The following is a 54,561-nucleotide window of genomic DNA, read 5'->3' on the forward strand; positions in this document are numbered from 1 at the left end:
GCTGCGCCATGACGCCGGCTTCGAGGATCTGCGCCTCGACCCGGCCACGGCCGGCGGTACCACCACCATCGCGCTTCCCACGGACCGCGACCTCGTCCTCGACGGCGTCACGGTCCGCATCGAGGACGGTGGCTGGAGCGACCGCACGACCACGGTCTCGATCGGCATCTCCGGCGACGGCGCGCCCCTCCTCGGCGCGGCGACCGCCGGGTGGACCTCCGACCTGGCCCTGCCCTCCGGCGACCTCGGACCCTACGAAGCCGCGGAGCGCACGGCGCTCCCCGCCACCGCCGAGATCACCGAGTTCGAGACCGATGACGGCAGGACCGGCTTCGACACCGTCACCAACGCCCCATGCGCCCGGCCGCGATCGACACCGGTGAGCGGTGGGTGCTCACCAGCCGGAGCGGCCCCTTCATCGGGCACGACTTCGACGAGGCGCGCTCCTTCGAGGTCGGGCCCGCGGTCGTGTTCACGGGCCCGACCCTCTGAAGGCCCACCGACCCACCACACCGCCATCCGGGTCGACGACGGTGCCGGTAGCGCTGACCCGGGAGACCTCCAGCGCCAGCACCCTCGTGATCGGCGATCGGCTGGATCTGGTCGCGTTCGGGACGAGGATCCCCGCCACGGTCGCGGCGATCACCGACGTGGTGCCGTCGACTCCCGGCAACCTGGGGATCCTGATCGATTCGGTCGCCCTCAGCCGACTGCTGGCCGCCCGCGGCGCCGACCTGCCCTGGCCCGACGAGATGTGGGCCGGCCTCGACGGCGACCCCACGACCGCGCGCGCGGCCGCGGAGGCGCTGCCGGGCGTGGCCTCCGCCACGACGGCGACCGGCGCGACGGCGGGCACCGCCGACGTCGCCTCGGCCGCGCTGTGGGTGGCGTCGGCCTGTGCGGTCGCCCTGGCCGCCGCCGGGCTCGCGGCCTCCGCGGCGACGATGACGGCGACAAGGCGGCCCGAGGTCGCCGTGCTGCGGGCGCTCGGCATGTCGCCGTCCGCCCAGGCTCGCAGCCGCGCGGTCGAGAACGGGGCGGTGCTCGCGCTGTCCACGCTGCTCGGCATCGGGGCCGGCTGGGCGGTCGGCGGGGCGGTCGCGCGGGAGGTTGCGCTGTCGGCCACGCTGGAGAACCCCTCCTTCGAGGTCGTCCTGCGCTTCACCTGGCTTCCCTGGGCCGTGATCCTCACCGTCGGCGCCCTCGCCGCCGCGGCGGTCGTCGCATGGCAGGCGTCGCTCGTGCGGCGGCAGGCGCTCGACTCCGAGTACCGGGAGGAGGTCCGATGATCGCCCTGCTCGCGCGTCAGTTCCGGGCCCGCCCTGGCCGACCTTGCTGCTCGCCCTGACGGTGGCGCTGCTGTCGCTCGTGGCCGCCCTCATCCCCCGCATGTCGGCAGAGCTCGACGATCGGCAGCTCGAACACAGCCTCGCGACCGTCTCCGCCGTGCAGGGCGACGTGTCCGCGCGGTGGACCACTTTCCAGATCGCTGCCCGGACGACGACGACCCGTGGGCGGGCCCCGCGAGGCGACCGAACTGATCCGCGCCGGGCAGCCCGAGCCCCTGGCCTCGCTGCTCGCACCGGCGCAGTTCCTGGGACGTCAACCGGTGACGGTCGCCTGGCCCACGCAGGAGGGGTCGCCTTACTACGGCGTCGAGGCCAGCATCCTGCTCGATCCCGACCTCCCCGCCCACACCGGGCTGATCGACGGAGCATGGCCGGTGGTCGGCGCCGACGATGCCCCGTTCCAGGTGGCGCTCACCGCAAGCTTCGCCGAACGCGCCGAGCTCCGGGTGGGCGACGAGATCACCGACACGTTCGTGGTCGCCGCGATCTTCAAGCCCCTGGACGGTGACGACACCCGCTGGGAACACAACCCGTACGGTCGCGCCTACAGCGAGGCCTCCAGCGCCGACCGCGGTCTCCAGCTTCTTGGGGCCTCTTCGTCGCCCCGGAGCTCGCGGCCGGCGACCCGTCGCTCCGCCTCCAGAATCCCTTCTCCTACGACGTCTACTTCGGGCTCAACTCGGCGGCGGTCGCGACGCGGCGCATCGACGTCGCCACCCTGGGCGCGCAGCTGACGGGGTTGATGGCGAAGCGCTACTCCCCGTCGTCCCGACCGGCGGCGGCGCCGACGATCCCGCCACGTTCGAGGACAACCAGCCGATCAGCTTCCACTCCGAACTGAACACGTTGCTCGGCCGGCTCGCGGCGCAGCAGCGAACCACGCACACACTGATCGGCGTCTCCGCCGTCGGTCCGCTGGGGTGGGCGTGGCTCTGGTGGCGCTCGGGCCCAACTGGTGCTCCACCGGCGCCGCGCCACCACCTCCCTGCTGACCGCCCGCGGGATGTCACCGCGTCAGCTCCGCGGGCTGCTCGCGGTCGAAGGGGTCACGGTCGGGATCCCGGCCGCGTTCCTCGGCCTGCTGGCGGCCGTGGCCCTGGTGCCCGGCCCGTCGCGTGGTGGGGCTGGCCCGCCTGCCTCGCGATCGGCGCCCTCCGGCGGTGGCGCTGGCTTGGGCCGTCGGGGACACCCGTTCCGGGCGCCGGGAGCTCGCCGCCGGCAACGGCAGATGGCGGCTGGTGGCGGAGGTCCTGATCGCTGTGGCCGCGGCGGGAGCGACCTGGCGGCTCCTCACCACGCGCGGCGAGGATGTCAGGGGGTCGACCTGCTCGGCGCCGCGGCACCGGTTCTCCTTGCCCTCCTCGCGTGCCTGCTCGTGCTGCGTGTCTACCCCGCCCGCTCCGGCTGCTGCTGCGGGCCTTCACACGGGGCCGCGGGTTCACCGGCTTCATGGGTTCGGCCCGCGCGCTGCGTGAGCCGGCCGGCGGGGTGGTTCCCGTCATCACCATCGTGCTGGGCACGACGATCTCCGTGACGGCGGCCGCGCTTCTCGGCACCATCACCGTGGGTACCGAGCGCGCTGTCTGGGCCGACAACGGGTCGACGATCCACATCTCGGGCCCCGGATCTCGGAGGAGACCGCCGAGGCGATGCGGGCCCTCGACGGGGTGCATGCGGTCGCGCTCGTGCGACTGGCCTCCGACAACTCCGCGTTGTCGATCGGGGCGGGGAGACGCGGGTGCGCGTCTGGCTCGCCGACTCCAACCTCGCCGGGGCCTATGCCGCGGCCCGGGACGGGTCTCCGCTGCCCGACGGCGTGTTCGACGTCACCACCCCGGTGCCGGTGGTCCTCGGCGGCTCCTCCACGACGGGCACCGGCCGCGGGACGCTGGCCGGCGTCGGCGAGGTGACCGTGTCGGGTCACCTCGACGTGCTCCCGGCGTCACCGGGGACTCGTCCTGGGTGCTGGTCGGCGCCGACAACTGGCAGGGCGATCTCCCGCCCGCCAAGACCGCGCTGGTCGCCACCAGCCCCGGCGCCGACCTCACGGCCCTGACAACGGAACTGTCCAACCTGATGCCCCAGGCCCACATCACCACGGTGGAGGGCCAACTGCGTCAGCTGCGTGACTCGCCCACCGTCGCGGGGCTCTCCACGATCTTCGCCACCCTCACCGCCGTCACGGCCCTGCTCATGATGCTGGCGATCACCACCTCGCAGATCATGACGGCCGATGATCGGCGCGCGTCCGCGGCGGTGCTGCGCACGCTGGGGATGCGGCCAGGCCAGCTACGCGCGCTCACGGCCTGGGAACTGGGGCCCGTGGTGCTCGTGGCCCTGGCCCTCGGCGTCGCCGTCGGTATCGGGATCGCCGCCCTGATGCTCGCCACCGTCGATTTCCGGGCGCTCACGGGAGGGTCGCTCGATCCGGCCCTGTACCTCGACCCGCTGTGGGTCGGAGGGTGGGTGCCGGTCTCCTGCTCGCCGCCGTCGTAGCCGTCACCGTCAGCTCCTGGCTGGCCGGACGCACCAACATTGCCCACGAACTCCGTCTCGGGAGGAACGATGAACGAATCGGCACGGCGTGGCATCCCGGGGTGCAGCGCGGCTATCCCGGCCCGGACATCTGGTGCGAGGACCTGGTGCGGATCCACACCACCGAGGGCATCGAGGTGCAGGCGCTGCAGGGACTCAGCCTGAGCGTCGAGCCCGGTGAGGTGGTGGCCATCGTGGGCGCTTCCGGGTCGGGCAAGTCGACGCTGCTCAACATCCTCTCGGGCCTCGACCGGCCGACGGGCGGCAAGGCGCGGGTGGCGGGCGAGGATCTGACCGCCATGACCCGGGCCAGCGCACGCGGTTCCGTCGCGGCTGCGTCGGGTTCGTCTTCCAGCAGACCTCCCGTAACCTGCTCCCGTTCCTCACGGCCGCCGAGAACGTCTCGATGCCGATGCTGATCAGCCGCGCACCCGACCGGGCCGCCAGGTCGCTCACACTGCTCGATCTGCTGGGCGTGGCAGACCTCGCCGACCGGAGGCCCGGGCAGCTCTCAGGTGGTCAGCAGCAGCGGGTGGCGATCGCCACGGCCCTTGCCAACGCGCCCTCGGTGCTGCTCGCCGACGAGCCGACCGGAGAGTTGGACGAGGTGCACTCGGCCGAGGTGCTCGACGTGATGCGCTCCGCCGCAGAGGAACTCGGCACGACCGTGCTGATCGTCACGCACGACCCGATGGTGAGCGACCACGTCGCCCGCACCATCCAGATCCGCGACGGCCGCACGTCGACCGAGGTGTTGCGCCGCACCGTCACGGATGCCGACGGCACCCGCGAGGTGGCCGAGGAGTACACGGTGATCGACCGGAACGGCCGCATCCAGCTGCCCGCGGGCACGTGCGGTCGTTGGGGCTGCAGGAACGGGTCCGCCTCGAGCTGGAGCCCGACCACGTCGGCATCTGGCCGGGGGCGGGCCGTCACAGCCGAGCCGACGAGGCACCGAGGAAGAGGATCAGTCATGACGACACCACCGCGGCTCACCGGCCGCGATCTCCACCGGTCCTTCGGGTCGGGCGAGGCCCGGGTCCACGCGCTGCTCGGCGTCGACATCGAGGTGCCCGCGGGCAGCTGACCGTGGTCACGGGCCCGTCCGGCTCGGGCAAGACCACGCTGCTCAACCTGCTGGGCGGGCTGGACCGGCCGACCTCCGGCGAGGTCCTCCTCGACGGAGACATGGTGCTCTCCGCCATGTCGGAGGCCGACGTGCTCACCGCGCGGCGCGACCGGATCGGCTACGTGTTCCAGACGTTCGGCCTGATTCCGGTGCTCTCGGCCGCGGAGAACGTGGAGACGCCGCTGCGACTGCAGGGCACCGATCCGGCCGAACGCGGCAGTCGGGTCGTCGCCACCCTCGAGCGGGTCGGCCTCGCGCGGCACGCGCACCAGCGGCCCCACGAGCTCTCTGGTGGGCAGCAGCAGCGCGTCGGCGTGGCGCGGGCGCTGGTCGGCGACCCCGACATCCTCATCGCCGACGAGCCGACCGGGCAGCTCGACTCCGACACGGCGGCCACGATCATGGACCTGATCGTCGAACTCACGCACGAACGGGGCCTTGCCTCGGTCATCTCGACCCACGACCCGCTCCTGATCGCCCGCGCCGACCGCGTCGTGCGCCTGCTCGACGGGGAGGTCACCGCCTGAGCGGTGTGCTGTCCCGACGCTCCATGCGCCGCACCGGAACAGGAGGCGGCCCCACGACCAGGCCTACCCCACGTGATGGGGGAGGTCTCCGGGGCTGCACCCTCCACTTCCGGGTCCCGGAGGGTGCAGCCTCACCACGCCTCGCCGCGAGGCCGCCGCGAGCCTCGTCGCGCGTGGACCTCGAAAGCTTCGAAAACCATTGCTGAACCCGATGACGCCAATTAAACTCCACGTCAGCGACCCTTTTTCAACGACGACAGGTCGCCCGACGAAAGAAGTGCACCGTGAGATCTCGACAAGGTTTGCGAGGCCTGGTCACCGCCACCGCCGTGTTCGGCCTGCTGGTCCTGCCGCTGTCTCCACAGGCACGGGCGGACGACCCCGTCACATTCTCCAGCCCCGGCAACCCGATCCTGGCCGACGGCTCCTACTACTCCGCCGACGCGGCCCCGCTCGTCGCGAACGGCCGGCTCTACATCTACGCCGGCCACGACGAGGCGTCGCCCCAACAGGGCGGGTTCAACATGAAAGACTACGGCGTCTTCGCCACCGACGACGTAGAGGCGGGCGACTGGGAGCTCTACAAGGCCAACCTGTCACCTGGCGCCGTCTTCGGCTGGGCCACCGGCAACGGCGCCTACGCGGGCCACACCGTCGAGGGTGATGACGGGAAGTTCTACTGGTACGCGCCGGTGGAGACGAAGTCGACCCAGTTCGCCAACCGGATGGCCATCGGCGTCGCCGTCTCCGACACCCCGACCGGGCCATGGACCGACGCGCTCGGCGAGCCGCTGCTCGACTGGGGCGACGTGTTCGGCACCTCCACCAACGGCCAGGAGGTCATCGACCCGCACGTGTTCAAGGACGACGACGGCCAGTGGTACCTCTACTGGGGCTCCTGGTACGTCGCGCGGGCCGTCAAGCTGGAGGCCTCGATGACGGCCGTCACCGGCCCGATCAGCACCATGACGGGCCTCGACTCCTTCTTCGAGGCCCCTGGGTGTTCAAGAAGGGCCAGACCTACTACATGGCCTACGACTGGAAGAAGGGCGGAAGCGACTGCACCCCGTCGAACTACCAGGCGTGCATCGGCTACGCGACCGCAAGCAGCCCGCTCGGGCCGTGGACCTACCAGGGCATCATCCTGGGCGGCACGTCGGCGACTACCGTGCACCCGTCGATCATCGAGTTCGGCGGCACCTGGTACATCACGTACCACACCAAGGACGCCGTGAATGGTGGCCACTTCCGCCGGTCCGTTGCAATCGATGAGATCGGGTGGGACGGCGACAAGCTGCTGCCCGTCACCCCGACGCTGGCCAACGACCCGTTGAAGACCCCGATGGCCAACGTGGCCCGCAACGCGCATCTGAGCGCCACCTACACCGAGACTCCCCGATGCGGATCGGCGCACTCAACGACGGCCGCGCCACCACGGCGCTGCTGCCGCCCGACCAGTGGGGCAACTACCGCAGCACCACCAGTTCGGTGGAGTCGGATACGGTGACCTACCGCTTCGACACGCCCGTGCGCGTCGACGGCGCCGGCATCGCCTTCCACCGCGATTCGAACTGGATCCGCCCGCCCGCCTCGTGGCGCATCGACCACCTCGCCGCCGACGGCACCTGGCAGCCCGTGGCCACCACCGGCGCCTACCCGAACTCCACGACCGCCTGGAACGAGGTGTCCTTCGAGCCGGTCACCACCCTGGCGCTGCGCGCCACGTTCAACGGCCAGGCCAGCGGCGCCTACTTCAACTCCGTTTCGGTCTCCGAGTGGGAGGTCGACGCGGTGGCCCCGACGGCTACCAGCGGGCCGCCGTCGCGACCCGCCCCGGCGAGGCCCCGGTGCTGCCAGGCGCCGTCCGGCTGACCTACGGCGGAGAGACGCTGTGGGCACCCGTCCGCTGGCTCGACGTCGACCCCGCCGACTACGCCGCCGCAGGCACGTTCGTCGCCAAGGGACGCGCCGTCGGCTACGCGGCCGGCCTCGTCGAGGCCGACGTGACGGTCACGCCCACGCCTCCCGCCCGCCGGCCGACACCGTCGCGCCGGGGCCTCCTTCGCGCTGCTCGGCAATCAGGGTTCCGAGGGCTGGTTCTCTTCGGCCGTCGACGCCACGCTGGTGGCAACCGACGACGTGTCCTACGCGTCGCTGCTGGAGATCAAGGTGGGCGACGGCGAGTGGGAGGGCCTCGGCACCGCCCCGTCGGCCGTCAAGCGGATCACCGCGGCGGGCGAGACGACGCTGAGCGGTCGGGCCACCGACGCCGCGGGCAACGTCTCTGAGATCGTCACCGGAAGCGTGAAGATCGACAACGTCCGTCCCGTCGGCACCGCCGTCCTCGATGCGGCCACCCGCGCCACGACCATCACCGCCACCGATGCCCACTCGGGCGTCGCGAAGATCGAGTACCGCTTCGCCGGCGACTGGGCGACCGCGACCGCGGACACCCCGATCCCGGCCCCGACCAAGGCCCCGGCACCCTCGCCTGGCGGGTCACCGACAAGGCAGGCAACCAGGCCACCGGCACCGTCACGATTCCACCCGGCGACCCGAGCCAGCTGACCGGAAACCTCGCGCCCGTCGCCGTCCCACCGTCTCCTACGTGGCGCCGTGGAACAGCGCGGCCGGCCTCAACGACGGCACGGCCGCCCCGTTTGAGAGCGCCGAGGGCAAGCTCGGCGCGGCCTGGGGCACCTGGCCGCAGGTCGGCGAACAGACGGTCACCCTGACCTGGGCCTTCGACGCCACCCTCGGCTCCGTGGGCGTCTGGTGGTTCGCCGACTCCACGGACGAGTCGATGGAGGGAATGATCCCGCCGCGCAGCTGGGTGCTGCAGTGGTTGGACGGCACCGAGTGGAAGGACGTCGTCCTCGACGGGGGTTCCACCTACGCCCGTGAGCGCGGCAAGTTCAACCGGGTCGACTTCGCCCCGGTCACGACGAAGTCTCTGCGGATCGTCGCAGAGAGCTGGGGAGCCGAGGAGGGTGAGGGCTCCGCCGGCATCCTCGAGTGGCAGGCGCTGACCCCGACGGCTCTCCCACCGACGAGACGGCTCCTTCCCTGACGGTCACCACGGATCCGGCCTCACCCGACGGCGACAACGGCTGGTACACCTCCACGGTCACCGTGTCCGCCGAGGCCACCGACGACGTCGACGACCGGCCCGTGGTCGAGTCGCGCCCCGTCGACGGCGACTGGGCCGTCACCACCGCGCCGGTCGTACTGGACAACGAGGGCCGCAACGCCATCGAGTTCCGGGCGAGCGACACCGCCGGCAACGTGAGCGGGTCGAGACCGTCGATGTGCTCATCGACACCGTCGCCCCCACGGCGACCTCGTCGGTCGACGCCGGCACCGTCACCCTGACGGCCACCGATGCCACCAGTGGGATCGCGAGGATCCGCTACCGCATCGACGGCGGCGCATGGGTCGACTACATCTCCGCGGTGAAGGCCCCTGCCGGCGCGAAGGTCGAGTTCCAGGCCATCGACAAGGCCGGCCACGCCAGCGCAACGGGTTCCGTGACGATCCCGACTCCCTCGCCCAGCCCGAGCGCGACCCCGACACCCAAGCCGAGCGCCACGCCCACGCCCAAGCCCAGCGTCACGCCCACGCCCAAGCCGACGGCGCCGGTCGTGGTCGACGTCTACTCGACCCCGGGCTTCCACAAGGTCAACGGCCGGTGGTGGTACACGACGTGCGAGGCCTACTCCCAGACCGAGCGCTGCCGCACCGAGATCTGGGCCACCACCGCCCGGTACAAGGACGGACGGGTCATCGTGACGACGGGTTGGACCTTCAACAACCTGACCTACCAGCCGCGCATGACGAGGGAGCAGTGGAAGGGCAACCCGCTGGGCGTCACCGGCTCCTGGAACACCAACGGCCGACGCTGGTACACGGAGTGCGACACGGCCACCACCGGTGGCAACGGCTGCCGCTCCTACATCTGGACCGACTACGCGGCCGGAACCAGGCAGCCCGACGGAAGCTACCGCTACACCCGAAGTCGGGGTGGGTGTTCAACAACCAGGTCCGCTTCCGCTGAGTGTTCGGGCAGAGGGGCGGCGCGGTGGGATGTTCCCGCCGCGCCGCCCTCTCCGTGCGGTGATCTGAAGGGCTGAGCCGGGGGCACCGGCTGGTCGTGCGCTGAGCGCTCGGACGCGACGTTCCCGGGCGCTGAGCGAGCCGGGCCCGGCAACGTCTACTCGACCCGGGCTTCCACAAGGTCAACGGCCACTGGTGGTACGCAGGGTCCAGGGGCCGTGCTGTGGTCGATCTGCGAGGCCTACTCCCAGACCGAGCGCTGCCGCACGGAGATCTGGGCCACAGCGGCACTGATCACGGGCATGCCCGTCTTCACGCGATCTCCTCTTCTTTCCCTGTAAATCCGAAAACACGGACTTCGGTTATTTCCGGGTCACTGATCCACACCACCACATCGCCACCATCCATGCTGTACTCGGAAGGCCCAAGTTCACCTGAATAGGGATCACGGGTACACGGGATGGACATCGATGCAAGTTGCCGCCCAGCCTGGCGGAGCACGATCTCAACCGGTTCCTCCCGTGGAACGAAGCAACTCGCGACGGCAGAGATTCGGGTCTCGGTTTGCGACGGCGAGAATCGCCACTCCCTCTCTCCCGTCGCTCCCGAGTGGACAAACGCCGGGCTCAGCGCTCCCTGACGCTCGCTGATAAGCGCGACGGCCCCGACCGACCGCTCTCCGGCAACGGGGACGCCGTCGGTCCGGACGTCACATGCGGGGGCTGAGTATCGACGGGAACACCGGCGCCCACGCACCCCGAGACGCCGAGGATGATCGGCAGCAGCCCCACCCAGGCAAGCCTCGCCCCGTCAACCATCCGGTGTTCCTCTCTCAACCTTCTACTACGTAGAGTAGTAGAAGGTTGCAGCGGCGCACACGGGTTCTGACAAGCAATCCCGGCGGCGCGAGCTACATGTCTTCCAGTGCGAGGCGACAGGAGGGAAACCTTCGATGTGTGCCCGGCTGTATCGCCCTGCTCCGGTGCCTCCGACTTGGACACGAGTCCTGGCGAACGGCCAACACAACCGGGCCACTTCCGCTGACCTGATCGGAAGGGGCGGCCGAGGCCCGGAATCGACGGTGTCAGGCCCACTCAGTCGGTTGCCTCGTCGACCTTCCGCCCTTGCCACCGGCCAGGAACATCAGCAGCCCGCCGATGAGGCCGACATTCTTGAGGAAGTGGATCTGGTGGGCGGAGCGGGCGGCCGGGTCCTCCTGTTCCCAGAACGCGTGGCCGCCGATGGTGGTGGGGATCAGCGAACCGATCAGGGCCACCGCCGACAGCCGAGGAAGGATGCCGAGTGCGAAGGTGGTGCCGGCCCCACCATGATCGCGCCGTTGAGCTTGACGACGGTGGCGGCCTCCTTGTCGTCGAGGTTGATGCCGGCCTTGCCGCTCAGCTTCTGCACGGCGACGCCGCGACCTCCGGCGCACGCACCGAGGCCTGGCCGCCGTAGATGAGCACCGAGCTGATGGCGGCGCGGGCGAGGAACTTGAGCATGCTGAACTCCTTGAAAGGGTTTGGACCCGTCCAGCTTAGGCGGCCGCCGTCACCGCTCTCGGTTCCCGGCCGCGCTTCAGCGCACCGGATGCAGCACCACCTGCGTGGCCTTGACCACGGCGACAACGGCATCGCCGCTGGTCAGGGACAGCTCCCGCATGGCCGAGGGCGTCACATCGGCCTGGATCGGCTGCCCCGACACGGCGAGGCTCACCCGCTGCACCATGCCCCTGTCCTCGACCCCGGTGACGACGGCAGGCAACTCGTTGCGGGGCTGCCGTGCGGGGCGCGGCGGAAGATGCTGACGGCACCGGGAGGAAACACCGCTCGCGCCTCCCCATCGCCCAGCGGCCGTTCCGCCAGGCCGGCAACCACGGCCCCATCGGTCAGTTCGACGGCGTCGCCCAGCGCCCGGCCGTGCAGGAGGTTGAGCCCGACGAAGTCGGCCAGGAAGCGGGTGCGCGGATTCTGGAACACGCGGTCGACCCCGGCCTGCAGCACCACGCGGCCACCGTCGAGGTGGGCGACGCCGTCGGCGAGCGAGAGCACATCGAGCGGGTCGTGGGTGACCATGGCCGTCGTGATCCCGCGCAGCCGCTCGCGTAGCAGGCGCCGCAGCTCCGGGGTGGCGGCGGCGTCGAGCGCGGCGAACGGCTCATCCAGCAGGACTATCTCGGGGTCGATGGCCAGCGCGCGGGCGATGGCGACGCGTTGGGCCTGCCCGCCGGAGAGTTCGCGCACCCGGCGGGGCCGAAGCCGGCAAGGCCGACGGCCTCCAGCTCGGCCTCGGCCCGGCGTGCCGCGGCGCGCGCCGACGCTCCCCGGGAGCGGGCCCGAAGGCGACGTTGCCTGCCACCGTGAGGTGCGGGAAGAGCAGCGGCCGCTGTTCGAGGTAACCGATCCGGCGGCGGTGCGCGGGCACGAACGTCTGCGGCCCGGCCACGACGGTGCCGCCAAGCGAGATGGTGCCCGAATCCGGCCGCAGGGCGCCCGCGATCAGCTGGATGCAGGTCGACTTGCCGGAGCCGTTCCGCCCTACGATCGCAACAAGTTCGCCCTCGCCCAGCGTGAGGCGGAGCTCGACGTCGCGGGCGTCGACGGCCGCCTCGATCCGCACCGCGTCAGGCATGACCACCCCAGGCGTGGAGGCGGGTGGCGAGCCACACGACGGCCCCGGCGACGGCGAGCAGGACGACGGCCAACGCCATCGCCATGTCGCTGTCCGACTCGCGCAGGAGGTAGATCTCGAGGGGCAGGGTGCGCGTGGTGCCCTGCAGGGAGCCCGCGAAGGTGAGGGTCGCCCCGAACTCACCCAGCGCGCGGGCGAATGACAGCGCGGTGCCGGAGGCCAGCGCCGGCGCGGCCATCGGCAACGTCACCCGCCAGAACACGCGGGAGGGGCCGGCCCCCAGGTATCCGGCCGCGGCCTCGTAGTCGGAGCCGGCCGAGCGGAGCGCCCCTCCAGCGAGATGACGAGGAAGGGCAGGGCGACGAAGGTCTGGGCGATCACGACGGCGGCCGTGGTGAAACCGATCTCGATGCCGATGGCCGACAGGGGTGCCCCGATCAGCCCCTCCTGCCCAGCGTGGTCAGCAGAGCGAGCCCGGCGACCACGGGGGCAGCACCATGGGGATGGTGATGAGTGTCCGGGTCGCGGCGGCGACCCGGCCGCGGGTGCGGGCGAGCACCAACGCGGTCGGCACGCCCAGCAGCAGCACCAGGCCGGTGGAGACCAGGCAGGTGACGAGGCTCAACCGGAGCGCGTCGACGGCGCGCTCGCTCACCAGGAGGGCGGGCAGCTCGGCCCAGTTCGCGCGAAGCAGCAGGCCTATGAGCGGGACCCCAGCAGCGCGAGGGCCAGGCCCGTCGGCGCCAACGCCCAGCGCGGATACCGCGTCACCTCGGCGCGCCGAAACCGGATGCCTTCAGCTTCGCCTGCCCCGCACCGCCGGTGATGGCCGCGATGAACGCGTCGCCCTGCTCGGAGTTGGGAGCCCCTTGACCTTGCCGATCCAGTAGGTGTTGGGCTCGTCCGAGGCGCCGGGCACGTCGAAGACGACGACCTTGTCTCCCGCACCGGTGGCGTCAGTGGCGTACACGAGGCCGGCGTCTGCCTCCCGGCGGTGACCTTGCCGAGGACGTCGGTCACCTTGGCCTCCTCCGACACCGGCCTCAGCTCGATGCCGTTCGCCTCGGCCGCCTTGACGGTGGCCGCGCCACAGGGCACGTCGGGCGCGCAGACCACCAGCTTCACGCCGTCCAGCGAGTCGTCGAAGCCGGTGATGCCTGCCGGGTTGTCGGCGGGGGTGACGAGCACGAGGTAGTTGGTGGCGAACAGCACGGGGTCGCCGTCGATGAGACCCGCCTCGACGGCCTTGTCCATGTTCTTCCTGTCAGCGGAGGCGAACACGTCGGCGGGGGCGCCGCCCTTCAGCTGGTCGACGAGGCCCGAGGAGCCGTCGAAGGAGTAGTTGGCCGCGGCGATCCCGGGGAAGACGGTGTTGAGCGACGCCGCTGCGAACACGACCGCGTCCGCCGTCTGAGGGGACGCGGTAGCGGCCTCCGGGGTCGCGGTGGCGGCGGGGCAGTGGCCTCGGGGGTTCCCGTTGCGGCGGGCAGGGTTCCACCCGAGCACGCGGCGAGCAGCGTGAGGGGATGACGGCCAGCAGTGCGAGGCGCCTCATGCGCGGTTCCTCTCGATGGTGACGTTGGTTGCCTTGATGACGGCTGTGCCGACGACCCCGACCTCGAGACCCAGCTCGGTGACGGCCTCGGTGGAGATGAGCGCGACCACCCGGAAGCGGCCGCACTGCAGCTCGACCTGGCTCATGACGGTGTCGGAGACGACGCGGGTGACCAGCCCCGTGAGGTGATTGCGGGCGGAACGGCTGCCCTCCCCAGCGCGTCGCCCTCGGCGATCTCCTTGGCGAGCGCGGCCAGCTCGGCGCCGTCGACGCAGCGCCTGCCCGTGTCGTCGAGGCTGCCGGCGATCCGCCCGGCGTCCACCCAGCGGCGCAGCGTGTCGTCGCTCACCCGAGGAGATCGGCCGCCATCGGAATCCGTATCTGCGTCATGAGTGAACTCTAACAGCCGCATATGCGGTTGTTCCATGCGGTTCGGGTGAACCGTGGCCTAGTCTTGCCCCATGAGCCATCGCGCCTGTGTGATCACGTGTTCGGACCGCGCCGCGGCCGACGTCTACGAGGACCGTTCCGGCCCATCCTGCGCGACGGGTTGACCACGCTGGGCTTCGAGGTGGGCGAGCCGGTGATCCTGCCCGACGACGCCCGGCTGATCGCCGCCGCCGTCCTTGCCGCGGTGGCGGACGGTGCCCGCGTGGTGCTGACCACCGGCGGCACCGGCGTGGGCCCGCGGGATGTGACGGTGGAGGCGACGCGTCCGCTGCTCGCCTACGAGATCCCCGGGATCGCCGAGGCGGTGCGCGCGGCCGGGCTCGCGAAGACCCCGCTGTCGAGCCTGTCGCGCGGCGTGGCCGGGGTCATCGGGTCGGAGGACCGGCGGGCGTTCGTGTTCAACGCGCCGGGCTCGCGCGGCGGGGCGAGGGACGCGCTCGGCGTGCTCGGCCCCATCCTGACCCACATCGTCGACCAGCTCGACGGCGCCGACCACGACATGGGTCGCCCACCGAGCCGGTGACCCGGCCGTCGGTCGGTGGACCCGGTCAGGCTCGGGACAGCCAGGAGATCAGCTGCCTCTTCCGGGTCGGCGGAAGCAGCCGACCGGGCCTGCCGCTCGCCGACAGCTTCGCGTAGTCGTAGCGCAGCGCGGGGTGGGCGGCCTCGAGCTCGGCCAGCACCCGCGGGAAGTCCGGGGGCCCCTGCACGGGTGAGACAGAGCCGGCGATCCCCTCGTCCGTCGGGTCGCAGCCCTTGCGGTCATACCGGCCGAGCTCGTCGTGACCGTACATCGACGGCCGGGCGCTGCCGCCGAGCACCTGCGTACTCATCGTCCCGATCCGGATGCTCCAGTCGGTGCGGTCACCGTGATAATTGGTGATCTCCATGTAGACGATCGCGTCGAACCAGCGGCAACCAGGCCCGCCAGCGGGTCGTCTTCCTCCTTCTCCGGGACGACGGGATCCAGGCTCAGGGAGACGCTCCAGTAGTCCTCGGGCAGGCCCAGCCCGAGCTCCCGCGACCAGGCCTCACCGACGGTCTCCGGCTGCCGGCCGAGCACCTGCGCGGCGGCCGCCCGGAGCCGGTCGGCGGCGTCGAGTTCCGGGAAGAGGCCCGTGAGGAAGAAGATGTGCTCCGCCTGCCGGGGAAGCATGCGGGGCACGAGCGCGAGGATGCCCTCCACTGCGGGCAGGGCGGGTCCCGCGAGGTCCGGATCGGCCGCCGCGATGAGGACCGCGCCGAGGGCATGGTCGCCCTGCCGGAAGTCCGGGCCCTGGTGCGGACGGGGTTGTCGATCTCATCGGTGCGGATGTCGATGAAGGCGTCCCCAGCGCCTCGACCACGGCGGGCGTGAGCACCTTGGCCATCCGCTCGACCTGCTTCCGGTTCCCGGGGCCGACGAGTACGAGGCGATCCTGGCGGCCGCCCTCTCCAGCTCGGAGGCCGTCGGGTCGGGCGCGGTGGCGGCGCGATCGCGGAGGCGCTGAGCGACGTCAGGTCGGAATCCCATGGACGGAGATTAGCCAGGGGCGGGACCATCCTCGGGCGCCCGCCACGCGGGAGCGGGACGGGCCGCCCGGCGCCGCGCCGCCGGGTGTCTACGGTGTCAGTCCCCGTCCGGGGTCGGGTGGTGCCGCGGACCCAGTCCCCCGAGCGGCCGCCCGACTTGGCGACCACCTTCGCCGACACGATCTCACTCAGCTTGTCGACGCCCTTGATCATGTCGACGACGGCGAGCGCCGCCACGGTCACCGCCGTAAGCGCCTCCATCTCGACGCCCGTGCGGTCGGCGGTGCGGACGGTCGCCGCGATCTCGATGCCGTCGTCGACGATCTCGAGATCGACGACGACGCCGTGCACGCCGATCACGTGCGCAAGGGGAAGCAGGTCGGGCACCTTCTTCGCGGCCGCGATACCCGCGACGCGCGCCACGGCGAGCACGTCGCCCTTCGGCACCGTGCCGCTGCGCAGGGCCTCGATGACCTCCTCGCTGCAGCGCACGCTCGCCACCGCGGAGGCTGAGCGGACGGTGGGGTCTTGGCGGTGACGTCGACCATCCGGGCGTTGCCTGCGTCGTCGAGGTGCGTGAATCGGGTCATGTTCCGGAGCCTACAAGCCGGAAACCCGGTGCACTGTGACCCGCTCCCCTGCTCCACCGCATCCCTCTCCTCCGGCACCACCGCCAGCCCGTCGGCCAGCGCCAGCGAGGCCACCAGGTGCGAGCCCGAGCCCAGCCGATGCACCGGCGAGACGCCATCAGGGCCGATCCGCACCGGGATGAACTGGCGCCGGCCCGCCGGTCCCCGCCAGCCCTCGACCACCGGGAGCGACTCGGCGGGCCATTCGGGCTCCAGCCGCCGAGGCGCGCGATCAGTGGCCTCGCGTAGACCCATGCCGAGACGAACACGCTGACGGGGTTGCCCGGCAGCCCGAGCATGGGCACGCGGCGTCCGTCGGGCGCGGTCAGCGTCCCCGAGGCCTGCGGCTTACCGGGCTGCATGGCCACCTTGTCGAACGACACGTCGCCCTCGACGACCTGGCGCACCACCTCGAACGCGCCCACCGACACCCCGCCGGAGGTCAGCACGAGGTCGGCCGACAGCGCCTCGGCGAGCGCTGCGCGGAACCGGGAGGGGTCGTCGTCGACGGCGGCGGCGGAGACGACCTCGGCGCCCCAGCCGCGGCACAGCCCCGCCAGCAGCACCGAGTTGGAGTCGGGGATCTGGCCGAACGCGAGGGGCTCCCCGCGGCGACCAGTTCGGAGCCCGTCGACAGCACGGCCACCCTGGGTCGCCGCACCAGGGGCACGCGGCCGTGACCGAGCGACACGGCGGCCGAGGCCGCTGCCGCCGACCAGCGCAGTCCTGCCGGCAGCGCCACGGCCCCAGCCAGGAGGTCCTCCCCCGACGGCGCACGTGCCTACCCGCGGGCACCGGTTCGGCGACCGCCACCGTCGACGGCGGCGCGACGGCCCGGCGGGCTGATCGGTCTGTTCGACGGGGACGACCGAGTCGGCGCCGGGGGCATGGGCGCGCCGGTCATGATGCGGGCCGCCTCCCCTCCCCGACGGCGGGCACCGAGGTGGCACCGGCGGGGATGTCGCCCACCACGCGCAGCACGACCCCGGGCGCGAGGTCCGCCGCACGGACGGCGAACCCGTCCATGGCGGAGTTGTCGAAGGGCGGCACGTCGACCACGGCGGCCAGGTCGGCGGCGAGCGCGCGGCCGATGCCCTCCGCCACGGGCGTGACCTCGACGGGCAGCGGCGACCCGAGCGACAGCACCCGCGCCAGATGCTCCTCGACGGTCCTCATCTGCGCGCCTTCCTGAGCGGCAGTTCCGACCAGCGCGACGTCACGGCATCCAGCAGCGCGACCCGACCCACCAGGGGCTTCCCGAAGCCGGCCAGGAGCTTGACCGCCTCGACCGCCTCGAGCGACCCGATCTGGCCCACCATGGCGCCGAGCACCCCTATGTCGGTCGCCTTCGGGTAGTGCCCGTCTGCCGGTTCCTCCGGGATCAGGTCGCGCAGGTAGAGCCGATCGCCGTCGGCGTCCGGCACGCCGAAGACGGAGCACTGGCCCTGCATCCCGACGGCGGATGCCCACACCAGACGCGCTCCGACGGCCTCGGCGGCGTCGGACAGCATGAACTTGGCGCCGAACGTGTCGGTGCAGTCGAGCACCAGGTCGTAGCGCGTGAACAGCTCCCTCGCCCGCTCGGGGTCAGGTACTCGGGGTACACCTCGACGGTGACGTCCGGGTTCAGCGCCCGCAGCCGCTCGGCCCCGATTCGGCCTTGTTGCGGCCGAGCTCGGTGTGCAGCACCTGCCGCTGCATGTTCTTCAGTTCGACAGCGTCGCCATCGACCACGCCGATCCGGCCGACCCCTGCCGCGGCCAGGTACGGCAGCGCAGCCGAGCCGAGCCCGCCGGCCCCGATCACCAACACGGATGAGGCGAGCAGCCGGAGCTGTCCCTCCTCCCCATGCCGACGATGTCGAGGTTGCGCACGTAACGCTCCCGTTGTTCGGCGGAGAGCCCCGTCACGGGCACTGCGACCATTCGTGCGTCCCGTCGACGAAGAACTGCTTCTTCCAGATGGGGAGCCGATCCTTGATGGTGTCGACCAGGTCGGAGGCGCAGTCGAAGGCCTGCTTCCGGTGCGACGCGGCCACCGCCACGTACAGGGCGACGCCACCGATGCCCAGCTCTCCGACCCTGTGTCGCGCCGCGATGGCGTGCACGCCATCGCGCTCCGCAAACTCGGCAACCACCCCGGCCATGGTTTCGGAGGCCGAAGGATGCCCCACGTACTCGATGCCGGTCACGGCCTTGCCGTGGTCGTGGTTGCGCACGATGCCCGCGAAGGTGACGACGGCGCCCGCCCGCTCATCGCTCACGAGGGCGAGCAGGGCGGCCCCGTCCACCTCTTCCCGGCTGACGTCGGCCACAGCGATTCTCGCCGTCAAGGAAACACCTCCAGGTTGGGGCGGGCCGACGGTTCCGGTCCCGCAGGATCTGACCTGCCCGGGTCAGCTCGGCTTGGGAGCACCCGGACGGGCGTAGCGCCACCACGTGATCGCAATGCACATTACCGCCCACGCGGCGCCGATGATGTAGAACGTCGTGGCGCTCATCAGGGTGAGACCGACGCCGAACAGGAACGGCCCGAACGCGGCGATGGCCGCCGTCCAGCCGATGACGCCGCCGGCCTGCCGCTTCTCGAAGATCATGGGCATCTGCTTGAACGTCGACGCGTTGCCGATGCCGGTGAACAGGAAGATGGCGAGCATGCCCCACAGGAACTGGTTGAAGTCGCCGCGCAGCGCCTCCGCACTGGAGATGTCGGGAGTGAGGGCGGGGATGGTGAAGATGATCGAGCCGAGGATGCCGATGCCGGAGATGAGCGTCCAGATGGCGCCCCCATCCGGTCGGTCAACGGGAGAACAGCACGCGGGCACCTGCGCTCACGAGCGCGCCGAGGAACACGAACTGGACGGGGTCGACCACCGAGTAGCCCTCGATCAGCACCGTCGCGTCGGCCCCGGTACCCGAGACGATGTCGGCGTTGCCCGCGCCGTAGAGGTTGATGATGAGCAGCGCGAACTGGGCCGCGAGGCCGGAGAACGTGCCGAACGTCATGATGTAGAGGAGCGTCATCCACCAGGTGTCCTGGTTCTTGAAGATGTCGAACTGCTGCTTGACGCTCGCCTTGATGGGCACCGAGCGCAGCACGACCCACGACCAGATGGCCACCACAATGATGATCGGGATGTAGATGAGTGCCGCGTTCTGGTACCAGACCTCGACCGGCTCCTTGCTGGGCACCGTCAATGTCTGCGAGCCGAGGAACCCGAACAGGCCGAACCCGATCAGCCACGGGGTCAGCAGCTGGACGAGCGAGACGCCGAAGTTGCCGATGCCAGCCTGGATGCCGAGCGCGGTGCCCTGCTTCGACCGCGGGAAGAAGAACGAGGTGGACGGCATGAAGCCGGAGAAGGCGCCGCCGCCGATGCCTGCCAGGAACGCGAGCGCGAGCAGGCGCCAGTACGGCACGTCGGGGTTGGTCACCTCGAAGCCCCAGCCGAGCATCGGCAGGATCAGCAGCAGGGTGGTCAGGGACACCATCTTGCGGGTGCCGATCTTGGGAGGCAGCACCATCCAGACCAGGCGCAGCAGGCCGCCGGAGAGGCCGGGCATCGACGTCAGCAGGAAGAGCTGGTTGTGCGTGAAGCTGTAGCCGAGAGCGTTGAGCTTGGGCACGATGGCGCTGGGCAGGAACCAGGCGACGAAGCACAGCGTCAGCGACACGGTGGACACGATCAGCGTGTTCCAGGCCAGCTTCTTGTCCCAGGTGGCCTCGTTCTCGGGGTCCCAGGAGACGAGCCAGTCGCCGTTGGTCTCAAGTCGGGTCGAGCTGCTCACGAGAGCTCCCTTTCTAGCGGTCGGTCGATGCTGCCTGCCAGGTCGGGGACTTCTCGTGCAGCATCTTGACGATGGTGAGGTGCATCCAGACGGCGCAGATGGCCACGAGGATGAAGATGCAGAAGAACGTGCTCGTCGGGAAGCCCGACCACGTCTTGGTGTAGGCGAACAGCGGCGGCAGGAAGAAGCCGCCCAGGCCGCCGAGCATGCCGACGAGGCCACCGACCGAGCCGACGTTGTCGGGAAGTACTCGGGAATGTGCTTGAACACGGCGGCCTTGCCGAACCCCATGGCGCAGCCGAGGACGAACACGAGGACCACGAACCAGAAGAGGTTCATGTGGTAGTGCAGGTGTTGCGTCTGGGCGCCGTCGGGATGGTTGATGGTGATGAAGCCGTTGGGCATCATGAGGATCCCGCTGGAGGCGAGCATCAGCGCGAACGTGGCATACATCACCCTCCTGGCTCCCCAACGGTCGCTCATCCAGCCGCCGACGGGCCGGAGCAGCGAGGCGGGAAGATGAAGGTGGCGGTCAGGAGGCCCGCGGTGGTGAGGGTCACGCCGAAGTTGTCGACGTAGTACTTGGGCAGCCACGCCGACAGCGCCACGTAGGCGCCGAACACCGCCACGTAGTAGAGGCTGAACCGCCACACCCGCACGTTGCTCAGCGGTCGGAGCATCTCGCGGATCGGCTTGGACGCGCCAGCCGCGCGGTCGACGCGCGGCACGATCATCCAGGTGGCGAGGCCGACGACGACGAGCAGGACGGCGTAGATGACGGGAATCAGCCGCCAGCCGCCGTTGATCCCGAGAACGTAGGTGGCGCCCGCGGTGGTGGCGATCAGCGGCGGGCCGATGAACTTCGTGACGGAGGCCCCACGTTGCCTGCGCCGAACACGCCCAGCGCGAGCCCCTGGCGTTCCTTGCCGAACCACGCCGAGTTCCAGGCGGTTCCCACCGAGAACAGGTTGCCGGCGAAGCCGACCAGGAAGGCCAGCAGGAGCAGCGCCGGGTAGCTGTCGGCGAACGACACCAGGTAGGCGGGCACCGCGGTGGCGAACAGGAGGAACAGCGTCACCTTCCTGCCGCCGATCCGGTCGGTCAGGATGCCCGCAGGCAGCCGCCACATGGAGCCGTTGAGCACGGCGAGCGCCGTGATCCAGGAGAGCTGCTCATCCGAGAGGCCGAACTCCTTCTGGATGGGACACCCAGGATGCCGAACATCAGCCACACCGCGAACATCAACGTGAACGCGATCGTCGACATCGTCAGGACGCGACCGGCGCCCTTGCCTGTGTCGTGGATGGGAGCGACCTCGATGAGTCGTGTGCTCAACGACGTGCCTTCTGGTTGTCGCGGGTGCCGACGGGATCCCACCCGCGGCCCTTGACGGTCTCCGAGTGGCGCGGCCGCTGGTCACGCGAGCGGTACACGATGTAGGGGCGGAAGAGGTAGTGAACCGGCGCCGAGAAGGCGTGCACGAGCCGGGTGAAGGGAATGATGGCGAACAGCGCCAGCGCGATCAGGACATGGAGTTGGAACTGCCAGGTCGCCGCGCCCATGGCCTCGACGTCGGGCTGGAAGGTGAACAGCGAACGGAACCACACCGAGACGGTCTCCCGGTAGTTGTGTTCCTCGCCGGTCGGCGTCTTGTCTCCGGTCAGCGTCGCGACCATCCCCAGCCCGATCACGGTGGCGAGCACCAGGTACATGAACTTGTCGTTCCAGGTGGTCGCCTTGAACACGGCACCGGTGGTGCGGCGCCGCACGATGAGCATGACGAGGCCGACGACCAGCGCGACGCCCGCCAGGCCACCGCCCCAGAACGCGCCCAGGTGGTACGCGTGCTGATCGAGGCCGATCCAGTCGGTGAACGCCTTCGGGATCAGCAGGCCGACGATGTGTCCCATCAGCACCGCGAGCAGCGCGAAGTGGAACAGCGGCGAGGCGATCTTCAGGAGCTTCGACTCGTACAGCTGCGACGAGCGGGTCGTCCAGCCGAACTGGTCATACCGGTACCGCCAGATCAGGCCGCCGATGAGGATCAGCAGGACGAGGTAGGGCAGGACGCCCCACAGCAGGAAGTTCATCGGACGCTCCCTTGCAGTTGCGGGTAGGGCAGGAACGTCGGCTCGAGGCCGACGGTCTCGGACGGGGGCTCGCGATCAGGTCGCGTACCTCGGCGCGGGTCTTCGGCGACGGGCCGCCCAGCGCGTCACACACGGCGGCGACGACCCCTGCATGGGCAGCTTGTCCTCGGTGAGCCCGATCCGCAGCAGCTCGAGGGAGGCACGGTAGGCGTTGAGGATGCCGATGCCGAGCCGGGGCGAACCGGTCGCCGCGAACTCGAGGACCATCGGCAGGTAGTCGGGCAGCTCGCCGTCAAGGTCGACCACAAGGCCCGAGTCGCGGTAGGTCTGCTTGATGGAGGCGAGCACCTCACCTCGGCGACGGGTGTCCCCGTCGGTCCAGTACGTCAGGTGCAGCGCGTGACGGCGCGACAGGTCGAACTCCTGCACATGCCACGACTGCAGTTCCATGATCGGCATGGAGCGCAGGTGGGCCAGTACGGGAGCGAACCGCTGTGCCGCGCCCGCCTCGGCCGAAGCCTCCTCGATCAGGTCGAGCCGGGCCAGCAGGTTCTCGTCGGGATAGCCGAGCAGCAGCGCGGCGGCCTGGAAGATCACACCGCTCATCAGGCACCGCTCGCATCCTGCTGGCGCGCCTTGGCGTCGGCATAGCTCTCGATCGCCACGGGCACCAGGCGACCCGACGACGACCCGAAGCCGTGGTCGTAGACGCCCGCGCCGCCCATGGTCCCCTCGAAGTCGACGGAGCAGCCCATCTCCTCCAGGTTGTGCGCCTGTTCGGAGTGGGCCTTCGGGATCACGTAGCGGTCCTCGTACTTGGCGATGGCCAGCAGCCGGTACATCTGTTCGATGGCGGCGCCGTCCATGCCGACGGCCTCGGCGAGTTCGGGCTGCCGCTCCCGCCCGAGCGTGACATCACGCATGTAGGAACGCATGGCGGCAAGCTTCTGCAGGACGCCCGTGACCACCGCGGAGTCGCCGGCGGTGAACAGCTCCGCCAGGTACTCCACCGGGATGCGCAGGGCGTCGATGGCGCCGAAGAGGTTCCCTCCGGCCTCCGAGTCGTGGCCCTGGTCCTTCAGCAGGTCGACCACCGGCGACAGCGGCGGCACGTACCAGACCATCGGCATGGTGCGGTACTCCGGGTGCAGCGGCAGGGCGACCTTGAAGTGCTTGATCAGTGCGTAGACGGGCGAGCGCTGGGCGGCGGCGATCCAGTCGGTCGGGATGTCGTTGGCCTTGGCGTCGGCGATCACCTGCGGGTCGTTGGGGTCGAGCATCAGGTCGAGTTGGGCCTCGTACAGGTCCTTCTCGTCTGCCAGTGCCGCCTCGGTCACGCGGTCGGCGTCGTACAGGATGACGCCGATGTAGCGCAGTCGACCGACGCACGTCTCCGCGCAGACCGTCGGGAGGCCCACCTCGAGGCGCGGGTAGCAGAAGGTGCACTTCTCGGCCTTGCCGGAGCGGTGGTTGAAGTAGATCTTCTTGTACGGGCAACCGGTGATGCACTGGCGCCAGCCGCGGCAGCGGTCCTGGTCGACCAGCACGATGCCGTCCTCGGCGCGCTTGTAGATGGCACCCGAAGGGCAGGCCGCCATGCACGACGGGTTGAGGCAGTGCTCACAGATGCGGGCACGAAGAACATGAACGTCTTCTCGTACTCCGCCTTGATCTGGATGTTCGCCTCTTCACGCAGCTTCCTGACGATCGGGTCCTCGTCGATGGTCTCGGCGATGCCACCGAGCGAGTCATCCCAGTTCGCGGACGCCTTGATGGCCATATCGTCGCCGGTGATCAGCGACTTGGGCCGGGCAACCGGGAAGTCGTCGCCGAGCGGTGCCTGGATCAGCTGCTCGTAGTCGTAGGTCCACGGCTCGTAGTAGTCGTCCATGCCCGGCTGCACCGGGAGGCGAAGATGCTGAGCAGCTTCTTGAACCGGCCGCCGGAGCGGAGCTTGAGCCTGCCCGACTTGGTGCGGACCCAACCGCCCTGCCACTTCTCCTGGTCCTCGTAGGTGCGGGGTAGCCGAGCCCGGGCGGGTCTCGACGTTGTTGAACCACACGTACTCGGTGCCGGCCCGGTTGGTCCACGCCTGTTTGCAGGTCACCGAGCAGGTGTGGCATCCGATGCACTTGTCGAGGTTCATCACCATGGCGACCTGGGCCATGACGCGGCGCTTCTTCGCCATCAGTACTGCACCTCCTGGGAGCGGCGACGCACGGTCGAGACGATGTCCCGCTGCACGCCGGTGGGCCGATGTAGTTGAAGGCGTAGGCCTGGTGGGCGTAGCCGCCGATCAGGTGGGTCGCCTTGAGCAGGATGCGGGTCACCGAGTTGTGGATGCCGCCGCGGCGGCCGGTGGCCTCCGACTTCGGCGTGTCGATGGTGCGCTCCTGCGCGTGCTGCACGTAGCAGATGCCGTCGGGCAGCTTCGGGGTGACGACGGCCCGCGCCACGAAGACGCCGTTGGCGTTGGTCAGCTCGATCCAGTCGTTGTCGGCCACGCCGATCGATTTCGCGTCCCCGACGCTCAACCAGGCCTGTGGCCCTCCTCTGCCGAGCGAGAGCATGAACAGGTTGTCCTGGTACTCGGAGTGGATCGACCACTTGTTGTGCACCGTCAGGTAGCGCAGCGTGATGGCCTTCTCCCGTTGGGGCCGAGCTCGGGTTCGCCGTAGGCGGTGGTCATGTCGAGCGGTGGCCGGAAGGTCGGCAGGTTCTCGCCCGCGTCGGTCATCCAGTCGTGGTCGAGGAAGAAGTGCATGCGTCCCGACAGGGTGTGCCAGGGCTTGAGTCGCTCCGTGTTGATGGTGAACGCCGCGTAGCGCCGGCCTCCGGTCTCCGAGCCCGACCACTCCGGGGAGGTGATCACCGGTTGCGGCGACGCCTGCGTCGACGCGAACGTGATGAGTTTCTCCTCCGACCCGGCCGAGAGGTCGGCCAGCTTGCGGCCGGTCCTCTTCTCGAGGGTGTGGAAGCCCTGGGTGGCCAGTTCCCCGTTGGTGGTGCCGGAGAAGGTCAGGATGGCCTCGGCGAGGCGGGCGTCGGTGTTGATGGCCGGGCGACCCTCGGCGGGCCGGACGGGTAGACGCCGTGCAGCTTCGCGAGCCGGTCGACCTGGTGGGACACGTCGTAGGTGACGTTCTTGATGGTGAAGCCGAGCTTCTCGGCGAGCGGCCCGACGGTGGCGAGCTTGTCGGCGATCGCGGTGTAGTCGCGCTCGACCACCTGCAGCACCGGGGCGTTCTTCCCCGGCACGACGGGCAGGTCGGTGCCGCGCCACTCCGGGACGTGGCCGCCCGGCTGCGCGATCTGGCCCGGGTGTCGTGCTGCAGGGCCACCGCGACCAGGTCCTTGCGGGTGTCGAGGCGGCCCTTGGCCAGCTCGGACAGCTTGTGGGCCAGATCGGTGAACACGTCGAAGTCGGTGCGGGTCTCCCACGGCGGGTCGATGGCCGGGTGAAGGCGTGCACGTAGGGTGCATGTCGGTCGAGCTCAGGTCGTGCTTCTCGTACCAGGTGGCGGCGGGCAGCACGATGTCGGACAGCAGCGTCGAGCTGGTCATCCGGAAGTCGGCGGTGATCAGAAGGTCGAGCTTCCCCTCGGGCGCCTCGTCGTGCCACACGACGTCGCGGGGCCGCTCGTCGGCGCCGTGGCCGTTGGGCATCACATTGTTGTGGGTGCCGAGGAGGTGCTTGAGGAAGTACTCGTTGCCCTTGGCCGACGACCCGAACAGGTTGGAGCGCCACAGGATCATGGTGCGCGGCCAGTTCTGCGGGCGTCGATGTCCTCGACGGAGCTCTTGAGCTCCCCCGACTTCAGCCTGGCCGCGATGTAGTCCTGCGGGGTGGCGTACTCGCCACGCTCGACGGCCGCGGTTGCCTCGTCGGCGAGGTCGAGCGGGTTGGCGTCGAACTGCGGGTAGAACGGCATCCAGCCGAGCCGGTGGGCAAGGGCGACCGAGTCGGCGGTGTGTTGCCCGTCGAGCGAGCCGGTCGAGAGCGGCGACTTGATCCGGTCGGCGGAGAAGCCGTCGGTGCGCCACTGGTCGGTGTGCATGTACCAGTAGGCGGTGCCGATCATGGTGCGCGGCGGGCGCGACCAGTCGAGCGCGTTGGCCATGTTGAACCAGCCCGTCATCGGGCGGCACTTCTCCTGGCCGACGTAGTGCGCCCAACCGCCGCCGTTGCGGCCGATGCAGCCGGTCATCATGAGCAGCGCGATGATCGCGCGGTAGGTGACGTCGGCGTGGAACCAGTGGCAGATGCCCGCGCCGATGATGATCATCGTGCGGCCCTTCGACTCCTCCGAGTTGGAGGCGAACTCGCGGGCGGTGCGGATGCAGGCCTCGGCGGGCACCGATGTGATCTCGGCCTGCCAGGCGGGCGTGTACGGCACGGTCGCGTCGTCGTATCCGGCGGCCCAGGTGCCGGGCAGATCGTCGCGACCAACGCCGTACTGGGCGAGCATCAGGTCGAACACGGTGGTGACGAGCCTGCCCTCGACGAGGCGGGCGGGCACACCGCGCCGCACCACCGAGCCCTCGCCCCTCGGGTCCTCGAAGCAGGGCAGCGCGACCTCGACGCCGTCGGCGCCGTCCTGGCCGAGCAGGGTGAGGGCCGGGCGCAGTTCGCCGAGGTCGAGGTTCCAGTTGCCCTGGTCCTCCTCGTTGTAGCGGAAGCCCATCGAGCCGTTCGGGACTGCGGGGGCCGAGGTGGCCTCGTCCCAGATGACGGTCTTGAACGCGGCGTCGGCGCGTGAGGCCTCGGCCGGCAGGTCGGCCGCGGTGAGGAACTTGCCCGGCACGAGGCCGTGTCCGTCGGGGTGCTCCACCAAGGTGATCAGCATCCCGAAGTCGGTGTACTGCTTGACGTAGCCGTCGAAGTAGTCGACCTGCCGGTCGATGAAGTTCTCCTTGAGGATGACGTGGCCCATCGCCATCGCGAGCGCCGCATCGGTGCCCGCCTGGGCGGGCAGCCACTCGTCGGCGAACTTCACGTTGTCCGCGTAGTCGGGGCTGACGGTGACCACCTTGGTGCCGCGGTAGCGGACCTCGGCCATCCAGTGCGCGTCGGGGTGCGGGTGACGGGGACGTTGGAGCCCCACATCATCAGGTAGGTCGAGTCCCACCAGTCGCCCGACTCGGGCACGTCGGTCTGGTCACCGAACACCTGCGGGCTGGCCACGGGCAGGTCTGCGTACCAGTCGTAGAAGCTGGTCATGGCGCCGCCGATGAGGTGCGTGAAGCGGGTGCCGATCGCGTGGCTGACCATGCTCATGGCGGGGATCGGGGAGAACGACACGCACCGGTCGGGGCCGTAGAACTTGATCGTGTTGACGTAGGAGGCTGCGGCGATCTCCATCGCCTCGTCCCACGAGATCCGCACCAGGCCACCCTTGCCGCGCGCCTGCTGGTAGCGGCGGCGCTTGACCGGGTCGGTCGAGATCTCGCGGAAGGCCTCGACGGGGTCACCGAGGCGCTTCTTCGCCTCCCGGTACATCTCGATGAGGACGCCACGGCCGTACGGGTAGCGCACCCGGGTCGGCGAGTAGGTGTACCAGGAGAAGGCCGCGCCGCGGGGCAGCCGCGGGGCTCGTACTCGGGCCGGTCAGGGCCGGTGGTCGGGTAGTCGGTCTGCTGCGACTCCCACGTGATGATGCCGTCCTTGACGTACACCTTCCAGGAGCACGAACCGGTGCAGTTGACGCCGTGCGTCGAGCGGACGACCTTGTCGTGGCTCCAGCGGTCCCGGTAGAACACGTCACCCGCGCGCCCTCCCTGTCGGAAGACCGCCCTGCCGTCGTCGGTCTCGTCCCACTTGGAGAAGAAGCGCCCGAGCTTGAGGAGGGCCTCGGATGCCGGCCCGTCGATGCGCGCGGAATCAGTACTCATGCGGGTAAGCCTTACAGGTTTACTACGATTTGTCAGACTAATTTGGAATTACCGAGATTTTTGGGACAACCCGCCTAGCCACGACGCGGAACGCTCAGGAAAGTCCGGCGTGTCGGGCCTGTTCCGGCGTGTCGACATCGGCCGTCACGTCACCTCGCACCGCGACCTCCAACAGGTCGAGCCGCGAGAGGACGCGTCGCACCGGCACGTCACGCACGTCGCCGGGCAGGGCGCCCCTGAGCGACCCGAGTCGGTACCGCCCCGCCAGGTACTGGGCCAGCCCTCCTCATCGACGGGGACGGTGCCGTCGGGGCCGAAAGGCGCGGCCTTCAGCAGCGCGACCACAGAGAAGGGGTCGGCGAGGTCTCCGGCCAGCAGGTACACCTCCGAGTCGGCCCCGAGGTCGCCCAGCGCGTCGACGGCGGCGGCGATGCCCGCGACCGGCCCGCCGAACGGTGGATCCTCGAGCACGAACCGCACCCGGGCGTCCGTGATGCCGTCACGGCCGGGCGAGGCGAACACCACCGCATCGGCGACCGTGAGGAGCGCATCGACGGCGATGGCCGCGAGGCTCAGCCCTCCCCTACCGAGCGCCAGCTTGTCCCGCCCATCCGGGACGAGCGGCCGCCCCCGAGCAGGATCCCCACGACGCGGGTCACGTGGCTATCCCCCGGCGAACGGAGGCAGCACGTCTACGCCCTCGACGCCGTCGAGCGGCGCATCAAGGTCATCGATGCGCGCCCCGTCCGCGAGCAACGAACTCACCCGCAGCACCCGATCGAGACGCTCATTATCGTCGGCGAGGAGCGCGACGAGCTCACGCCCCGTCGGGGCACCGCCCGCAAGTTCCCGCTCGTCGGTGCCCGCGGCCTCGGCCGCCCCGCGAAGAATCTGATCCTCATTCCGCTCCCTGGTCGTTCCTGTGCGCCTCAGCCGCCGATGGCGCTCATTGTGCGCTCCGGCTGGACGAAGCCCGCCTCGTTGATGCCGTGCGCCTTCGCCTTGCCGCGGTGCGCGCCCGTCCACGCGTCGACGAGGTCGTCGTCGGTTCCGCCACCCCGCAGGATCGCGCGCAGGTCGGTCTCCCGCTGGGAGAACAGGCAGGTGCGCACCTGGCCGTCCGACGTGATCCGGGTCCGGTCGCACGCCCCGCAGAACGGGTTTGTCACCGACGCGATGACGCCGACCATCCCTCCGGGCTGCGCGCCGTCGGGAGACACGCGCCACAGCTCGGCGGGGCGGCCCCCGCGGCTCATCGAGCGCGGCGAGGTCGAATCTCTCCCCGAGCGCCGCGAGGATCTCGGCCGCGGTGACCATCCGGCTCCGGTCCCACTCACCACGCGGGCCGAGTGGCATCTGCTCGATGAAGCGCAGTTCGTAGCCCCGGGCCAGGCAGAACTGAGCGAGCGGGACGATGTCCTGCTCGTTCTCGCCGCGCATGATCACCGAGTTGATCTTCAGTGGTCGCAGGCCGACCCGGTCGACGGCCTCGATGCTCTTCAGCACGTCGCCCAGCCGGTCGCGACGGGCGAGCCGTGCGTAGCGCACCGGGTCGAGCGAGTCGAGGGAGATGTTGACGCGGTCGAGACCGGCCGCCGCGAGGGCGTCAATGCGTTTGTCCAGGCCGAGCGCGTTGGTGGTGAGCGCGAGTTCGGGTCTGCCCGCCGGTCCGCGCAAGGCGGCGGCGCCGGCCACGATCGACTCGAGCCGGGGGCGGAGCAGCGGCTCTCCCCCGGTGAACCTGATCCGGGTCACGCCGAGCCGCTCGACGGCTACCCGCACCACGCGCCCCACCTCGTCGTCGCTGAGGACCTCATCGGTCGGGAGCCACGAAAGGCCCTCCGCGGGCATGCAGTAGCTGCAGCGCAGGTTGCACCGATCGGTCAACGAAACGCGCAGATCGGTGGCGACCCGCCCGAATGTATCAACCAGTTGGGTAAACTGCATGGCGTCAACCCTACCCCGAGTGACCTGCCCCGGGGTAAGCCCTCCGATCGGCCGGTGCCACAATGAACGCTATGAGTACCCCACACGGCTTGGGGCCCACGCGCGCCCGTGTGCTCGCGTATCTCCAGGCAGCAACCGAGCCCCGGTCGGTCATCGACGTCGCCAACGAGCTGGACCTGCACAAGAACTCGGCGAGGTTCCACCTCGACGCGCTGGTCGAGGCGGGCTTCGCGGAGCGTGCCATCAATGCGACCGGCTCGCAGGGGCGTCCGCCGCTCGTATTCACGGCGACCAGTTCTGCACCGACCATCGGGAACCTCCACCTGACCGAGCTGGTGCAGGTGCTGATCTCCTCCTTCATCCAGCCGACCGCCGACTCGATCTCCATCGCCCGGCAGGCGGGCCACAACTGGGGGCGTCCGTCGCCTCGCAGGAGGACCCGGTGGATCAGGACCTCGGCACGCTCGCGATGCATCTCGGTGAACGCGGCTTCGGGACGAGCCACGAGGATTCCAGCATCACCTTTACGCGCTGCCCGTTCCGCGGTGCCGTCACCGACGAGCAGTTGCCGCTGGTGTGCGCGATCCACAAGGGCTTCCTCGACGGCTACCTGGACGCCACCGGATCCGAGTTGACGACGGAGTCCCTGGAGGTCGGCCCGCGACGCTGCCTCGCCACCTTCACCATGCCGGCCGTCGGGGGACGCGTCTGACGCCGACCATGCTCCACATCAGGTGAGCAGCGAGGACAGATAGGTGCCGTAACCGGACTTGGCGAGTGCACCGGCGCGTTCAGCGAGGGCCTCGTCGGACAGGAATCCCATCCGCCACGCTGCTTCCTCGGGTGAACCGACCTGCAGGCCCTGCCGGGCCTGGATGGTGCGCACGAAGTTGCTCGCGTCGTTGAGCGAATCGAAGGTTCCGGTGTCCAGCCACGCGGTGCCGCGCGGAAGCACCGAGACGCGGAGGGCGCCTGCCTCGAGGTAGACGCGGTTGACATCGGTTATCTCGTACTCGCCGCGGGCCGAGGGCTGGAGATTCGCGGCGATATCGCCGACCTGATCGTCGTAGAAATAGAGACCGGGAACGGCAAGGTGCGACTTCGGCTGTGCTGGTTTCTCTTCAATGGAAACCGCAAATCCGCGATCATCGAGTTCGACGACACCGTAGGCGGTCGGGTCCGCGACCTGGTATCCGAAGATCACCGCGCCCTCGACGTCCGCGTGATTCTGGAGTTGGGTGCCGAGGCCCTGTCCGTAGAAGATGTTGTCGCCCAGCACGAGGCCGCACGGCCCTCCGGCTACGAACTCCGCGCCGATCGTGAACGCCTGGGCCAGCCCCTTCGGCTCCGGCTGGACGGCATAGGAGATCGAGATCCCGAACTGGGAACCATCCCGAGAAGGCGCTGGAATGCCTCCTGCTCATGCGGGGTATTGATCACGAGAACCTCGGAAATGCCCGCAAAGATCAGCGTCGACAGAGGGTAGTAGATCATCGGCTTGTCGTATACCGGCACCAACTGCTTGCTGCTGCCGAGCGTGATCGGATGGAGTCGGGTGCCGGACCCGCCGGCGAGAATGATTCCGCGCATGCGTGAGTCTCTCACAATTGAAAGGACGTCGGGCATGCCGGGTCCGGTTGCCTACGTCTAGACTCCTCACCATGTCGTCGCTACTCGTCACCGGAGGCGCCGGTTTCATCGGCAGCAACTTCGTCCGTCATGTGCTCCGCGAGACCGATCACTCGGTCACCGTTCTGGACGCCCTCACCTACGCGGGCCAGGTGTCCTCCCTCGAGGGGCTCCCGGAGGGCCGGTTCCGGTTCGTGCACGGGTCGATCTGCGATGCCGGGGCCGTGGACGCCCTGGTGGCCGCGCACGACGTGGTCGTCCACTTTGCGGCGGAGTCCCACAACGACAACTCGTTGAACGACCCGTCACCTTTCATCCGGACCAACCTGGTCGGCACCTTCGAACTGCTGGAGGCGGTCCGCAGGCACGGGAAGCGCTACCACCACGTTTCGACCGACGAGGTGTACGGGGACCTCGAGTTGGACGATCCCGCCCGGTTCACCGAGACGACCCCGTACAACCCGTCGAGCCCCTACTCCGCGTCGAAGGCGGGCTCGGATCTGCTCGTGCGGGCCTGGGTGCGCAGCTTCGGCGTCCGTGCCACGATCAGCAACTGCTCGAACAACTACGGCCCCTACCAGCATGTGGAGAAGTTCATCCCACGCCAGGTGACCAACCTCATCGACGGTATCCGTCCGCGGCTCTACGGGGCGGGCCTGAACGTGCGCGACTGGATCCACGTCGAGGATCACAACGCGGCGGTGCTCGAGATCATCGACCGCGGCCGGATCGGCGAGACCTACCTGATCGGCGCCGACGGCGAGATGGACAACAAGTCGGTGATCGAGTTGATTCTCACGATCATGGGGCAGCCCGCCGACGCGTACGACCACGTGACCGACCGCCCCGGTCACGATCTGCGTTACGCCATCGACGCCTCCCGCCTCCGTGAGGAACTGGGGTGGCGCCCGCGCTACGGCAACTTCGCGGAGGGTCTGGCCGCCACCGTGGACTGGTACCGGGACAACGAGTCCTGGTGGCGTCCCATGAAGGCGGCGACGGAAGCGAAGTACGCCAGGACCGGCCACTGATGGGACACGACCTCGCGGTCCACGCGACCCCGATCCCCGGCCTGCTTGTGCTCGATCTTCCGATCCACGGCGATGCGCGGGGATGGTTCAAGGAGAACTGGCAGCGGGAGAAGATGACCGGGCTCGGCCTGCCCGACTTCGGGCCGGTGCAGCACAACGTCGCCTTCAACGCCTCCGCGGGAAGCACGCGCGGCATGCACGCGGAGCCGTGGGACAAGTTGGTCTCGCTGGCCGACGGACGCATCTTCGGCGCCTGGGTCGATCTGCGCCCGGGCCCGGGTTCGGGGTGCCGTTCTTTCTGGAGTTCGGCCCGGAGAAGGCCGTCTACGTCCCCGCGGAGTGGCGAACGGGTATCAGGCCCTGCGCGACGGGACGCTCTACTCCTATCTCGTCAACCGGCACTGGAGCGCCGCGGCCCGAGACAGCTACACCTATGTCAACGTCGCCGACGAGTCGATCGCGCTGCCCTGGCCCATCCCGCTGGGCCGGGCCGAGATCTCGGAGGCCGACCGCCTCCACCCCAGGCTGGCCGACGTCACCCCGATGGCGCCCCGCGCGACCGTGGTGGTCGGCGCAACCGGTCAGCTCGGCAGGGCGTTGATGACCGCGCTGCCCGATGCGACGGGACTGGCCCGTCCCGGCTTCGATCTCAGCGACGACCGCTCCATCGACGCCGTCGACTGGTCACAGGTCGGCCTCATCATCAACGCCGCCGCCCACACCGACGTCGACGGGCCGAGACACCCGAGGGGCGACGCGACTGCTGGGCGGTCAACGTGACCGGCCTCGCCCGCCTCGTCGAACGCGCCCGGGAACACGGCATCGCCATGGTGCAGGTGTCATCCGACTATGTCTTCGACGGCACGCGGGAGGTCCACCACGAGGATGAACCCTCACCCCGCTGGGCGTGTACGGACAGACGAAGGCCGCCGGCGAGGCGCTGGTGGCGACCCTGCCGCGACACTGGATCGTGCGCACCAGCTGGGTGATCGGCGAGGGCGGCAACTTCGTGGCCACGATGCAACGCCTCGCCCGGGGAGGGGTGAGCCCCAACGTGGTGGGCGACCAGATCGGCAGACTCACCTTCGCGCGTGATCTCGCGGCCGGGATCATCCATCTCGTATCCAACGCCGCCCCGGGAACCTACAATCTGACCAACGACGGGCTCCCGCAGAGCTGGGCCGACATCGCACGACGGGTCTTCGAACTGTGCGGCCGCCCGCCAGAAGATGTACACGAGGTGACCACCTCGGACTACAACCCGGGAAGGCTCACCGCCCACGGCCACAGCACAGCCTGCTGGACCTCACCCGGATCAAGGCGACCGGGTTCCTCCCGCCGGATGCGGAGACCCGCCTCGTCGAACACATGTTTGAGATCGACCCGACCTGAGCCCTCCGGCGCCGGGTGGATCCGGCGATGCGAGCCAGGGAGGTGGACATCTTGAGGACAATCCGCACGATGGCACCCGCCCTCCTGCTCGTCGTGGTGACCGCAGCGCCCGTGGCACCTCCCTCCGCCTCCGCCGCGGGTCCGGACTGCTCCGACTTCACCGTCTCCCTGGCGGCGCTGCGGGATCCGGACACGGGGGCGACGCTGCTGACGCAGTTCGGTCGCGAGATCCGCAGCGCGGTCGAGCGCGGGTTCGACGTGGTCGACCCGACGCGCATGACCGTGTCGTCAGAGGCGGGGCCCGGGAGGCTGGGCGTCTGGCGCCTCTACAGCCCCGGGTCGGGCGACTTCACATGGGCGGCGGAGGGCGCGGACCTGCAGGCGGCGGAGGCCATGGGCTACCGGGCACAGTTCCTGCAGTTCTACGCTTCGGCCGGCCCCCTGCCCTGTACCGAGCCCGTGGCGCGCCTCGGGCTCGGCCCGAGGACCGAACTGGCCGTCGGTGACGCCGAGCGCGACGCACTGCTGGGCGCCGGATGGGACGTGCAGGCCTCCGCCGCCTTTCATATCGGTACCGGAGCGGGTCGACCCGCCACCGGCCCGCCGCCGCCCACCTCGGCAGCCAACGAATCCTTCACCGTCGCAGTGATCCCGGACACCCAGCAGGAAACCTGGAACGACTCCGACACCCGATTCGCAGAACGCTCCGCCTGGCTCGTCAACAACGCAGCCAAGCTGAACCTCAAGTACGTCACCCACGTCGGCGACGTCGTCGACTGGGGCAACGTCGCACCCGAGCAGTACACCCGCGCCCAGAAGGGCCTCGCGCCCCTCAAGGGCAAGGTCCCCTACTCCCTCACCCTCGGCAACCACGACACCGGCGCCGTCTGCCAGGGCGGCTCCGCCTGCCCCGGAATCAGCACCAACGTCGCCGTCCGCGACACCACCGCCTTCAACAAGGCCTTCCCCTGACCACCTTCACCAGCACCAAGGGCGCCTACGAAGCAGGCAAGGTCGACAACACCTACAGCACCTTCACCGCCGGCGGCCAGAAGTGGATGGTCCTCAACCTCGAACTCTGGCCCGCCAGGGCGCCATCGACTGGGCCAAAAAGGTCGTCGCAGCCAACCCCGACCACAACGTGATCGTCTCCACCCACTCCTACCTCAACGGTGACGGCTCCATCAGCACCAGCAACGGCGGCTACGGCGCCACCTCACCCAAGCACCTCTTCGACACCCTCATCAAGGTCTACCCCAACATCAAGATGGTCGTCTCCGGCCACGTCGGCAGCGCAGCAACCCGCACCGACACCGGCAACAACGGGAACAAGATCATCAGCATGGTGCAGACCTACCACAGCCGCACCACCAACCCCGTGCGCCTCGTGACCATCAACGTCGCCAACGGAACCGTCAAGAACTGGGTCTACGCACCCCGCACCAACGAAACCCTCGTCGCCGAAACCACCACCACCGGCTTCGACTTCACCCGCTGACCCTCAGGCAACCGGTTCCGCCAACCTCACCCGACGTACTCCACTGTTGGATATATCCTTGTCAGCGACGCCGCCCATCCGGGCCCGGCCGAGAGAACGGGGTGCCATGGCGGAGTTCCGGGCAGGACAACTCGTGGGGCTCCTCCTGCGGTACTGGTGGATGCTGGTGCTCGGAGTGGGCCTCGGACTCGGGCTTGCCGCGATCGCGCTCAACTACACCGCGCCCACCTACACGGCCACGGCCACCCAACTGGTCAAAGGGATTCCCGGCCGGACCAGCGGAGCCAACTACATCGCCGCGCAGTATGCGGTGGCAAGGGCGAAGTCCTACCCCGCCCTCATCTACAGCACGCCGGTCCTCGAGGGGGTACGGGGAGACCTCGGTGAGGAGTTCACCGACACCCGGCTGCGCGCGCAACTGCACGCCGGCAACCCGACCGACACCCCGCTCATCAACATCACGGCTGAGGGCGGCACCCCGGAGGAGGCCAAGCAGTTGGCCGATTCCGCCGCGCTCCACCTGGCCGCCTTCATCAGCACCATCGAGACAATCGGAGGCGAGTCCCCCGTGGTCGTCTCCACCGCAGTGGACGCCGAACTCCCGAGTTCGCCATCCTCACCGAAGCCGACCCTCTTCTACGGGATGGGTGCGGCGGTGGGCCTCGCGATCGGTCTTCTGGCGGCCCTCGCCTGGCACACCGTGGGCTCACGGGTGGCCGCACGACGCGCCCGTTCTCAGGCTTCTCCCAGCTAGGCTCCCTCGCTCAGTGGCGATGCTCACATCATCCTGAACGCTTCCTGAAATTGCTTCAGGTTCCTCTCATGTTTTAAGGTATGTGTGTCATCCACAACAGGCCCACCGGTTCGCCGGGGCCGAGGGCCCCGGGGGGCGGCCCGGAACCATCAGGAGAGCTTTCAGCAGTGCGTACCTTCATGCGGGCGAGCCTCGGCGTAGCCGTGACCATCCCCCTCCTGTTGACCATGGCGCCGGTGGCAAACGCCGCCGACCCGGTCGACACAATGACCAACCCGATCTTCCAGGTGGTCAACCCCAAGACCGACATCAGCATCGTGACCCCTGGGCCAGCGAAGTGTCGTCGTCATCCAAGTACGGTTACACCTCCGACATGGGCATCCTGTTCAAGGCGTCGACGTCACCGAAGACCGGCCTCACCGCGGTCCACCGCCTCTACAAGTCGTCCTCGGCCGACTTCAACGACGTGCTCGTGGGCACCACGGCCTACAAGTCGGCCGTCGCCAACGGCTACACCGACCAGGGCGTCCGGTTCTACGCCCTGGCGAGCGCCCAGAGCGGCCGCACCCAGCCGGTCTACACCTACACCAAGTCGGGCAAGCACCGCCTCGCCACCGCAGCCACCTCCGGGTCGCTGACCGGCTGGACCCGCGAAGCCGTCGCCTTCCACGTCCCGATCAGCGGCGCCACGACGCCCACCCCGAAGCCGACGCCCACGCCCACGCCCAAGCCGACGCCCACGCCCACGCCCACGCCCAAGCCGACGCCCACGCCCACGCCCACGCCCAAGCCGACGCCGACGCCGCCGCCCACCTCGGCAGCCAACGAATCCTTCACCGTCGCAGTGATCCCGGACACCCAGCAGGAAACCTGGAACGACTCCGACACCCGATTCGCAGAACGCTCCGCCTGGCTCGTCAACAACGCAGCCAAGCTGAACCTCAAGTACGTCACCCACGTCGGCGACGTCGTCGACTGGGGCAACGTCGCACCCGAGCAGTACACCCGCGCCCAGAAGGGCCTCGCGCCCCTCAAGGGCAAGGTCCCCTACTCCCTCACCCTCGGCAACCACGACACCGGCGCCGTCTGCCAGGGCGGCTCCGCCTGCCCGGAATCAGCACCAACGTCGCCGTCCGCGACACCACCGCCTTCAACAAGGCCTTCCCCTGACCACCTTCACCAGCACCAAGGGCGCCTACGAAGCAGGCAAGGTCGACAACACCTACAGCACCTTCACCGCCGGCGGCCAGAAGTGGATGGTCCTCAACCTCGAACTCTGGCCCCGCCAGGGCGCCATCGACTGGGCCAAAAAGGTCGTCGCAGCCAACCCCGACCACAACGTGATCGTCTCCACCCACTCCTACCTCAACGGTGACGGCTCCATCAGCACCAGCAACGGCGGCTACGGCGCCACCTCACCCAAGCACCTCTTCGACACCCTCATCAAGGTCTACCCCAACATCAAGATGGTCGTCTCCGGCCACGTCGGCAGCGCAGCAACCCGCACCGACACCGGCAACAACGGGAACAAGATCATCAGCATGGTGCAGACCTACCACAGCCGCACCACCAACCCCGTGCGCCTCGTGACCATCAACGTCGCCAACGGAACCGTCAAGAACTGGGTCTACGCACCCCGCACCAACGAAACCCTCGTCGCCGAAACCACCACCACCGGCTTCGACTTCACCCGCTGACCCTCAAAGCGCCAGCTGCCGCGCCCGGTCCATTCGGACCGGGCGCGGTTTTTCCGTTCCACGGAGCGCTCGTTGCGCCTGCGCAATCACATCCTGAACGCTTCCTGAAATTGCTTCAGGTTCCTCTCATGTTTTAAGGTATGTGTGTCATCCACAACAGGCCCACCGGTTCGCCCGGGGCCGAGGGCCCCCGGGGGGCGGCCCGGAACCATCAGGAGAGCTTTCAGCAGTGCGTACCTTCATGCGGGCGAGCCTCGGCGTAGCCGTGACCATCCCCTCCTGTTGACCATGGCGCCGGTGGCAAACGCCGCCGACCCGGTCGACACAATGACCAACCCGATCTTCCAGGTGGTCAACCCCAAGACCGACATCAGCATCGTGACCCCTGGGCCGATGAGGCCTCCTCGGCCTCGCAGTACGGCTACACGACCAATCTCGGCACCGTTTTCAAGGCGTCGACGTCACCGAAGACCGGCCTCACCGCGGTGCACCGCCTCTACAAGTCGTCCTCGGCCGACTTCAACGACGTGCTCGTGGGCACCACGGCCTACAAGTCGGCCGTCGCCAACGGCTACACCGACCAGGGCGTCCGGTTCTACGCCCTGGCGAGCGCCCAGAGCGGCCGCACCCAGCCGGTCTACACCTACACCAAGTCGGGCAAGCACCGCCTCGCCACCGCAGCCACCTCCGGGTCGCTGACCGGCTGGACCCGCGAAGCCGTCGCCTTCCACGTCCCGATCAGCGGTGCCACGACGCCCACCCCGGACCCGACCCCCAAGCCGGATCCCACACCCACCCCGATCCGAAGCCCGACAAGCCCGGTTCACTTCCCGTCGGCTCCGCCTCCTACGCGGCCCCGCCGGCGCGATCTACGTCTCCCCCACCGGAAATGACAGCGCCGCCGGCACCCTGGGCGCTCCCGTCAGGACGATCCAGCGCGGCGTCAACCTGGCCCCCACCGGCGGCACCGTTGTGGTGCGAGGCGGCACCTACCGGGAGACGGTCACCATCAGCAAGACCGTGACGGTGCAGAACTACCCGAAGGAGGCCGTCTGGCTCGACGGGGCCTCGCCCGTCACAGGATGGGTCGCCGACGGCACCGCCTGGCGTAAGGACGGCTGGACGACGCGTTTCGACAGCTCACCCACCTACACGCAGGGTGCGCCCGATCTGACCGATCCGGGATGGCAGTTCGTGAACAAGTCCACCTACCCGATGGCGGCCCACCCCGATCAGGTCTTCATGGAGGGTGCACCTCTCCAGCAGGTGAAGAGCCGTTCACTCGTCAAGGCAGGCACCTTCTACCTCGATGAGGCCACCTCCAAGCTCTACATCGGCAACAACCCCAACGGGCAGACCGTCGAGGCGAGTACCATCATCAAGGCCATGAATGTGCGCGCCGCCAACACCGTGGTCCGGGGTATCGGCATCAAGCGCTTCTCCCCGTCGGTCTTCCACATGGCCTCGGTGACCATCGAGCAGCCGGGTGTGAAGTTCGAGAACGTGACCGTCCAGGATGCAGCCACCACCGGCATCAGCGTGCTGCGGGAGAACGTGACCCTCAATCAGGTGACCGTCACCGGCGCAGGAATGCTCGGCATCCACGGACGCTTCGCGGACAACATCACCTTCTCGAAGGTGCTCACCACGAGGAACAACGACGAGTTCTTCAACATCGCCCCGAACGCGGGAGGCGTCAAGCTCGGCCACACCCGCGGCGTCAAGGCCACCGGTTCCAGCTTCTCCGGCAACCACGCCTACGGCTTCTGGGAGGACCTGTCGGTCTACGACTCGGTGTTCAGCCAGAACGAGTTCAACGACAACTCCGCCACCGGCCTGTACCTCGAGATCTCGGCCAAGGCCATCGTCGGTGACAACACCTTCAAGGGCAACTCGCAGTTCGGCCTGCAGGTCAACAACACGACCGATGTGAAGGTGTGGAACAACACCTTCTCCGGCAACGGTCGGCCCATCAATCTGGTGCAGGACACGCGGCGCAACACCAACAAGAACGACCAGGCCGTCGATCCCCGCAGGCCCTTCCCGGACCCCACGATGCCCTGGACGCTCGGCCCGGTGACGGTCCGCAACAACGTGATCGCCAACTCCACCAGCGCCGCGAACTGCCTGCTGTGCGTCGAGGACTACAGCTTCAAGAACAGCGCCGAGCAGATGAAGATCTCCGCGAACTCGAACGTCTACTCCCGCACGTCAGCCTCGCAGCCTCAGTGGATCGCGATCTGGTCGCGGGCCGACGTCAACGTGAACCCGTACGTGTTCTCGTCGTTGGCCTCGCTGCAGGCCACCACGGGTCAGGAGAAGAAGGGCAGGGAGTTCGTCGGCACCTCGATCGTCGACTCCAACCTCAACCTCGTCTCCAGCGTCAAGGCCGATCAGGCCACCATTGCTGAGGCGCTGCCGGCCGACGTCGCCTCCGCCATCGGCCGACCCGCCGGCTCCAAGGTGCTCGGCCGCTGGTGACCCCCACCGCGCCGCGCCCCGAAGACCGTCAGGGACACCACCAGGAACACCATGAACTGGACCGTCCCATCGAACAGTCCGCTCTCGAGGAACCCGCCGACGGCGAGGTAGAGGGCAAGGCCTAGCCAGACGGGCCCCATGGAGCGCGGCGCGAACAGGGCCCTGACCAGCACCATCAGCGTCAGCAGGGCGACGATCGCGACACCGAGGTAGCCACCCTGCACCAGTGCGGACACCCAGGAGCTGTCAAGCATCTGGGTGTCCCACCACTGGCCGGGGACGCTGATCTCCTTCTGTGCAAGCCCCTGCCCGAACCAGGTGCCCCAACCGTCACGATCCAGGTTGGCGGCCGCCTCCCAGGCGATCGAACGGTTGCTGAACCCCGAGACAGACTCCGTGCCTCCGCGGGTGAACACCGACGACAACAGGTCGGTGCCGAGCGCGACCAGCGTCAGCAGCGGCAGGGCGAGTGCTGCCAGAGCGATGGTGCGGACCCTGAGCGCAGTGACGCGCAGCAGCATCGCGGCCACCGCTCCCCGAGGGCGGCCAGCGCGGTGCGTGACCCGGTCTGCAGGATGATGACCAGGCAGATCCCGATCACGGCAAGCTCCCACAGGTTCTCCTGTGCCATGAACACCTTGGCCACCAGCCACATCGTGACGATCACAGCAAGCAGCGCCAACAGGTTCGGGTTGAGCATCGGGATGGCGCCGCCGAGCCTGCCGCCGGGGTTCGCCATGAAACCGGTGGTGGCCCCCATGAACATCAGCGCACCCAGGACGTGCACCAGCCTGCGCATCAGCTCGGCTGCCGGCACCACGCCGGCCATCAGACACAGTGTCGCCGCCAGGATCGCCACCCGGACGGCGACGATCATCGAGGGCATAGTCGTCTGGTTGGCGATCCCTCCCACGAGCGTGACCCCGAGGTAGAGGGCCAGCAGAAGGACGGGAACGGCGGGCACATCCAGCAGGGTGGAGGAACGCGAGACGGCCCAGAGTCCGATCCCGAGCGCGACGAGGCTGAGGCTGGCCTTGGCCAGGACGACGGGGTCGGCGCCACCCTCATAGAAGGTTCCGGTGCGCCAGGGGATGGAGGCTGCGATCAGAATCACCCACACGAGGTAGGGCAGCCTCTGCAGTTGCCGGTCGCTCAGGCTCCGCCCATGCTTCGGCGTGTCCTCCCCCGCGTCAACCGGTGCCCCGTCCGGCCGTGGCACTCCCCTGCGGGCGGCGATCAGCACACCGACGACGCCCACCACCAGGCCGATGAGGAGCCCGGTCATGAGATACGCGCCGCGCTTGGGCAGGGCCGGAGCGACGGGCGCACGCGCCGAGACCACCACCTGTGTGTCGACGCTCGGTGACAGAAGCCCATTGGCCGAGTAGGTGACCACCGCGGCAGCGGCCATGTTCGCCACGTCGGCCGCCTCGGTCGGCCCACCGGCCGAGCCGCTGATCCGGACCAGTTGGGTGTCCAGCGGCACGGTCGCCTCGATCCGTCCCTCCAACCAACTCGGTGACCGTGGCTCATCGAGGAGGTCGGCCGTGGTCTGGAGGACGTCCGCGCGTTCGACGAGGAGCGCGACTGTCTCGGCCTCCCGGGTCAGGTACCGCGCGTTGGCCAACTCGGCGACCCCGGGCTGACGGCCGATCCAGCGCAGGGCGACGGTCGCGGTCGCGGTATACGTCTTCGGGGTCGCGACCACCACGACACCCGCCACGAGAACCCCGAGCAGCACGGCGCCGACCAGCACGGGCCAGTGGCGACGCACTGCCCGCAACAGGTCCTGAAGGGTCACTTCGCCCCCTCCCCGAGCCGGAATCGCGCGTTGACAGCGCGTGCCGCAATCCTAACGCGCGCGTGAACCGGGCCGGTCACCCTACGGTGACCGGCCCGGCCTTCTCTGGGGGCTTAGGCGGGTTCCACCGTGAAGGACCCGATCTGAGCCTTGATCGGCCCGTTGGTCGCCGAGCCGGACAGGTAGCTGTAGACACCGACCGAGCCGGCCTGCTGCAGCCCCGCGCCGGAGTCACTGAAGGACAGCATCCAGGCGGCAGGCTCCGCCGTGCCCGCCCGCCAGACCTTGACCCGCAGCGTCGTGGCGTTCGCCCCGACCGCCTGCAGCCTGACGTTCAGCACCTGGTTGGCCGCCAGCGCGCCGCCCGTGAGGGTCGTCTGGCCGAGGATGGCCTCGGTTCCCGCGACCTTCCTGCGCAGGTCGACGGTCACGACCGTCGCCGTCATGCGGATGGTGGTCCGGTAGTCGGACGTCCCGTTCCTGCGGACGATGAACGAGGTGTAGGCGCCTCCACCGGAGCCGGGCTTGTCGTAGCTGAGCGTCGTGGTGAGGTCCACGTCCCTGGCGGACACGCCGTTCAGGTAGGCCGACGGCCCGCTTCCGGCTGCCATGTTGATGGTGGCCTTGCCGGGCGCGACGGCGAAGTTGGACGCGCTCCCGCTCCTCGTCCATGCCCCTCCGACGTCCGCGGTGCCCCAGTCGTTGGCGACGGTGCGCGCGAAGGCGTCCGAGGCGATGACGGTGGGCGCGGCCACTGTGACCGACTCGGTGGCCGTGTCGGTTGCGCCGCGGTCGTCGGTCACGGTCAGGACGATCTGGAAGGTCCCGGCCGACGTGTAGGTGTGGCTGGTCTGGGCCCCGGATCCGGATGCGCCGTCCCCGAAGTCCCAGGCGTAGGAGACGATGCTGCCGTCCTGATCCTCGGAGTCACCGCCGTCGACGGCGACGACGCGGTCTGTGAGCGTCGCCGTGAACGCGGCCGTCGGGCCGATGTTGGCGGCCTGGACGGTGACCGACTCGGTCTTCTGCCTGCTCAGGCCCTCGTTGTCGGTGACGGTGAGGATGACGCTGTAGGTGCCTCCGGTCGCGTACGTATGTGACGCGGTCGGCCCCGAACCGGTGGTTCCGTCACCGAAGTTCCAGGCGTAGCTGGCGATCGTGCCGTCGGGGTCGGAGGAACCGCCCGCGTCGACATCGATGGCGAGCAGGTTCTTCGTGACGGTGAAGTCGGCGACGGGGGCTGGTTCGGCTGCGGCATCCCCGCCGTGTAGTGGGCCGCCACCCGCTGCGGGGTCAGGGCGGTGAGGTAGAAGGCCACCTCGTCGATGTCGCCGTCGAACCAGGGGTCGGAACCCCAGGTGTTGTCGCCGCCCACGTGCAGGTATCCGGTGTATCCCTCGGCCGCGGTCGCGGAGTGTGTTCCCGCGAGTTCACCGTCGAGGTAGAGCCGGAGCCCAGCCGAGGACTGGGTCGCCACCACGTGGTGCCACTGGCCGTCGTTGTAGGCGGCGTCGGTGGTGATGGTGTTGGAGACTCCGGTGTAGGTGCCGAACACCACCTTGCCGTCGGGCTGCAGATAGATGTGCCGGTCGTAGCAGTTCGACGGACTCTGGTAGGTGCAGCCGAAGCCCATCACCTTGCCGCCGGTCGTCGATGTCGTCCTGAACCAGGCCTCGTTGGTGTAGACCTGCGGGCTCACAAACGAGTCGGACGAGGTCACGTACTGGCCGTCGCCTCCGAACTGGGCCGCGGTGTCCGGGTTCTGGATCGCGCCGGGCCGACCGAGCGTCGGGGAGCCGACGATCTCGCCGTTGCTGTGGCCACCGCCCGAATCGTTGGCGACCGTCCCGCCGCTCTCCCCGAGTCGCCAGTAGATCCGCGGGCCGTCGGCGATGACCGCGGCGCCGTAGGAGTCGGTCGGGAGACCGGCCGCGCTGACCGACACGGTGTGCGTCGCGGTGCCCGTGCCACCCCGGTTGTCCGTGACCGTCAGCTTCACGGTGAACGTGCCGTTGGCGGTGTAGACGTGGACGGGGTTCTGCCCTGCCGAGGACTGACCGTCGCCGAAGTCCCATGCGTACGACTCGATGGTGCCGTCGATGTCGGTGCCGGTGCCGGAGAAGGTGACCCGCCGGTCCTGCTTCGCCGACACGAACTCCGCGGTCGGGAGCTGGTTCACCGAGCCGCCTGCGGCCCCGAAGTGTGCAGACACCCGAGCCGCGGACAACGCGCTGCTGTAGACGGCGACATCGTCGATGACACCGTTGAAGTAGTCGCTGGAGCCGCCCCAACGGCTGTCGCCGCCGACGCGCCAGTAACCGTCATAGGACTGGGCCTCGGTCTGCGGGTTCGAGCCCTGCAGATCGCCGTCGACATAGAGCCGCATGCCCGCACCCGACTGGGTGGCCACCACGTGGTGCCACTCGCCGTCGTTGTACGGCGTCGACGTCTCGATGGTGTTGCTCTGGCCGGTCCAGACACCGAACACGACGCGCCCGTCGTCGAGCATGTAGACGTGCCGGTCGTAGTTGGAGGACTGGCCCTGCTGCGCGTTCCCGAAGCCGACGATCTTGCCGCCGGATGTCGTGGTCGTCTTGAACCACGCCTCGGTCGAGAACTCGGTGGGGTTCGAGAACTGCGCGTTTGAGAAGATCACGTCATCCACGCCGTCGAACTGGGCTGCCCGCGTGCCCGCCCGCATGCCCGTGGCGCCGAGGGTCACGCCGCTGCGGTACGTGCCGGGGTTCAGCGACCTGCCCGAGTCGTTCGCGGTGGTGCCGCCCGTCTCCTCGAGGCGCCAGAACAGGTCCGGGTCGTCGGTGTAGACCGCGGCGCCGTAGGCGTCGGTCGGGGCTGCGGGATCGCCGCTGTGCGACCGCTCGCCGCGTACTGGGCGATGATCGTGTCCTGGGTGAGGGCCGTCGGGTAGACGGCGACCTCGTCGATGCCCCGGCGAAGTTGTCCCGAGCCGGGCGCGAGGCCCAGCCGCCGAGGGTGTCACCCTGCAGGCGCCAGTAGCCCAGGTAGGTCTCGCCCTGGGTCGTGTCTGCCCGCCGGGCGACGCGCACGCCGTCCACGTAGAGCTCCATGCCCGGGAACCCATGGTCGCGGTGACCATGTGCCAGTCGTTGTCGTTGAAGGACGCGCCGCTCGCGACCGTGCGGTTGGAGCCGTCACGGGCCCGCACGCCGAACACGACGCGGCCGTCGTTTGTCATGTACAGGTGCCTGTCGTGGTGGCCGGAGTTGCCCGTCTGCAGGTCGCCGAATCCGACGATGCGGCCACCCTGGGTCGAGTTCGTCCTGATCCACGCCTGCACCGAGAACGTGTCGGGCGCGTACTGCGTGCCCTTGGCGTAGGCGCGGCCCATGCCTCTGCGGGCTGTGCGCTGCCGAAGGTCATGCCCGCGTCGCCGCTGATGGCCCCGGCCTGCCCGCTTGTGACATCGGTGTCGGCGACGGCATCGTTGAAGCCTGCCCCGTCCCGGATGGTCATCGGGTTGCCGCTGCGGGTGTCGTTGAGCGGCCAGTAGAGGCTCGCCCCGGCCGCCGAGACCGACTGCGCGTACGCGTTCGGGGAGGCGGCGTTGGAGTGCGTGTAGCTCACCGTGGACGACGACACTGTGTTGCCGCCGGGGTCGGAGACGGTGACCCGGTACTGATAGGTGCTTCCCGCCGAGAGACCGCTGTCGACGAAGCCGAGCGCGGGAAGCGTCCACCAGTTGGAGGCCGCCGTCTGCGTGTCGATGAGGGTTCCACCCCGGTAGAGGCGGTAGGTGAGGTTCAGGTCGTCACGGTCGTAGCCGGCCTGCCAGGTGACCCGCGCCGTGCCTGCACCGCGCGCAATCGCCTCGGGTCGGAACACCCCACCGTCGAAGGCGGGCCCCTGCCTGCCGGGTGCCACCGGCCTCTTGCCGAAGCGCACCAGCCCCTGCTGGGCGGTGCCGTTCACGCGTGGGAACTCGCCCGCGAAGACGAGGAAGTTGTCGTTGCCGGTCAGGCTCCAGCCCGCCTGGTACTGGCCCGTGTAGCTGCCCATCGCGAGCGTTGGCAGCCAGTTGATCATCGCGGGGCCCTGGGCCCGACCGTGCCAGTTGGGGTAGCCGTGGACCTCGTTGAGGATCTCATCGGTGACCGTGTCGCTCCACGCCTGCGCGTGTTGGAATCTCCAGCTGGAGTACTGCGGATGCCCGCCGCCCATGTTGCCGCAGTAGTGGGCGTGGGTGGCGACGTAGACGGTGCCCTGCAGCTCGATGGCGTCGTAGGCGTCGCCGTGGCAGTCGGTCACCCAGTCCACCGCACCGCTCGACATCGGCACCTTGAAGGTTCCCTCGAGGTTTCCGCCCGGCCCGAAGTGCCACGTCGTGCCGTACAGGTAGTTGCCCTGTGCCCTCAGGTTGCCGACGGCCGCGTCGTCGCCACCGTTGCGGACGATGGGCGCCCAGCTGGGGTCGAGGGCACCGCTCGAGGCGTTGATCTTGGCGAGCCCGTAGGCGGGCTGCCCGTTGATCGTGGTGAACTGGCCGGCCGCGAACACGTTGGCACCGTCCGGGCTGATCGCGAGGGCCCAGATGGCCCTCTCAGCGGTCGGGTTCCACGGGAGAAGCGCCCCGTCGGATGCCCGGAATGCCGCAAGGTTGGTGCGCGAGGTGTTGCCTGCCCCGCGAACCCACCACCGACGTAGACGGTGTCGTTGGTAGCGGTGACCGCGCGGGCCCGGGAGTTGACCCCGACGGGGTTGAAGGAGGCGATCAGCTGCCCGGTACTCGTGCTGTAGGCCGCCACCCTGCGTCGGGCCTGACCGTCGGCCGTCGTGAAGTCGCCGACGACGTAGACCCTCGACTTGTCCGGGGTGACCGCGACGTCGAGGACCTGGCCGTTGAGGTTGGGCGCGAAGCCGGTATCGAGGTTGCCGGTGGTGATGTCGAACGCGAGGAAGTTGTTGCGGACCGTCTCGTTCGTGCCCGCCGCCGCCCCGGCCGGCCTGGCACGGGTGAAGGAGCCGCCGGCGTAGACCTTGTTACCTGCCATGTCTGTCGACCACACGACGCCGTTGATCTGCGCGGTGGGCAGCGCATCGGCGGTGAAGCTGGTCGCGGGCTGCGGCTGGAGTGCCGCCGGGGCCGCCTGCGCGGGGTGGCGGTGGCCAACCCGGTGGTCAGGAGGGCAAGGGCGGAGACGAGCGCGGCGCCGCGTCTGGCCCGGTTACTGGTTCGCATGATGCCGGTTTCCTTTTCTCAGGCCTGTGAGAGCGCCAGGTTGTCGAACGAGAACACGATCGGAGCGTTGGTGCTCGATCCGGAGAGGTACGTTCCGAGGCCGATGCCGCCCGCGCTCTGGAGCGCAGCCGTGGTGTCGGTCGCGGTCAGGGTCCAGTCGGTCGGCTCGGTGGCTCCGCTCCAGACCTTGAGGCGCAGCGCCGTGGTGCCGGTGCCGGTGACCTGCAACCGGACCCGCAGCGTCTCCCCGCGGTGTAGCTGAAGCCGGGCATCACGATGCTGGAGATGTTGGTCTCGGTGGTGCCCATGGTCCTCAGCAGGATGAGCTGGACCGCATCGGTGTTGAGCACCCGGAGCTTCGCGCTGTAGAACCCCGCGCCGGGGACGTTACGTCCGATGGCGCTGACGTAGTTGCCGCTTCCGGTGGCGCCCTTGTCCATGGAGACGTCGAAGGTGAGGTCGGCGTCGCTGACGCTGACGCCGTCGAGCCGCGCCGTGACGCCGCTGCCCGGGTTGACCAGGGTCATCCTGCCCTTGCCGTCCGCGACGGAGAACCGGACCGCGCCGTTGACGATGGTCCAGGCACCTCCGACGTCGGCGGTCCCCCACGCACCGGTCTGGGTGCGGCCGAAGGCATCGGCCGCGATCGCCGCCGGGGCGACCGTCACCTGCACCGCCTTGGTGAGGGTGTCGGTGCCCCGCGGTTGTCGGTGACCGTGAGGCTCACCTGATAGGTGCCGGCCTGCGCGTAGGTGTGGCCCGGGTTCGGCCCGGTGCCGGTGGAGCCGTCGCCGAACGCCCACGCGTAGGAGACGATGCTGCCGTCCGGATCCTCCGAGCCCGACGCGTCGAAGGTCGCCTCGAGTTGGTCCGTCGTGGCCAGGAAGGCCGCGGTCGGCGCGCTGTTGGGCGCGTCGACGGTGACCACCGACTTGCCGGTGGTGTGCGTCGCGCCCTGATCGTCGGTGACTGTGAGGCTCACCGTGAAGGTGCCCGCCTCGCCGTAGTCATGCGTCGTGGTGACGCCCGACCCGGTGGTTCCGTCGCCGAAGTTCCACGCATACCCGGTGATCTGCCCGTCCCCGTCGGAGGAGTCCCCCGCGTCGAGGGCCACGGTGTGCCCGCTGACCACGGCGTCGAAGGCCGCAACCGGGGCGGCGTTGGCGGCCACCGTGACCGGCACCGTCGAGGTGTCGCTCAGACCCTGCGGGTCGGTGACGGTCAGCGACACCTGGTAGGTGCCCGGGGCTGCGAAGGTATGGGTGGCGGTGGCTCCGGTGGCGGTGGTGCCGTCGCCGAAGTTCCAGGAGTAGCCGGCGAGCGGGCCGTCGGGGTCCGCGGACCCCGACCCGTCGACCGCGACGCCGAGGAACGACTTCGTCGTGGTGAACGCCGCCGTCGGGGGCCGGTTGGGCGCGGTGCCTCCTGCCGCGACGAAGTGGGCGAGCACGGCGTCGGCGCTCAACGCCGACGGGTAGACCGCCGCCTCCGCCAACTGGCCCGCGAAGTAGTTGCTGGTCGCTCCCGCCCAGACCCGGTCGCCGCCGATGCGCCAGTACCCGAGGTAGGCCTGGGCGCCTGTGCTGGAGTTGTCGGCCACGGCGACACCGTCGACGTAGAGCCGCATCCCCGAAGCGCCCTGGGTGGCGACGACGTGATGCCACTGGTTGTCGTTGTAGCTCTGTGCCGACGTCAGGGTCTGCTCGACCCCGGCGTAGGTGCCGAAGGACAGCCGGCCGTTGTTCAGCATCCAGACGTGCCGGTCGGTGGAGGTGCTGAGCCCGCTGGTCGTGTTGCCGAACCCGATCAGCTTGCCGCCGCGGGTGGTGGTGGTCTTGAACCAGATCTCCGCCGAGAACGGGCCGGGGTTCATCCACCCCTGCTGCGCGACCACCATGCCGCTGCTGCCGTTGAAGGTGGCCGCATAGCTGCCGGGGACCGGACCGGCCTGCCTGCGCGTGACGGTGCCCGAGACCGTGCCCGTGTTACCGGAGCCTGACGAGTCGAGGACGCTGCCCGACGTCTCGCCGAGGCGCCAGAGCAGGTCGGGCGCATCCGCGAGCACGGCGGTGCCGTAGCCGTCGCTCGCCCGGGTGCCCCAACCACCCACCCGCCCACTCGCCTGGAAGCGGCCCTGGATCTCTGCCAGTGTCAGCGCACGCGGGTAGACGGCGACCTCGTCGATGGTGCCCGCGAGGCCCGTGTCGCTCGGTCGGTTCGCGAAGCCGGTGGTGATGTCGGAGCCGATCCGCCAGAACCCGGTGAAGCCGGAGGCCCGGACGCTCTGGTCGCGGGCCACGCGGACGCCGTCGACGAAGATCTGCAGGCCGTCGGCGCCGGCGACACCCACGACGTGGTGCCACTGGTTGTCGCGGATCGCGTTGCGCGCCGTGACGGTGCGGCGGGCCGGGTCGGTGACGGTGAAGTTCGGCCTGCCCGAGTTGTCCAGATAGAGCACCGAGTCGGTCGTGGTGGAGTTGCCGGCAGGCTGGCTGCCCATGCCGATGATCCGACCTCCCCGGGTGCTCGAGGTGCGCACCCACGCCTCCACGGTGACGGCCTGGTCGACCGTGTCCTCGGTGGAGGTCAGGACCTGCCCGGTCCGCGTCAGCGTGGCCGCGGAATCGGACTCGCCGTTGACGGCGCCCGAGACACCGAGCGTCGTGCCGGAGAAGGTGCCGTGGGCGTCGCCGACGGAGTCGACGAGCAGGGTCGAGCCGGATGCCTCGCCGAGGCGCCAGTGGTGGCTCGCGCCGAGTGCAGCGACGCCGTCGGCGAAGGTGGAGGACCGCCCGCCGTGACGGTGACGTATCCGGACCATGCGGACCACTGCGCGTTCCCGTCGGCGTCGCGCCCACGGATCTGGTAGCGGACCTGCGTCCCGGCCGTCAGCCCGGAGTCGACGAAGGTCAGCGTCGGGGTGCTCCAGAAGGTCGCCCCCTGACGGGAGATGGTCGCGACCCGGGTGGCGCTGTTGGTGCGGTAGACGTCGTAGGTGAGGTTGGCGTCGTCCCTGTCGTACATCGCGTTGAAGACGACCCGGACCTTGCCGTCACCGATCGGCATCGGCGTGGGCGTTGCGCTGCCCGCGATCACCGGCTTGGCGGTGGGGCCGACGCCGCGCTTCGGGAACCGGGCGAGGGCCTGCTGGTCCTTGCCGTTGACCCGCGGGAACTCGCCCGCGAGGACCAGGTAGTCACCGTTGCCGCCGATGGTCCAGGCCGCCTGGCCGGCGGAGGTGTAGCTGCCGAATGCCAGCGTCGGGTACCACTGCTGGATGCCGGTGTAGGGCATGCCGATGAAGTTCCAGCCGTACGCATCGGTGGTGCTGTAGGTGCCCGTGACCGGGCTGATCCGCTCCGCCAGGGCGTTCTGCCACCGGCTCCGCGGGTTCGTGTCCGGGAAGCCGTCGACCTGGCTGCAGTTGTGTTCGTGGCCGACGGAGTACAGCACGCCGCCCATCGGGAAGGTCTCGTACGTGTCCCCGAGGCAGTCGTTCATCCAGGTGACGTCCCCGGTGGTGGGGTCGGCGGAGAACGTTCCCTCGAAGGTTGCACCGGAGCCGAATGCGTAGCCGGAGCCGTAGATGGCCGTGCCGTCGGTGGAGAGGCCGTTGATCGCGCCGTTGGCACCTGCGGCGCGGAGCCGCTGGTTCGCCGCCCACGGCAGGGTCGCGCCGGTCTGCGCATCCAGGGAGCCCATTCCGTAGGCGCTGACCCCGTTGAGCGTGGAGAAGGAGCCGCCAGCGATGACCCGTGACTTGTCGGGCGCGGCGACCATCGTCCACACGTAGCCGCTGTCGCCGCCGTCCGGGGCCCAGGTGAGGAGGTTTCCCGTCTCGGCCGCGTAGGCGGCGAGCAGCTGACGGGGCAGGCCGTTCGACGAGCGGAAGTTGCCGCCCGCGTACACCTTCTGGTCGATCAACGCGAACGCCCTGACCTGCCCGTCGGTGCGGGCATTGAACGCCGTCAGGGGCGCTCCCGCCTGCGTGAGGTCGAACGCGGCGATGTGTCCACGCGCGACGTTGTCGACCGTCGTGAAGTCGCCACCCACGTAGAGCCGCGTGCCCGCCTCGTTGGCGCGGATGATCAGGCCCTGGCCGTTCAGCGAGTGGTTGAACGTGACCGGGTTTCCGGTGCGTACGTCGAAGGCGAAGATGTTCTTCGCGTCGACCGACTGTGGGCTGCCCACCGCCGTTCCCGGGGGCGCGCCTTGGAGAACTCACCGGTGACGTAGGCGGTGTTGCCCACCACGACGGTGCTCCACACCACGCCGTCCAGCTGCCAGGTCGGCAGCGCCTCGGCGCTCACCGTGGGCGCATCGTCGGGCAGCGTCGCGGCCTCGGCGGCCTGCGGCACAACAAGTGCGCCGAGACCTGAGACCGCTACGAGCAGAGAGGCCAGGAGACTGGTCAGGTGTCGCCGCGCGGGCGAAGAGTTCTTACGCATGGCCGATCCTCAGTTCGGTCGCCCGACGCGCGGGCGATTCCTTGGTCAACGGAGCGAGCACCGCTGCCCGCACCAGAACGCCACCCACCACGAGACCTGCAGCGAGCACGAACGGCGTCCACGCGGCCGGTTGCCCGGTCGCGAGGACGGTGATGAGAAGGGTGATCGCGAAGGTCGCGTCGATGACGCGGCAGGCGAACACCCGGCGAGGGGCGCCCTTCACCGCGGCGAGGCTGGCGAAGGGTTGGAAGGAGGCGGAGGCGATCACGTAGGCGACCCAGCCCGCGACGGTGAGCGGTTCGACGGAGAAGTCGGGCCCGCTGACGAACCGGCCCAGCGGCTCGGCGAGGACGACGATGACGGACCCGACGAGCAGGGCGGCGCCCATCATCAGGCAGGAGGCGTGCCATGCGCGGCGACGCAGCTGAACGACCCCGCTGTCCTTGTCCCGGACGTAGGTCGAAAGGAGATACGAACCGAGGCCCTGGACGGTGAGGAGGACGGGCGCCACGAGGATCCGCGCACCCTCGACGAGACCGAGGGCAACCCCACCCGCGAACATCGTCACGAGCACCCGCGACGCCGTCATCATGAGCTGTGGGACGGCCACCTGGGCGCCCCGCCATGCCCGAACGAGCCGACGGCACGCAGGTCGGCCCCCGCAGCGGAGCCAGCCACCGCTCCTCACTGGGCAGGAGCAGCACCGCGACCACGATCGCGCACACCTGGCCGAGGATGAGCGCCGCGAAGAACGCCTCGACGCTCACCGTGCCGAACGCCGCCACCAGCAGCAGGCTGCCGAGCGCTCCGACGACAGCGACCGAGTCGACCACGACGAGCCGCCAGAACTGCATGACGCCCATGAACACCCGGCGGAGCAGTTCCTCGAACTGGAATGCCACGAGCGCACCCGCGAACAGCAGCGCCTGCAGCGGTGACAGCAGGGTCGCGGCCATCGCCACCCCGGCCACGACCGCGCTGGCCAGCCCGAGGATGATGGCCCAACCCTGCAGGGCCCCCGGACCCGCGGGTCTTCGCGGCGGAGGATCACGAGCGAATCGCCGACCATCCCGCTGGCAAGCGCGGTCGCCAGGATGATCACGCCGAGCGAGAGGCTGATCAGGCCGAGACCCGCCGCGCCGAGCGTCCAGGCTGCGATGATCTGCAGGCCGAAGTTGCCGACCGCCTGCCACACCTGCGCGACCGCCGCACCCACTGCCCGTGATCTCAGGAGACCCCGACTCCCGTTGCCATGTCAGTTCAACTCGCCGCTGAACACTGCTGAAGTGTGCACGTTGTCGAAGTCGACAACCACGGTGACCTGCGAGCGTGAGGCCTTGGGAACCGCGAATGCGTAGCGCGCGGTGTTGGACCCACCCGCGGCGACCTGTCCGGAGAAGTCGGAGACGTCGGCCTCCTCGACATAGACCGGAGCGACCAGCTGGTCGTTCTTGTCGAGCACCGTGACGACCGTGGTGTCGAGGTTGATGGGTTCCGCACCGCTGTTGACTATCTCGAGCGCCAGGATCGCGTACTGCCTGCCTGGAAACCGACCGGGACCCTCCTTGGTCTCCTCACCGAACTCGATGCCGGAGATGCGCAGGGTCACGCCGTCGCTGTAGACCACCTTGTCGGTCGTGTCCGCCGGCTCAGCGGTGGCGGTCGGCTTCGAGGCTCCGCCGGAGCGCTGCACCTTCGGCAACGGTGTCGGGTCCACCGACACCTTCGTCGGCGGAGCCTCCCCGGAAGGAGCAGGCGCAGGCGCGGACGGCGTCGCCGTCGGAGGCGTGGTGGCCGGGGCCGGTTCAGGTGAACCTGTCGGGACCCCTGTCTGTGACGTGCCGGGCATCGGCGTCGACGGCGCTGTCCCGTTCCCCGACGCGGTCGTGCAGCCGCTCAACACCAGGACGGCGATGACGGCCACCACGTGGCGATGGCTGAAACCCATGTGCATTCTCCCCCGAAGAATACGAGTGGTGGCGACTACACCACCGGCTCCCTCCCCACGTCACCAGGACACGGTTCGGGTCTCTCGTGGCCGGAGCATAACCCGGCCGTACAACGACTGTCACTAGTTTTTCGGAACCCGTCGGGCGACGCTCCCCACGTTCAGGTTCCCTGGCCCGCAGCCCGAAAAGTGGCTACAGTTTCGGGCAAAGAGGGGAGGGCCGCCATGCCTGATCGAGCCACGACAACCAGCTTCTCGGAGGATTTCGCGCGCCTCCGATCGGCGCAGAAGTCCAACTCAGGCGCCCCGATCTACTCCGTGCTCATCAACCGTCCCTCGGCCGCCTGCTGGCCGCCGCCGCCCATCAGGCCGGTCTCAAACCAGATCAGGTGACGCTGGTCAGCGCGTTCTTCACCCTCACCGGGATCGCGTTGATCGCACTGCTGCCACCCGGACCGGTTGCCGCTCTGACGGTCACGTCGGCGCTGGTGCTCGGTTACGCGTTGGACGCCGCGGACGGGCAGCTGGCGCGGCTCCGGGGCGGGGCAGCCTGACCGGCGAGTGGCTGGACCACGTC

General features: G+C 69.4%; 62 protein-coding genes and 17 pseudogenes (1 of these 79 only partly in view). 34 read left to right on the top strand and 45 right to left on the bottom strand.

What is annotated here, in order from left to right; translation table 11 throughout:
- The 18 genes and pseudogenes from G7085_RS05230 to G7085_RS29520 form a co-directional block, all read left to right on the top strand.
- Nucleotides 1-383, top strand: partial view of a hypothetical protein gene (locus G7085_RS05230; protein ID WP_197510172.1) — the 3' portion only. Its footprint begins 250 nt before the window's first position; the window shows 383 of its 633 coding nt (coding positions 251-633); the start codon falls outside the window, past its left edge; its stop codon occupies nt 381-383.
- Nucleotides 355-492 (top strand): hypothetical protein, encoded by a 138-nt coding sequence (locus G7085_RS05235; RefSeq protein WP_197510173.1) that lies wholly within the window; start codon nt 355-357, stop codon nt 490-492. Before G7085_RS05230 ends, G7085_RS05235 begins: the two co-directional genes overlap by 29 nt.
- A gap of 41 nt (nt 493-533) precedes the next feature.
- Complete coding sequence (locus G7085_RS32070; RefSeq protein ID WP_197510174.1) at nt 534-1,289, top strand: FtsX-like permease family protein; 756 nt, start codon at nt 534-536, stop codon at nt 1,287-1,289.
- Nucleotides 1,290-1,510: 221 nt separating this feature from the next.
- The gene (locus G7085_RS05245) at nt 1,511-2,083 is read left to right on the top strand and encodes a hypothetical protein (protein WP_197510175.1); all 573 of its coding nucleotides are present in this window, start codon (nt 1,511-1,513) and stop codon (nt 2,081-2,083) included.
- A gap of 221 nt (nt 2,084-2,304) precedes the next feature.
- The gene (locus tag G7085_RS05250; protein ID WP_197510176.1) at nt 2,305-2,883 is read left to right on the top strand and encodes an ABC transporter permease; all 579 of its coding nucleotides are present in this window, start codon (nt 2,305-2,307) and stop codon (nt 2,881-2,883) included.
- 204 nt (nt 2,884-3,087) lie between these two features.
- Nucleotides 3,088-3,405 (top strand): hypothetical protein, encoded by a 318-nt coding sequence (locus G7085_RS05255; protein WP_197510177.1) that lies wholly within the window; start codon nt 3,088-3,090, stop codon nt 3,403-3,405.
- Nucleotides 3,312-3,845, top strand: a complete 534-nt coding sequence (locus G7085_RS24290) for an FtsX-like permease family protein (protein ID WP_231979242.1) — start codon at nt 3,312-3,314, stop codon at nt 3,843-3,845. The genes G7085_RS05255 and G7085_RS24290 overlap by 94 nt, the downstream gene beginning before the upstream one ends.
- Before the next feature lie 233 nt (nt 3,846-4,078).
- The gene (locus G7085_RS29515) at nt 4,079-4,303 is read left to right on the top strand and encodes an ATP-binding cassette domain-containing protein (RefSeq protein WP_331715929.1); all 225 of its coding nucleotides are present in this window, start codon (nt 4,079-4,081) and stop codon (nt 4,301-4,303) included.
- Nucleotides 4,246-4,971 (top strand): annotated as a pseudogene (locus G7085_RS24295) (ABC transporter ATP-binding protein); the annotation flags it as partial. The gene G7085_RS29515 and the pseudogene G7085_RS24295, both read left to right, overlap by 58 nt.
- Nucleotides 4,972-4,973: 2 nt before the next feature.
- Entirely contained in the window at nt 4,974-5,540 is a 567-nt protein-coding gene (locus tag G7085_RS05270; protein ID WP_331715484.1) for an ABC transporter ATP-binding protein, read from the top strand.
- Nucleotides 5,541-5,869: 329 nt separating this feature from the next.
- Nucleotides 5,870-6,487 (top strand): annotated as a pseudogene (locus G7085_RS05275) (family 43 glycosylhydrolase); the annotation flags it as partial.
- Between the two features lie 80 nt (nt 6,488-6,567).
- Nucleotides 6,568-7,047, top strand: a complete 480-nt coding sequence (locus G7085_RS34185) for a glycoside hydrolase family protein (RefSeq protein ID WP_408647051.1) — start codon at nt 6,568-6,570, stop codon at nt 7,045-7,047.
- The gene (locus tag G7085_RS05280; RefSeq protein ID WP_197513034.1) at nt 6,939-7,412 is read left to right on the top strand and encodes a hypothetical protein; all 474 of its coding nucleotides are present in this window, start codon (nt 6,939-6,941) and stop codon (nt 7,410-7,412) included. The genes G7085_RS34185 and G7085_RS05280 overlap by 109 nt, the downstream gene beginning before the upstream one ends.
- A pseudogene (locus G7085_RS34190) lies at nt 7,388-7,459 on the top strand (hypothetical protein); the annotation flags it as partial. The gene G7085_RS05280 and the pseudogene G7085_RS34190, both read left to right, overlap by 25 nt.
- Nucleotides 7,460-7,664: 205 nt before the next feature.
- Nucleotides 7,665-8,108: a hypothetical protein gene (locus G7085_RS24300; RefSeq protein ID WP_231979243.1), complete on the top strand. Its 444-nt coding sequence runs from the start codon at nt 7,665-7,667 to the stop codon at nt 8,106-8,108.
- A gap of 40 nt (nt 8,109-8,148) precedes the next feature.
- Nucleotides 8,149-8,610, top strand: a complete 462-nt coding sequence (locus G7085_RS05290) for a hypothetical protein (protein WP_197510180.1) — start codon at nt 8,149-8,151, stop codon at nt 8,608-8,610.
- On the top strand, nt 8,556-8,912 hold the full coding sequence (locus G7085_RS05295; protein ID WP_197510181.1) for a hypothetical protein: 357 nt from the start codon (nt 8,556-8,558) through the stop codon (nt 8,910-8,912). The genes G7085_RS05290 and G7085_RS05295 overlap by 55 nt, the downstream gene beginning before the upstream one ends.
- The gene (locus G7085_RS29520) at nt 8,849-9,670 is read left to right on the top strand and encodes an OmpL47-type beta-barrel domain-containing protein (RefSeq protein WP_197513036.1); all 822 of its coding nucleotides are present in this window, start codon (nt 8,849-8,851) and stop codon (nt 9,668-9,670) included. Before G7085_RS05295 ends, G7085_RS29520 begins: the two co-directional genes overlap by 64 nt.
- Nucleotides 9,671-10,677: 1,007 nt before the next feature.
- Here G7085_RS29520 and G7085_RS05305 read toward each other — a convergent pair.
- The 11 genes from G7085_RS05305 to G7085_RS24335 form a co-directional block, all read right to left on the bottom strand.
- Nucleotides 10,678-10,869, bottom strand: a complete 192-nt coding sequence (locus G7085_RS05305) for a hypothetical protein (protein ID WP_197510182.1) — start codon at nt 10,867-10,869, stop codon at nt 10,678-10,680.
- Complete coding sequence (locus G7085_RS05310) at nt 10,860-11,003, bottom strand: hypothetical protein (RefSeq protein WP_197510183.1); 144 nt, start codon at nt 11,001-11,003, stop codon at nt 10,860-10,862. The genes G7085_RS05305 and G7085_RS05310 overlap by 10 nt, the downstream gene beginning before the upstream one ends.
- Nucleotides 11,004-11,171: 168 nt before the next feature.
- Nucleotides 11,172-11,321, bottom strand: a complete 150-nt coding sequence (locus tag G7085_RS05315) for a TOBE domain-containing protein (protein WP_231979245.1) — start codon at nt 11,319-11,321, stop codon at nt 11,172-11,174.
- Nucleotides 11,306-11,836, bottom strand: coding sequence for an ATP-binding cassette domain-containing protein (locus tag G7085_RS29525; protein WP_197510185.1), 531 nt, complete (start codon nt 11,834-11,836; stop codon nt 11,306-11,308). Before G7085_RS29525 ends, G7085_RS05315 begins: the two co-directional genes overlap by 16 nt.
- Nucleotides 11,751-12,224, bottom strand: a complete 474-nt coding sequence (locus G7085_RS29530) for an ATP-binding cassette domain-containing protein (protein ID WP_197510186.1) — start codon at nt 12,222-12,224, stop codon at nt 11,751-11,753. Before G7085_RS29530 ends, G7085_RS29525 begins: the two co-directional genes overlap by 86 nt.
- Nucleotides 12,217-12,507, bottom strand: coding sequence for an ABC transporter permease subunit (locus G7085_RS24320; protein ID WP_231979987.1), 291 nt, complete (start codon nt 12,505-12,507; stop codon nt 12,217-12,219). Before G7085_RS24320 ends, G7085_RS29530 begins: the two co-directional genes overlap by 8 nt.
- Nucleotides 12,471-12,605 (bottom strand): hypothetical protein, encoded by a 135-nt coding sequence (locus G7085_RS29535; RefSeq protein WP_269451780.1) that lies wholly within the window; start codon nt 12,603-12,605, stop codon nt 12,471-12,473. Before G7085_RS29535 ends, G7085_RS24320 begins: the two co-directional genes overlap by 37 nt.
- Before the next feature lie 79 nt (nt 12,606-12,684).
- The gene (locus G7085_RS24325; protein WP_231979246.1) at nt 12,685-12,879 is read right to left on the bottom strand and encodes a hypothetical protein; all 195 of its coding nucleotides are present in this window, start codon (nt 12,877-12,879) and stop codon (nt 12,685-12,687) included.
- A 44-nt stretch (nt 12,880-12,923) separates the two neighbouring features.
- Nucleotides 12,924-13,730: a substrate-binding domain-containing protein gene (locus G7085_RS05335; RefSeq protein WP_197510187.1), complete on the bottom strand. Its 807-nt coding sequence runs from the start codon at nt 13,728-13,730 to the stop codon at nt 12,924-12,926.
- Between the two features lie 45 nt (nt 13,731-13,775).
- On the bottom strand, nt 13,776-13,925 hold the full coding sequence (locus G7085_RS24330; RefSeq protein WP_231979247.1) for a TOBE domain-containing protein: 150 nt from the start codon (nt 13,923-13,925) through the stop codon (nt 13,776-13,778).
- Nucleotides 13,922-14,128 (bottom strand): MerR family transcriptional regulator, encoded by a 207-nt coding sequence (locus G7085_RS24335; RefSeq protein WP_231979248.1) that lies wholly within the window; start codon nt 14,126-14,128, stop codon nt 13,922-13,924. Before G7085_RS24335 ends, G7085_RS24330 begins: the two co-directional genes overlap by 4 nt.
- Before the next feature lie 138 nt (nt 14,129-14,266).
- Here G7085_RS24335 and G7085_RS05345 point away from each other — a divergent pair, with 138 nt between their 5' ends.
- Complete coding sequence (locus G7085_RS05345) at nt 14,267-14,752, top strand: molybdopterin-binding protein (protein WP_331715485.1); 486 nt, start codon at nt 14,267-14,269, stop codon at nt 14,750-14,752.
- 25 nt (nt 14,753-14,777) lie between these two features.
- Here G7085_RS05345 and G7085_RS05350 read toward each other — a convergent pair whose 3' ends face one another.
- The 20 genes and pseudogenes from G7085_RS05350 to G7085_RS32080 all read right to left on the bottom strand — a co-directional run.
- Nucleotides 14,778-15,119 carry a hypothetical protein gene (locus tag G7085_RS05350; RefSeq protein ID WP_197510188.1) on the bottom strand — a complete coding sequence of 114 codons (342 nt, stop codon included), beginning with the start codon at nt 15,117-15,119 and terminating at the stop codon, nt 14,778-14,780.
- Nucleotides 15,059-15,385, bottom strand: a complete 327-nt coding sequence (locus tag G7085_RS05355; RefSeq protein ID WP_197513038.1) for a hypothetical protein — start codon at nt 15,383-15,385, stop codon at nt 15,059-15,061. Before G7085_RS05355 ends, G7085_RS05350 begins: the two co-directional genes overlap by 61 nt.
- Before the next feature lie 482 nt (nt 15,386-15,867).
- Nucleotides 15,868-16,289, bottom strand: a pseudogene (gene moaC / locus G7085_RS05360) (cyclic pyranopterin monophosphate synthase MoaC); the annotation flags it as partial.
- Nucleotides 16,290-16,436: 147 nt separating this feature from the next.
- Nucleotides 16,437-16,625, bottom strand: a pseudogene (locus tag G7085_RS34195) (hypothetical protein); the annotation flags it as partial.
- Between the two features lie 32 nt (nt 16,626-16,657).
- A pseudogene (locus G7085_RS24340) lies at nt 16,658-17,377 on the bottom strand (molybdopterin-binding protein); the annotation flags it as partial.
- Entirely contained in the window at nt 17,271-17,546 is a 276-nt protein-coding gene (locus tag G7085_RS05370; protein ID WP_197510190.1) for a MoeA family protein, read from the bottom strand. The pseudogene G7085_RS24340 and the gene G7085_RS05370, both read right to left, overlap by 107 nt.
- Nucleotides 17,543-17,983 (bottom strand): annotated as a pseudogene (locus G7085_RS29540) (HesA/MoeB/ThiF family protein); the annotation flags it as partial. The pseudogene G7085_RS29540 and the gene G7085_RS05370, both read right to left, overlap by 4 nt.
- A gap of 13 nt (nt 17,984-17,996) precedes the next feature.
- Entirely contained in the window at nt 17,997-18,176 is a 180-nt protein-coding gene (locus G7085_RS29545) for a HesA/MoeB/ThiF family protein (protein WP_331715487.1), read from the bottom strand.
- A 100-nt stretch (nt 18,177-18,276) separates the two neighbouring features.
- On the bottom strand, nt 18,277-18,702 hold the full coding sequence (locus G7085_RS05385) for a molybdenum cofactor biosynthesis protein MoaE (protein ID WP_231979249.1): 426 nt from the start codon (nt 18,700-18,702) through the stop codon (nt 18,277-18,279).
- 63 nt (nt 18,703-18,765) lie between these two features.
- A pseudogene (locus G7085_RS34200) lies at nt 18,766-20,158 on the bottom strand (MFS transporter).
- A gap of 246 nt (nt 20,159-20,404) precedes the next feature.
- Nucleotides 20,405-20,641: pseudogene (locus G7085_RS34205) on the bottom strand (hypothetical protein); the annotation flags it as partial.
- Entirely contained in the window at nt 20,638-21,093 is a 456-nt protein-coding gene (locus G7085_RS05395) for an MFS transporter (RefSeq protein WP_197510192.1), read from the bottom strand. The pseudogene G7085_RS34205 and the gene G7085_RS05395, both read right to left, overlap by 4 nt.
- Entirely contained in the window at nt 21,000-21,389 is a 390-nt protein-coding gene (locus tag G7085_RS05400) for an MFS transporter (RefSeq protein ID WP_197510193.1), read from the bottom strand. The genes G7085_RS05395 and G7085_RS05400 overlap by 94 nt, the downstream gene beginning before the upstream one ends.
- A 100-nt stretch (nt 21,390-21,489) precedes the next feature.
- On the bottom strand, nt 21,490-22,248 hold the full coding sequence (gene narI, locus G7085_RS05405; protein ID WP_197510194.1) for a respiratory nitrate reductase subunit gamma: 759 nt from the start codon (nt 22,246-22,248) through the stop codon (nt 21,490-21,492).
- Between the two features lie 75 nt (nt 22,249-22,323).
- A complete protein-coding gene (narJ, locus tag G7085_RS05410; RefSeq protein WP_197510195.1) occupies nt 22,324-22,854 on the bottom strand; it encodes a nitrate reductase molybdenum cofactor assembly chaperone in 531 nt (176 codons plus the stop codon).
- Nucleotides 22,854-24,436, bottom strand: a pseudogene (gene narH, locus G7085_RS05415) (nitrate reductase subunit beta). The gene narJ and the pseudogene narH overlap by 1 nt, the downstream one beginning before the upstream one ends.
- Nucleotides 24,436-28,140 (bottom strand): annotated as a pseudogene (locus tag G7085_RS05420) (nitrate reductase subunit alpha). Before G7085_RS05420 ends, narH begins: the two co-directional pseudogenes overlap by 1 nt.
- Nucleotides 28,141-28,284: 144 nt before the next feature.
- Nucleotides 28,285-28,737, bottom strand: a complete 453-nt coding sequence (gene mobA, locus G7085_RS05425) for a molybdenum cofactor guanylyltransferase (protein ID WP_197512761.1) — start codon at nt 28,735-28,737, stop codon at nt 28,285-28,287.
- A gap of 332 nt (nt 28,738-29,069) precedes the next feature.
- On the bottom strand, nt 29,070-29,396 hold the full coding sequence (locus tag G7085_RS32075) for a GTP 3',8-cyclase MoaA family protein (RefSeq protein WP_331715930.1): 327 nt from the start codon (nt 29,394-29,396) through the stop codon (nt 29,070-29,072).
- Nucleotides 29,397-29,592: 196 nt separating this feature from the next.
- Nucleotides 29,593-30,087: pseudogene (locus G7085_RS32080) on the bottom strand (radical SAM protein); the annotation flags it as partial.
- 71 nt (nt 30,088-30,158) lie between these two features.
- Between G7085_RS32080 and G7085_RS34210 the strand changes: the two are divergent.
- Nucleotides 30,159-30,314 (top strand): annotated as a pseudogene (locus tag G7085_RS34210) (helix-turn-helix domain-containing protein); the annotation flags it as partial.
- A 215-nt stretch (nt 30,315-30,529) separates the two neighbouring features.
- Nucleotides 30,530-30,799 carry a helix-turn-helix domain-containing protein gene (locus G7085_RS24360; RefSeq protein WP_231979252.1) on the top strand — a complete coding sequence of 90 codons (270 nt, stop codon included), beginning with the start codon at nt 30,530-30,532 and terminating at the stop codon, nt 30,797-30,799.
- Between the two features lie 18 nt (nt 30,800-30,817).
- Here the strand turns inward: G7085_RS24360 and rfbA are convergent.
- Nucleotides 30,818-31,713, bottom strand: a pseudogene (rfbA, locus tag G7085_RS05440) (glucose-1-phosphate thymidylyltransferase RfbA).
- A gap of 35 nt (nt 31,714-31,748) precedes the next feature.
- Between rfbA and rfbB the strand changes: the two are divergent.
- From rfbB to G7085_RS05485, 12 genes and pseudogenes are all read left to right on the top strand, one after another.
- The gene (rfbB, locus tag G7085_RS05445; protein ID WP_197510197.1) at nt 31,749-32,747 is read left to right on the top strand and encodes a dTDP-glucose 4,6-dehydratase; all 999 of its coding nucleotides are present in this window, start codon (nt 31,749-31,751) and stop codon (nt 32,745-32,747) included.
- Nucleotides 32,747-32,962, top strand: a pseudogene (locus G7085_RS32085) (dTDP-4-dehydrorhamnose 3,5-epimerase family protein); the annotation flags it as partial. The gene rfbB and the pseudogene G7085_RS32085, both read left to right, overlap by 1 nt.
- Nucleotides 32,963-33,086: 124 nt before the next feature.
- Nucleotides 33,087-33,527: a hypothetical protein gene (locus tag G7085_RS32090; protein ID WP_331715488.1), complete on the top strand. Its 441-nt coding sequence runs from the start codon at nt 33,087-33,089 to the stop codon at nt 33,525-33,527.
- Nucleotides 33,524-33,736: a sugar nucleotide-binding protein gene (locus G7085_RS32095; RefSeq protein WP_331715931.1), complete on the top strand. Its 213-nt coding sequence runs from the start codon at nt 33,524-33,526 to the stop codon at nt 33,734-33,736. Before G7085_RS32090 ends, G7085_RS32095 begins: the two co-directional genes overlap by 4 nt.
- The gene (locus G7085_RS32100; protein WP_331715489.1) at nt 33,655-34,194 is read left to right on the top strand and encodes an SDR family oxidoreductase; all 540 of its coding nucleotides are present in this window, start codon (nt 33,655-33,657) and stop codon (nt 34,192-34,194) included. Before G7085_RS32095 ends, G7085_RS32100 begins: the two co-directional genes overlap by 82 nt.
- Nucleotides 34,191-35,111 carry a metallophosphoesterase gene (locus G7085_RS05455; RefSeq protein WP_197510198.1) on the top strand — a complete coding sequence of 307 codons (921 nt, stop codon included), beginning with the start codon at nt 34,191-34,193 and terminating at the stop codon, nt 35,109-35,111. Before G7085_RS32100 ends, G7085_RS05455 begins: the two co-directional genes overlap by 4 nt.
- 169 nt (nt 35,112-35,280) lie before the next feature.
- Nucleotides 35,281-35,637: a metallophosphoesterase family protein gene (locus tag G7085_RS05460; RefSeq protein WP_197510199.1), complete on the top strand. Its 357-nt coding sequence runs from the start codon at nt 35,281-35,283 to the stop codon at nt 35,635-35,637.
- Nucleotides 35,638-35,743: 106 nt separating this feature from the next.
- Entirely contained in the window at nt 35,744-36,391 is a 648-nt protein-coding gene (locus G7085_RS05465; protein WP_197510200.1) for a YveK family protein, read from the top strand.
- Nucleotides 36,392-36,728: 337 nt separating this feature from the next.
- The gene (locus tag G7085_RS29550) at nt 36,729-37,766 is read left to right on the top strand and encodes a metallophosphoesterase (RefSeq protein ID WP_456300390.1); all 1,038 of its coding nucleotides are present in this window, start codon (nt 36,729-36,731) and stop codon (nt 37,764-37,766) included.
- Complete coding sequence (locus G7085_RS05475) at nt 37,732-38,088, top strand: metallophosphoesterase family protein (RefSeq protein ID WP_197510199.1); 357 nt, start codon at nt 37,732-37,734, stop codon at nt 38,086-38,088. Before G7085_RS29550 ends, G7085_RS05475 begins: the two co-directional genes overlap by 35 nt.
- A 404-nt stretch (nt 38,089-38,492) precedes the next feature.
- Nucleotides 38,493-38,981: pseudogene (locus G7085_RS05480) on the top strand (hypothetical protein); the annotation flags it as partial.
- A gap of 82 nt (nt 38,982-39,063) precedes the next feature.
- The gene (locus G7085_RS05485) at nt 39,064-40,569 is read left to right on the top strand and encodes a right-handed parallel beta-helix repeat-containing protein (RefSeq protein ID WP_197510203.1); all 1,506 of its coding nucleotides are present in this window, start codon (nt 39,064-39,066) and stop codon (nt 40,567-40,569) included.
- On the opposite strand, the gene G7085_RS05490 is transcribed toward G7085_RS05485, so the two are convergent.
- The 13 genes and pseudogenes from G7085_RS05490 to G7085_RS05545 all read right to left on the bottom strand — a co-directional run bounded on the left by G7085_RS05490 (nt 40,482) and on the right by G7085_RS05545 (nt 53,984).
- Nucleotides 40,482-41,090 (bottom strand): hypothetical protein, encoded by a 609-nt coding sequence (locus G7085_RS05490; RefSeq protein ID WP_197510204.1) that lies wholly within the window; start codon nt 41,088-41,090, stop codon nt 40,482-40,484. The genes G7085_RS05485 and G7085_RS05490 overlap by 88 nt on opposite strands.
- Nucleotides 41,021-42,370 carry a Wzz/FepE/Etk N-terminal domain-containing protein gene (locus G7085_RS05495; RefSeq protein ID WP_331715490.1) on the bottom strand — a complete coding sequence of 450 codons (1,350 nt, stop codon included), beginning with the start codon at nt 42,368-42,370 and terminating at the stop codon, nt 41,021-41,023. The genes G7085_RS05490 and G7085_RS05495 overlap by 70 nt, the downstream gene beginning before the upstream one ends.
- A gap of 113 nt (nt 42,371-42,483) precedes the next feature.
- Entirely contained in the window at nt 42,484-43,764 is a 1,281-nt protein-coding gene (locus G7085_RS34215; protein ID WP_408647177.1) for a PKD domain-containing protein, read from the bottom strand.
- Nucleotides 43,659-45,740, bottom strand: a pseudogene (locus G7085_RS05505) (LamG-like jellyroll fold domain-containing protein); the annotation flags it as partial. The gene G7085_RS34215 and the pseudogene G7085_RS05505, both read right to left, overlap by 106 nt.
- Before the next feature lie 1,021 nt (nt 45,741-46,761).
- Nucleotides 46,762-47,400 carry a hypothetical protein gene (locus G7085_RS05510; protein ID WP_231979254.1) on the bottom strand — a complete coding sequence of 213 codons (639 nt, stop codon included), beginning with the start codon at nt 47,398-47,400 and terminating at the stop codon, nt 46,762-46,764.
- 206 nt (nt 47,401-47,606) lie between these two features.
- On the bottom strand, nt 47,607-47,816 hold the full coding sequence (locus tag G7085_RS05515; protein ID WP_197510208.1) for a hypothetical protein: 210 nt from the start codon (nt 47,814-47,816) through the stop codon (nt 47,607-47,609).
- Nucleotides 47,735-48,256, bottom strand: a complete 522-nt coding sequence (locus G7085_RS05520; RefSeq protein WP_197510209.1) for a hypothetical protein — start codon at nt 48,254-48,256, stop codon at nt 47,735-47,737. Before G7085_RS05520 ends, G7085_RS05515 begins: the two co-directional genes overlap by 82 nt.
- Nucleotides 48,253-50,298 carry a PKD domain-containing protein gene (locus G7085_RS05525; protein WP_408647178.1) on the bottom strand — a complete coding sequence of 682 codons (2,046 nt, stop codon included), beginning with the start codon at nt 50,296-50,298 and terminating at the stop codon, nt 48,253-48,255. The genes G7085_RS05520 and G7085_RS05525 overlap by 4 nt, the downstream gene beginning before the upstream one ends.
- Nucleotides 50,196-51,779: a fibronectin type III domain-containing protein gene (locus tag G7085_RS34220; protein ID WP_408647058.1), complete on the bottom strand. Its 1,584-nt coding sequence runs from the start codon at nt 51,777-51,779 to the stop codon at nt 50,196-50,198. The genes G7085_RS05525 and G7085_RS34220 overlap by 103 nt, the downstream gene beginning before the upstream one ends.
- Entirely contained in the window at nt 51,692-52,036 is a 345-nt protein-coding gene (locus tag G7085_RS05530; protein WP_197510211.1) for a hypothetical protein, read from the bottom strand. Before G7085_RS05530 ends, G7085_RS34220 begins: the two co-directional genes overlap by 88 nt.
- Entirely contained in the window at nt 52,029-52,646 is a 618-nt protein-coding gene (locus G7085_RS05535; RefSeq protein ID WP_197510212.1) for a hypothetical protein, read from the bottom strand. The genes G7085_RS05530 and G7085_RS05535 overlap by 8 nt, the downstream gene beginning before the upstream one ends.
- A 153-nt stretch (nt 52,647-52,799) precedes the next feature.
- Nucleotides 52,800-53,231, bottom strand: a complete 432-nt coding sequence (locus G7085_RS05540) for a hypothetical protein (RefSeq protein ID WP_197510213.1) — start codon at nt 53,229-53,231, stop codon at nt 52,800-52,802.
- Between the two features lie 60 nt (nt 53,232-53,291).
- Nucleotides 53,292-53,984, bottom strand: a complete 693-nt coding sequence (locus G7085_RS05545) for a DUF4352 domain-containing protein (RefSeq protein WP_197510214.1) — start codon at nt 53,982-53,984, stop codon at nt 53,292-53,294.
- Between the two features lie 389 nt (nt 53,985-54,373).
- Between G7085_RS05545 and G7085_RS24370 the strand changes: the two genes are divergently transcribed.
- Nucleotides 54,374-54,538, top strand: a complete 165-nt coding sequence (locus tag G7085_RS24370) for a hypothetical protein (protein ID WP_231979255.1) — start codon at nt 54,374-54,376, stop codon at nt 54,536-54,538.
- The last annotated feature ends 23 nt before the right edge of the window (nt 54,539-54,561 follow it).

The sequence above is a fragment of the Tessaracoccus coleopterorum genome (assembly GCF_011174705.1).
In the GTDB taxonomy this organism is placed as follows: Bacteria; Actinomycetota; Actinomycetes; order Propionibacteriales; family Propionibacteriaceae; genus Arachnia; species Arachnia coleopterorum.

Excerpts from the sequence above, each read along its gene's own strand:
- G7085_RS05235 (WP_197510173.1), top strand. The coding sequence starts at position 355 with ATGCGCCCGGCCGCGATCGACACCGGTGAGCGGTGGGTGCTCACCAGC.
- G7085_RS34185 (WP_408647051.1), top strand. The coding sequence starts at position 6,568 with ATGGCCTACGACTGGAAGAAGGGCGGAAGCGACTGCACCCCGTCGAAC.
- G7085_RS05280 (WP_197513034.1), top strand. The coding sequence starts at position 6,939 with ATGCGGATCGGCGCACTCAACGACGGCCGCGCCACCACGGCGCTGCTG.
- G7085_RS05315 (WP_231979245.1), bottom strand. The coding sequence starts at position 11,321 with ATGGTGCAGCGGGTGAGCCTCGCCGTGTCGGGGCAGCCGATCCAGGCC.
- G7085_RS29530 (WP_197510186.1), bottom strand. The coding sequence starts at position 12,224 with ATGCCTGACGCGGTGCGGATCGAGGCGGCCGTCGACGCCCGCGACGTC.
- G7085_RS24330 (WP_231979247.1), bottom strand. The coding sequence starts at position 13,925 with ATGAGCCAGGTCGAGCTGCAGTGCGGCCGCTTCCGGGTGGTCGCGCTC.
- G7085_RS05350 (WP_197510188.1), bottom strand. The coding sequence starts at position 15,119 with ATGGAGATCACCAATTATCACGGTGACCGCACCGACTGGAGCATCCGG.
- G7085_RS05355 (WP_197513038.1), bottom strand. The coding sequence starts at position 15,385 with ATGCTTCCCCGGCAGGCGGAGCACATCTTCTTCCTCACGGGCCTCTTC.
- G7085_RS05370 (WP_197510190.1), bottom strand. The coding sequence starts at position 17,546 with ATGAGGACCGTCGAGGAGCATCTGGCGCGGGTGCTGTCGCTCGGGTCG.
- narI (WP_197510194.1), bottom strand. The coding sequence starts at position 22,248 with ATGAACTTCCTGCTGTGGGGCGTCCTGCCCTACCTCGTCCTGCTGATC.
- narJ (WP_197510195.1), bottom strand. The coding sequence starts at position 22,854 with ATGAGCGGTGTGATCTTCCAGGCCGCCGCGCTGCTGCTCGGCTATCCC.
- G7085_RS32075 (WP_331715930.1), bottom strand. The coding sequence starts at position 29,396 with ATGAGCCGCGGGGGCCGCCCCGCCGAGCTGTGGCGCGTGTCTCCCGAC.
- rfbB (WP_197510197.1), top strand. The coding sequence starts at position 31,749 with ATGTCGTCGCTACTCGTCACCGGAGGCGCCGGTTTCATCGGCAGCAAC.
- G7085_RS05465 (WP_197510200.1), top strand. The coding sequence starts at position 35,744 with ATGGCGGAGTTCCGGGCAGGACAACTCGTGGGGCTCCTCCTGCGGTAC.
- G7085_RS05490 (WP_197510204.1), bottom strand. The coding sequence starts at position 41,090 with ATGCTGCTGCGCGTCACTGCGCTCAGGGTCCGCACCATCGCTCTGGCA.
- G7085_RS05510 (WP_231979254.1), bottom strand. The coding sequence starts at position 47,400 with ATGGCAGGTAACAAGGTCTACGCCGGCGGCTCCTTCACCCGTGCCAGG.
- G7085_RS05530 (WP_197510211.1), bottom strand. The coding sequence starts at position 52,036 with ATGCGTAAGAACTCTTCGCCCGCGCGGCGACACCTGACCAGTCTCCTG.
- G7085_RS05545 (WP_197510214.1), bottom strand. The coding sequence starts at position 53,984 with ATGGGTTTCAGCCATCGCCACGTGGTGGCCGTCATCGCCGTCCTGGTG.